Raw genomic sequence first — 57,671 nt, forward strand, 5'->3', positions numbered from 1 at the left:
TATGATGAAAATAAAGGAGTAGATAGAATTACTGGTAACTATCCAAGGCAAATAGGATTTTATGGAACGTTTACTAACAACCAACTAACCATTCAACGAATAAACCTATTCACATGGTCAAAAGAAGAAATGCTATGTTTTGCTAATGATGCTATAAAGGAAGGCTATCATGTTTTAGGGGGAGATAATTATCTAATGTTAGATGGTAATTTCGTATTAGAACCTAAAAGGATTAATAAAAGCAGCGGAACAAGCCATATCGTCATTAGCTTTATACACAAAAGTAATCTGTATGCTGGATTATATCATATACAAATGGACTTAAAATAATAAAAAACAAACAAACGTTTATTTGCTGTTTAAACAATTTTTAAATTAAAAGAATAATATTTAATCCTCATTTTTTAGTACCTTTGCCATATAAAATCATTATGATGTGGTTATTACATTAATGCTACCACACTTTTATAGAGTCAATTTATTTTGAAAAATGAAAGCTTTAAAGAAAATTTTTAATTGGTATTTTTCTGCAAATGCCTTGCCTTATTGGGTCATACTTATAATAGATGGTATAATATGTTACCTTTCTGGGCTTATAGTTTTTTGGTTATCTTGCCGCGGCAATTTTATAAGCCTAACAAATTTCAAAAGTATTTCGTGCTCTATAATTATTTATATGATATTTGTCCTTATAGGTATTAGAGCTTTTAAAACCTATTCTGGTATAGTAAGATATTCTTCTTTTGTAGATATTCGTAGAGTCTTCTTTGCTATATTACTATCTTTAATAATTGCTGAAGCTATGCATTATGTCATTTATAATTGGCGTTTTGCTGGTATAGAATTTTATCCAATGAATGGCAAGCAAATATTTGTGATGTATATACTTGCTATGATTGGTATGATATTATTTCGTGTTTTAGTAAAATCATTTTATGATACTATATATTCTAATAAAAATGGTATTCGTACACTTATCTATGGAATAAATAGCGGAGGTATAGGGTTAGCTAAAAATATTCGTGATGAGAGGCCACGACGTTTCATCTTAAAAGGTTTTATTTCTCATGACGACAAAATGAAAGGTCATGTTCTAATGGGAGAAAAAGTTTTTATTTACAATAAAAACTTTTCTAATATCATTAAAGAACTTAATATTCAAGCTGTACTTGTTTCACCTCTTCAAAATGATAGGTTTCGCAATGATGTAGCTCTACAAGATATTCTTCTGAATTTAGGTGTAAAGATTTACATGAGTTCAGACACACGTATATGGACTCCTGATGACGACTATTCTAATATAGATTTAAAAGAAATCAACATAGAAGACTTATTGCCTCGTACCCAAATTCAAGTAGACATGAACGCTATAGGTGCTTTGCTTAATGGCAAAAATATTATTATAACAGGATCAGCTGGTAGCATAGGGTCTGAAATGATACGCCAAATAGCAGTTTATAAACCTGCTAAACTTATATTAATAGACCAAGCAGAAACGCCTCAACATGATATACGTTTAATGATGCGCAATGATTATCCTGACATTGCAGCAGAAACTATAGTAACAAGTATTACTAACGAAGAGCGTATGGATAATATTTTTGCCAAGTATAAGCCACACTATCTTTTTCATGCAGCAGCCTACAAACATGTCCCTATGATGGAGGATAACCCATCTGAAAGCATATTAAATAATGTTCGTGGAACAAAAATCATAGCAGACCTTAGTGTTAAGTATGGTGTTAAAAAGTTTGTAATGATTTCTACTGATAAAGCTGTAAATCCTACTAATGTTATGGGCTGCTCTAAGCGTATTTGTGAAATTTATTGCCAAAGTCTTAATCAATACATTAATAAAAGCAAGGATAAAGAAAGTGCTACTCAATTTGTAACTACCCGCTTTGGCAATGTATTAGGCTCAAATGGTTCTGTTATTCCATTATTTGAGAAACAAATAAAAGAAGGCGGTCCTGTCACAGTTACAGATCCTAATATTATACGTTTCTTTATGTTAATTCCAGAGGCTTGCAAACTTGTATTAGAAGCTGGAGTACATGGTAAAGGAGGAGAGATATTTGTATTTGATATGGGTAAGCCTGTTAAAATATCAGATTTGGCAAAACGAATGATAAGCCTTTCAGGAGCTAAAAACATAAAAATAGAATACACAGGATTACGCGCTGGTGAAAAGCTATATGAAGAGGTTTTAAGTTCTACTGAAAACACATTGCCAAGTTTCCATAACAAAATTCGTATTGCAAAGGTACGCGAATATAGTTTTGCTGAAGTTGAGAAAGATATTAACGATTTAATTTCTATTGCTCATACTTATGATGATATGGCTATTGTAGCAAAGATGAAAGCTATAGTACCAGAATATATTAGTAAAAATAGTGTTTATTCTTCGCTCGACATTCCTTCTTCTGATATTAAAGCATAAATAAAATAATTTGCCATAAGCAGCCTTATATCTTATAAGCACTACTTATGGCAATTATTTTTATCTACGTTTTTTATATATATATTATAGTATTAATGATATAAAAAACAAATAAAAACGTTCACTTATTTTATTATAGATTGTAATCGAGCTATATACTTACCTAAAATGTCAAACTCTATATTTACAATAGTACCTACACCAATATATTTAAAATTAGTATTTTCTTTTGTATAAGGAATAATAGCTACAGTAAAAGTATTATCCGTAGGCTGACATACAGTAAGAGAAACTCCATTAACCGTTATAGAACCTTTATCAACGGTAAAATAACCACGCGCAGCCATAGCTTTATTAAAAGGATATTCAAATGTATAATAAGTACTACCATTAGCATCTTTTATATCAACACACGTAGCAGTTTCATCAACATGACCTTGAACTATATGTCCATCGAGCCTACCATTCATAATCATTGAACGTTCTACATTAACGCTATCTCCTACTTTTAATAAGCCTAAATTTGAGCGTTCTATTGTTTCCCTCATTGCTGTAACGGTATAGCGCTCTCCCTCAATACACACTACCGTAAGGCATACACCATTATGAGAAATGCTTTGATCAATGCCTAACTCATTAACAAAAGAACAAGTAAGAGTAAGATGTATATTTTCCTTTTCATGTTTAATGGCCACTATAGTTGCCATTTCTTCTATAATACCTGAAAACATAGTATAAAAAATTGTTTAGAAATATGTATAGTATAATTAAAACAAAATGTAAAAAGGAAAAAGAGCCGCATCGATGATATGATGAAAAGTCCGAGTATCAATGATAAGAGAGCTTCTTGCCTTTGTAATCCACTGGTCTTACGACTTTATCATTTCATGACATTTGTGGCCCGCCATTAACAAAAGAAGTCATCTCGGGTTTTTCTAATTTATTTGAAGACTATCCCAATCTATCGATACGACCCGTATTTTAATCCTTCAACAGTGCAAAGATAATATTTTTTTTATGAAGTCTGATTTTTTTTAAGTACTTTTGTCTCACAATAACACAAAATTTTATGAAACAGAAATATATTTTACTCACTGTGCTTGGGGTAGCACTCTTTTCGCTTACAGGTTGCAAAAAAGAAAAGCATACACATGACATTATAACAAAGATAGCTCCAAAACCTAAACTACCAAAAGGTCCTATTGAGCTACAAGGCTTTACTTATACTAAAAAAGTAGATTGGCTTGGTACGCAATACATCATTACCATTATTCGCAAAGCTGATAAAGGATTACCTTTAGCTTATGATGAAGACGGTAAAAAATATTATGATAATAAGATTATAATAAACATAAAGCGTGAAGATGGCACAAAGTTTTACCAAAAAGAATTTACAAAGAAAGATTTTATCCAATTTTCTGATGAACAATATGGTAAAAATGGAGCTTTGTTAGGTTTTATGTTCGACAGTGTATATCTTAAAACTTTACGTTTCGGAGCCAGCATTGGCTCGCCTGCTCCATCGAGCGATGAATATATTCCTATTGATATCGTAATAGACAACTTAGGACATCTATCCATGACAAAAGCACAAACATTAGATACAGACGGCGATCAACAGAAAGATAAAAATAATAGTAAAGCTACAGAAAAAGCCAAAGACACAGAAGAAGAAGGCGTGTAAAAACAATTATCTTTCTGCCAAATCATCATAAAGACATTGCAAATAAGCCTTACCCATATTATTGTAATGCCTAATATTTTTACCGCGCTTAAGAATCATCTTATTAGAAGTATTGTCATAAATAATCTTGCTTGTAGATGTTGCTATACCCCAAAGGTCAGGGAAAGTAAAGAAAGCGAAATGAGGACTCTCTGTGTCGAGTAAATCCTTAGAGAACAAAAACTCCTTATGAGATAAGCCTAACTGTGCAAGTAAGGTAGCTGCAATATCTTGCTGAGAACCATAAACACTAATACGCTGAGGCTTCTTAATAGATCCTCCTAACCAGATCATAGGTATCTGATAACGCTCAAGAGTAGAACTACTTATATCTTCAGGATAACAACCAAGATGATCTGGCACAAGGACGACAAGAGACTTGTTCCAACGACCACTTTTCTTTAAAAAATCTATAAATTTTCCTATACAATTGTCGGTATACGCAAAAGCGTTTAGCACCTTATCTTTCAAATGATGATATGGCACATCAAAAGGCTCATGCGAGCTACTCGTTTGTAACACCTGAAAAGTAAGTTGTTCGTCAGAAGGATTACGGTGCTTAATATCAGATATTAACTTATCAAATACATATCCATCAGGAACTCCCCACTTACTTAGACGATATTTTAAAGGAAAATCAACATCCGAAACAATATTTACAAAATCCTGACTTGTAAGATAAGAACGCATATTTGTGAAGTTAGCATCTCCTCCATAATAATATTTTAAACGATATTTTTGTTGCTTTAGAACACTGGATATAGATGGAAGCGTACCTGCTTTCTTTGTAAACTTCATAATACTTGTTGTAGGCTGAGCAGGATAACCACTCAAAACAGACACTACACCACGATCTGTTCTAAAACTATTTGCATAAAAATTATCAAAGAAAATGCCCTCTTTTTTTAATCTATTAAGACAAGGAGTCGCCTCTGTTTGCATTATCTTTATAGAGAAGCTCTCTAAAATAAAAATATAAATGTCTAACTTCTTCGATTTTAATAATGGTTTGGTATTTTTACTAACAGTACTTACCATAGTCTTAAAAATACTATCTGCCTTTTCTTTATCCATAAAACGATATTGAGAAGCAAAATCTTCTTCCTTACTATAACTCTCCATCAAACTAAAAAGAGGATTTACAGCCGCATGATTTAGCTTCATATTTGTACTGAAATATGCCTCACCTATATTCATTACCGACACCTTCACACCACCACGAATAGGAATTATTAGTACTCCCATAAATAACAAGACTACAAACGTTTGCCCCACTTTTTGCAAACTGTCTCTTACCTTAAAAATAGGAATTATACGTACAAAAAGCACATATATACCACTTGCCAAAACAAATACTATAACAAAACCTAAAACAACTCTCAACAAACTAACACTTGCAAAGGCATCAGAAGGTGAAGATATAAAATAAAAGAAAGGAGTAGTATCAAGAGGAAACTTCCAATATGGATAAAGAGCAAGATTAAGACAAAAAGATAACGAAAAAATTAATGAAAGAAAAGCTATCACTATACGCCATATCCATAGCATTATTTTACCTGAAAACCATACTGAAAAAACAGAAAGCAAGCAAGGCAACAATAAAAAATAACCTGCCATTGACATATCAAGCGAAATGCCATGCCACATCACCTGAAAATAATTAGTTATGCTACAATTTTTAAAAATACCATAATTAAATAACATAAAACATGGCTTTTGCAACACAAAAAGAAAAAGCCAAATAATATAATGTAAAATAAGACGTTTCAAGGATATTTATTTTTAAATTATAACATTTATATTTCTACTACAGTGATACCAGTACCACCAAACTGTATATGCTCATCACGGAATGATAACACATTAGGAATAGTCTGTAAATATTTACGAATCATTATGCGCAAAATACCATTTCCTTTGCCGTGAATAATACGAAAATGACCTCCTCCCACAAGAATAGCATCATCTATAAACTGCTGTACACGAAGAATAGCATCATCTGTTCTCATTCCCCGTACATCAATCTCCTGTCGAAAGTTATTACGATGTTCATCAATAGTATTGCGCGTTAGCTTGCTATAATGATAAGATTGCAACTCTTTTTGGTCTTTACCAGAAACAGAAGACGAAACTCTTTCGAGGCGATTGATAGCTATCGTAGAACGCATTCCTCCAAAAATAACCACAGCCTGCTTACCTTTAATAGTCTCTACCCTACCCTCTGTGGTAAGCCCTTTTATATGTACGGTTCTACCTATAGTAATTTCTTCGTCTGAACAAGGTCGCAAAACAGCTCCCTTAGTCCCACTTAAAGTAACATTCTGCTTAATATTTTTCTCTAAAAGATGTTGTTTATGACGCTCTTTACGGCTTTTAATACTGTCTGCTTTCTTTTGGAATTCATCATCAGTAAGTAGTCCATGAGCTTTAACCATAGAGGCTCCTTTTCTGTTATTTCTATCGTTCTTTACTACTGAAAGAGGTTCTTCTAAAAGATTAGCCTCATATTGCGCTAATTGCTCTCTAATACGCTTTGTCTCTTTCTTATCTGCTTGTTGCTCACGAATTTCCTTTATAACGTTTTCTATTAGTTTATTACTCTGACGAATAATCTCTTCGGCTTGCTTCTTAGCTTTATCAAGAATTTCCTTCTTACTCTTTTCTAATAGTGCTATATCCTTTTCATATTGCGTTATACGCTTTTCCAGTTCTTTTTCATGCGCATGTATTTCCTGTCGCTTACCTTCCCAATAACGCTTATCACGCACTATATCTTGCAAATACTTATCGCTTTGAATATAATCGGAACCAACTATCTTAGACGCATCTTTTATTACTTCCTCTGAAAGACCCGTTTTACGTGCTATCTCTATGGCAAATGAAGAGCCAGGACGCCCTGTTGACAACTGAAACAAAGGCTTCATCTCATGACGATCATAAAGCATAGCACCATTCATAACCCCTTTATGCACTTTAGCAAAATGCTTAAGATTCTGATAATGAGTAGTTATAACTGCCCATACCTTTTTCTTCCAAAACTGCTTTAATACTGCTTCCGCTATAGCACCACCTATCTGTGGCTCTGTACCTGTACCAAACTCATCTATAAGTATAAGTGTTCGTTCTGAAGATTGTCGCATCATCAGCTTCATATTCATTAGATGAGAAGAATAAGTACTAAGATCGTTTTCTATACTCTGCTCATCGCCTATATCTATCATAATATCATGAAAAACACCTACCTTAGACCTATCACCTATGGGAACAGATAAGCCACATTGCAACATATATTGTAACAGACCTACTGTCTTCAAACACACCGATTTACCACCAGCATTAGGACCTGAAATTATAAGTAAATGCCCCTCATCAGTAAGATGAATATCAAGAGGAACTATCTTCTCTTTACCCAATCTTTGCTCAAGGAGCGGATGATAAGCATGTATCCAATCAATAATAGGACTCTCGCTTACTTCAGGCTCATAGCTGTTAAAGATATTAGCCAGTTGAGCTTTAGCACGAATAAAATCTATCTGTCCTAACAGACTATAACTATCTAATATTTCTGAAACATAGGGACGTACATTATTAGCAAATTCCTTTAAAATACGCACTATCTCACGACGCTCCTCGTTTTTCAATTCACGCACTTTGTTGTTAGCTTCCACTACTTCTGCAGGCTCTATAAAGACGGTCTTACCCGTAGCACTCTCGTCATGAACAATGCCAGATAACCGTCGCTTAAGAGCCGGAGCCACTGGTATTACTAACCTACCATCGCGCATTGTAGGGACAACATCTTTGTCAACTAAGCCTTCTGCTTGCGATGTACGTAATATATTATATAATACTCCTGAAATACTTCTCTCTGTCTGTTCCAAATCTCTACGAATACGCAATAGCTCTGGAGATGCCGCGTCTCGCATCTTACCAAACCTATCTATAATCTGTGCTATTCTTTTAACAAGCAATGGAAATGTAGAAATGCCATCTACTAAATTATAAAGTGCTGGAAAAAGGTGTTTTTCTTCTCCACCCTCAGTAGAATTGCTACGACTTAAAAAAGCAACTATTGCTATAATAGTTTCTAAAGAGCGCTTCAGGTCAAACAGCTCTTCTATCTCCATCATAGTGCCTTCTAAACGTATACGTGATACGCTTTGGCGCATATCAAAGAAATAGCTTAGCGGAAATTCCTCATTACCTTTCTCTATACTTCTAAACTCACGTATCTCTGCCAACCATTTATTAATAATAGCAACATCTGTAGAAAACTCCATAGCCTCTACTTGTTCTTCTCCTAAAGGCGACAAGCAGCACGCACGGAGCTTTAAGCGAACCTCATGAAACCCTATCTTGTTCTCAAAATTATTAGGATAAATCATAACAGATGAATAATATATATTATAAATATATAGAAACAGATAGTTATCTTAATGCTATTATATAACATTACAACCTAACAGCCACTACCATTTAAGCTACACGAAGCACCTTTACTCTCTACATGAAGACCTACTTCTTCCGGATTAAACGTAATACTACCATCTTCTAAAACAAAACAAGGGATACAAACGTCATTTATCTTTTTTAATCTATCAAACTCTTTCCTACTATCTCTTAACTTAAGAAACTCTTTAAGATAACGCACATGCTCACCTATATTAATTACTTGAAACTTTGGATTTCCTGCCACAAGCTTATCAATAGCCTCGCAATCAGGACATGTTGGCATACTATATACTTTTATCATATTTTTTTTATCTCCTTTTTTATCTTTAGAATATACAAAGTTACAATTTCCACTTTAATCTATAATAGTATATGAAGAATATTTCACATCTTAAAAGTTTGTTTTGCTACTTATTTCACATAAGATATGTATGATATGTTAAAATCTTATCTTATAAATATTTTTTATAACTTTAAGAAACACCTCTGTTTGGAATTATAAAAACAATTTATTACCTTTGTATTGTTATCCTGAATACAATCTTTTTGCCTTAAAAAGCTAATACCTATTGAAATGAATGCCCCATAGCTGTGAAGCTAAGGGCATTTTTTTTCATCTATCTAAATGATATTTTATTAATCCATCTATAGGTGCTGCTAATACATTTGTCAAATTATAACCATACTTTTCAGCACATTCCCTTAAAATCTTCTCAAACACTTTTCCTATACTCCCAACTACTGCTATGTTATAGTCCTTACTTTTTTCATAACGCATGATATTATTTTCAAAAAAAGCATTAAAATTTTGCTGCACAATATCATGTAAACCAAATTCATACAAATATTTGGCTATAAATTTAGATATATTTGCAAGATACCTGTTAGGTAATGTTTTATTATAAACGCGTTCTATTATTTCAGAGTAAGTTTGATGTGTTTCTTCTAAAAAAACATCTTTTATCTTTGAGGAAAGTTTCTCTTTAAAAAGAGCATTTAAAAAAAGTTTTCCTAATGCTGCCCCACTTCCTTCATCACCAAGAATAAAACCTAATGGAGGAATATTCTTAACTATTTTATATCCGTCATATATCCCTGTGTTTGAGCCTGTTCCCATTATACAGATAAGACCTGGCAGCTTACCACAAGCCGCACGTGCAGCTCCAAGCAAATCGGTTGCAACGTTTATCTCTCTATCTATATTTTGCATAAAAGGATATGTAAACGACTCCTTTATAGCAAGTTCTAATATAATAGCTTTATCGCCAGTACAACCTGCACCATAAAAATAAACCTCATCAATATCACTTATCTCATTGCTAAATTTGCAAAATAATTCGTTTTGCAAAATACTTACTATTTCTTCTTTTCCCTGATAAAAAGGATTTATACCTTGTGTCTTAAAACGAACACAAGTCATATCTTTTGCTTTATAATCTATAGTTTTAGGACATAAAGCCCAATCGGTCTTTGTACTACCGCTATCGGCTATTAATATCATATTATCTGAATTTTAGACACAAAGCTACACATTTTTTTTTATTTTGCTATATTACCTTTTGCAAAACGGCATTTTGTTGTTAAAATAAAAAATATTTTCAAAATAGAAAGACTAAAAATAATACTTTGCTTACCTTTGCAACTTACTTAAAACCACATTCAGTTATGCTAAGACGTTTATATATTCTTTGCTTTTTTATAACACTACTATGTTTGCCCTCTAAGGCTGTATTACAGGAGGATTCTTTAAAAAATTCGCTATCTGTACTTCGCCATGAGCTTATCAACGAACATTTAGAGCTAACAAAGCAGCTAAACACATCTAAAATATTTAATGAACGCGTCATAAGTCAGCTTAAAGAGTTTGGAGATATGTCGTCACAAGTTTCACTGATGTTATATTCTCAAAGTAATGATAATATCTTTGACCTTACTTATGCTTGCCAAAAAGCCATAGACCTTTGGCAAAATTTCCAAATACAAACTCACCCTTTCCATGAGGTTGTTATAAAAAGCAATGAAGATATTGCCCGCTACGACTCTCTTATAAATGTACTTAGTACAATGTACACCTTTAATATGGATAAACACATGAAGATAGATCGTAATGTGTGCCTTACTCTTGCAACAAGCAATAGAAGAATGCTCATCGAACGCAACGACTCTTATCGCGAATTTATACAATATTATGACTACAATAAAGGACAATTACAATCACTTGAAACTTATGCACAGAAACGTTATTCTGAAATACAAGCAAGCATTTTTACAAGTAATGGACAAAACTATATCAAATTCTTAAGTACCTTTACCTACAAGCTTTCACAGCTCAAAAACAACTTACTCGAAAAGTATACCCCACAAAATATGGTATACTCTCAATGGGACGTAAGACGAATAAGTATGTTCTTGCTTTCTTTAGTCTTATATGGTATAATTATATTTATCCTCAATCTTCTATTTATAAAATATATCCTTACACGTCTCTTTAATCTTAAACGTTTCAAATCACTACAAGAAGGGTTTCTAACAAGAAGACGCGACATACTTATAACATCTACTTTAATATTTTTTGGTGTTATACTGCTAATCGTACGCTTTTTAGCAACTAATGATTTAGTATACATGGCAAGTGGCTTGTTATTAGAATTTATCTGGCTAACTGCAGTCATCTTTGGCTCACTACTACTACGCGTAAGATCAAAAGAAGTAAGATATACTAACAGGCTTTACTTCCCGGTCATGCTCGTTAGTGGTGTTGTTATTATCTACCGCATAACTTTTATGCCCAGTGCGTTAGTTATTTTTTCTTTCCCCATTATCCTTGCTATTGCTACACTTTGGCAAGCTACCTTACTTTATAGATACCATTCTCATGTTTCTAACAAAGATCTTTATTTAGCATATACATCACAAGCAGTCTTTGTATTTGCTCTTTGTTGCTCATGGATAGGATATTCTTTCTTAGCAGTACAATGTATTATATGGTGGATGATGCAGCAAACATGTATTCTTACATTAACTTGCTTTCGCAATTATCTTGACATATACAGAGAAAAATACGATTCTAAAAACGTTCCTGTGCAAAAAAGATGGGCTTTACGCTTTATATATTATGTCATTTTACCTATAGCTTTAATTATTTCTTTCATCGTGTCTATACTATGGGCTGCTGATGTTTTCAATCTGGGCGAAATTTCAAAACATCTATTTAATGTAAACTTTATTAATGGCTCTAATTTTAAAGTAAGTTTCTATTCTCTTGCCATAGTAGCATCGTTGTGGTTTTTATTCAACTACATTAATAAAACAATATGCGATGGTGTTAGGCTATATCTTGAAATAAAATATCCTACCTCCGCTTCCTCACGCAGTGTTATGCTTATAAACGTAGTGCAAGTAATTGTATGGGGTGGCTGGCTACTTATTTCCCTAAACATTCTTGAAATAAGCAGTACGTGGATAGTTGTCGTATCTGGTGGTTTGTCTACAGGTATCGGGTTTGCTATGAAAGATATACTTGAAAATATTTATTATGGTATATCTTTAATGGCAGGGCGTATTAAGATAGGCGACTATATTATATGCGATGGCATACGCGGACGAGTTAGCTCCATTAGTTACACATCTACCCTACTTGAAGCCACAGATGGCTCAATTATAGCTTTCCAAAATTCTCAATTATTTACGAAAAGCTATAAAAACATGACAAAAAATCATGGGTATGAATTAGATGGTATGCAGGTGGGCATTGCTTATGGCTCTAACTTAAAAGAGGTTAAAAAGCTACTTATAGATGCTATTTCCAAACTACCTTGTGTCCGCAAAAATAAGCCTGCAGTTGTGGGAGTTAAAAGTTTTGATGATAGCTCAATAACTCTACAAATCTATGTTTGGGTTAGCGTACTTACACATTTTGCTGCCGACAGTATGGTTATGGAATGTATATATGAAACGCTCAATGCTAACAACATAGAAATACCATTCCCACAACGTGAGATTACTATTAAAAAAATTTCTGAAGAGCCTAATGTCAATGACTAATAAGCTATTTTATTAACAAATACAACACGTTGACAAAACCATAAATATTCACTCACTAAAAAAAAGCATATACATATATAAATTAAAACATAGTAGGTCTTTATAGGATAATAACCACATTAATCTTAATAATAAGTAATATTTTAGTCCTTAAAAATCACTTATTCTACTGTAAAAAGAAGCTATTTAAACAAAAAAACAACATCTATGCATGGCAAAAATAAATTATTTTTGATTGCTTTTTAACCTATTTTTGTTATAAAAATAGGTTATTTTTAATAGCTATACTTATCCTTTTTATAGTAAAACAGCCTGCTTTTTCACTATAAAACATAAGCGTATTATGCCCTTTTAGTATTTATCTGACTATAAATGCAAGATTATTTGATAGTTTTTTCTTATTTATTTATTTATAATCACAAAAATATTCGTAACTTTGCAAACCGATTATGGATTTACGAGACCTCAAAATCAATTTAAAGGCACTGAGAGATGGACTTACTAAGCTCTCTTTCGACCTTGACGATACTTATTTCGCTTCGTTTGAGGCAGATGAGGTAAGAGGTGGTTGCGTGCATGTGGATATTGATATAACCCGTGTAAAAGAGGATTTTTTTTCCATTGAGGTGCATGAGAAAGGTAATGTTGTAATTAGTTGTGATATTTGCTTAGACTCGATGAATCAGTCAATTGAAGTAAAAGAGCATCTAGATATAACCTTTGGAGATAAAACCTCAGAAGAGGATAGTCTTATAGTGGTAAACGATAAGAACGGTATATTTGATTTTACCTGGATCCTTTACGAATTGTTAGTACTCGACATTCCTATCAGACATGTACATGCAAAAGGAGAATGTAATCCTGTTATGGTAAAAAAACTTGAAGAGTATTCTTCAGTTTGCAATGATAAGAAAACTGATAGATCTATAGACCCACGATGGGAATCTCTATTAAAATTAAAGAAATAAGAATATATTAAATTAAAAGAAATTATGGCACATCCTAAAAGAAGACAGTCAAAGACTCGTACACTTAAAAGAAGAACTCATGATAAGGCAGTAGCACCTACATTGGCAGTATGTCCTAATTGCAGTGCTTATTATGTATATCACACAGTATGCCCTACGTGTGGTTATTACCGCGGTAAGGTAGCTATTGTGAAGGAAGCAGCTGAATAAAGCATGGAAAATATAAATGCGATCATAACGGGTGTTGCTGGCTATGTGCCCGACTATGTCCTCAACAATGAGGAATTGTCTCGCATGGTAGATACCAGCGACGAATGGATAACTACCCGTACAGGTATCAAAGAACGACGTATCCTTACGGAAGAAGGGCTTGGTACTTCATATATGGCTCGCAAGGCAGCAAAACTTTTGGTAAAGAAAACAGGTGTCGATTTAGATACTATAGATGCACTTATTGTTGCAACAACAACACCAGATTACATTCATCCTTCTACAGCATCAATAGTACTGGGCAAATTAGGACTAAAGAATGCCTATGCTTTTGATTTCTCTGCAGCTTGCTGTGGGTTCATGTATGCTTTAGACGTTGCTTGTAATATGATACAGAGCGGACGTCATAAGCGCATCATTGTAATCGGTGCCGATAAGATGTCAGCTATTACCGATTATTCAGATCGGCAGACCTGCGCTTTATTTGGCGATGGTGCTGGTGCTGTTATGGTAGAAGGTACTACAGAAGAAGGTGTAGGTTTAATCGATTCATATCATCGAACTGATGGCAAAGGACTTCCTTTTCTTCACGTTAAAGGTGGAGGGTCTGTAAGTCCGGCTTCTCAATTCACCGTAGACCACCGCTTACATTATACTTACCAAGAGGGACGTACTGTTTTCCGCTATGCTGTAACAGCTATGGGAGACGATTGTACTACCTTGTTAGAACGTAACAATCTTACTAAGGACGATATTGATTATGTTGTTTGTCATCAAGCTAATCTTCGTATTATAGAAGCTGTTGCAAAGCGAATCAATATGCCTATGGAAAAGGTTTTGGTTAATATCCAACGCTATGGCAATACCAGTGCAGCTTGTATGCCATTAGTTTTATGGGATTTTGAATCGCAGCTAAAAAAGGGGGATAATATTCTCTTTACTGCGTTTGGAGCAGGTTTCGTTAACGGAGCTTCACTATATAAGTGGGCATACGATGGCTCAACTAAAGCTGAAAAGAAGTAAGTATATAAATAGTTTGAATATAATTTACTTTTAAACGCATCTTTCTTATTTTTTATAAGTTAGGTGCGTTTAAAAGTAAAAATAAATAGTAGAATTTCGTTTTTTTTATTATGCATAAAGCTGGTTTTGTAAATATCGTTGGCAACCCTAATGTAGGAAAGAGCACTCTTATGAATCAATTGGTTGGCGAAAAGCTTAGCATTGCTACTTTTAAGGCTCAAACTACTCGCCATCGCATCATGGGTATTGTAAACACTGATAATGCTCAGATTGTTTTTTCTGACACCCCTGGAGTGCTTAAACCTAATTATAAGATGCAGGAAATGATGTTACAATTTTCCGAATCGGCATTAGCTGATGCTGATATTTTACTTTATGTTACCGATGTGGTGGAAGATCCTAAGAAAAATATAGATTTCTTAGATAAGGTTTCGAAGATGCAAATACCTGTTATTCTACTTATTAATAAGATAGATGAGAGCGATCAGCAAAGACTGGTTATGCTGGTAGATATTTGGCATAGTCTTTTACCAAATGCAGAAATATTACCTATTTCGGCACAAAACAAATTTGGCACAGATATTCTCCTCAAACGTATTTATGAACTATTACCTGAAAGTCCTGCTTTTTTTGATAAAGATCAGCTAACAGATAAGCCTGCAAAATTTTTTGTATCAGAGATTATTCGTGAAAAGATACTTCGTTATTATGATAAAGAAGTACCTTATTCTGTAGAGGTGGTTGTAGATTCTTTTAAAGAAAATGAACAACAGATACATATTGGAGCTATCATCTATGTAGAACGTAATAGTCAGAAAGGTATTATTATAGGACATCAAGGACATGCATTAAAGAAAGTTTCTACAGAGGCTCGTAAGAGCTTAGAGAGATTCTTTAACAAGAAAATTTTCATGGAAATATTTGTAAAAGTAGATAAAGACTGGCGTAATTCACAAAAGGAACTAAACAACTTTGGGTATAATCCTGAGTAAATTTATAAAACTCTTTTTCATATTCAAAAGAAGTTATAATCATCTAAGACTTATTTTTATAAAATTTTCCAAGTAAAAGCTATAACTAATATTAGATAGAGCTTACTTTCGCAAAGTGCGAGAGCTGAGGAATGGTCATCCTTAGCTATATAATTAAAGGTGAATGACCTCACCTTAGCCTCTTTTAGAAATAAGAGAAGGGATAAGACTCATTAAGAGAATGGCAAATTTAGTAGCAATTGTTGGTCGCCCAAATGTAGGCAAATCAACGCTTTTTAATAGATTAACAAAGACGCGTCATGCCATTGTGAGCGATGTGGCAGGTACAACTCGTGACCGTCAGTATGGTAAATGCTTATGGAATGGACGTGAGTTTTCAGTAGTCGATACAGGTGGTTGGGTAGTAAAATCTGATGATATTTTTGAAGATGCTATTCGGCAGCAGGTTCTTGTGGCTACAGAAGAGGCAGACATAGTACTCTTTTTAGTAGACACCGAAACAGGTATAACCGATTGGGACGAGGACGTTGCTCTTATTTTGCGTCGCACAAATTTACCAGTATTATTGGTTGCTAACAAAGTAGATAATATGGGAGAATATTATACTTCCGCAGAGTTTTACAAGCTTGGTTTGGGTGATCCTATCTGTATTAGTGCACAAACAGGTAGCGGTACAGGCGATTTGTTAGATATTCTTCTTGAAAAGATGACTGACGTTCAAGAAGAAGAGGTTGATGATGATATACCACGCTTTGCCGTAGTGGGGCGTCCTAACGCAGGAAAGTCGAGTCTTATAAATTCTTTTATTGGAGAAGAACGTAATATTGTAACAGAAATAGCAGGTACAACACGCGACAGTATATATACTCGATATAATAAGTTTGGATTCGATTTCTATCTTGTAGATACCGCAGGCATACGCCGTAAAAACAAGGTGAGTGAAGATTTAGAGTTTTATTCTGTTATGCGCTCTATTCGCAGCATTGAAAATTCTGATGTATGCATACTTATGATTGATGCCACTCGTGGTATTGAATCTCAAGATATGAATATCTTTCAACTCATTCAACGCAATAATAAAAGCCTTGTCGTAGTAGTAAATAAATGGGATTTAGTGCAAGATAAAAATCAAAAGGTAATAGATACTTTTGTTAATGCCATTCGTTGTCGTATGGCTCCTTTTGTAGATTTCCCCATCATATTTGCATCAGCATTAACCAAGCAGCGTATTTTTAAAGTATTAGAAACTGCTAAAGAGGTATATAAAAACAGAAAGATACATATTGGAACAAACAAGCTTAACGAGGTTATGTTACCTATTATAGAAGGTACACCGCCACAGTCGGTTAAAGGAAAGTTTATAAAAATAAAGTATTGTTCTCAACTTCCTAACACACAGATACCATCTTTCGTTTTCTATGCAAACTTACCTCAGTATATAAAAGAGCAGTACCGTCGTTTCTTAGAAAATCAGATTCGTGCTAACTGGAACTTACATGGGTGCCCTATTAATATTTTTATTCGTCAGAAATAATTAAAAAGATAAATATGTATAGGCGTCATAACATAATTTTCTTTATAGCAGCACTATTCCTCACTATGCTTACAAATTGTGGAACAAACAACAATAAAGCATCTAAATATGAGCAAGAAGCTGCTCATAAAGCACAATATTATTATGAACAACTGCTTAAAGGACATTATACTTATTGTATAAAAGGAGAATTCCGTTCGCAACATTTGCCAGTATCATACCAAAAACAATTAAAACTAAATTTAGAAAAGTTTTCAAAAGCACGTTTTAAAGATCAAGCAAAAATAGATTCCATTACTATTTCTAATACTTCTGCTTTAACTAAAGATAGCATAGTTAATGTTTATCTTGTTTTACATCGTGCTAATAAAACTAAAGATCAAATAATTGCTCGTATGATAAAATATAAAAACAGATGGCTAATGTTATAAAAAGAAGTATTGCTATCCTTTTATAAAGGCTTTAAAGCAATATTATTATGTTGCTTTTAACTTTAATAGGCTGTAACGTTTCTATATAGCTTCGTTTATCCATTTTAATGCTCAACACATATTATAATATTCCAAAAGAGAATGTAAAAAAGGTTGATAGATGCGCAAAGTAACTATCAACCTTCTCTTTTAGTGGACTTGCGGAGACTCGAACTCCGGTCCGCACAAGGAAACCATATGCTTTCTACATGCTTATTTCAGCCTTTGGTTTTCGAGCATTGGCAAGACCTGAACCACCAACCAATGCCTTATCCTCTTAATTTCATCTTTGCAGCGAGGACTTACAAAAACTATTTCCGATTACCTGCACCGCTGAACCCTCAGATTCGGAACAACATCCTTGGAGCGATGTCTCGTCCAGCTATCTAATAGCCGGATAAAGCCAATAACCTACTATACTTCGATTAGGCAGCGAGAGCGTAATTGTTTTCGCCAATTAATTCTTTGACCACTCTGATTTAGGAGGTAGCCGCCGAGCCTCCGCATGCTTACATACCATTCCGTCTTGCCGTCAAATCCATACAAGCCCTTAGTATGTTTTACAAAGGTATATATAATATATTAAATCTGCATAATTTATACGACATTTTACAGTTTCTTTACATATACATATAAGTAGCTAAAGGGCATTCATCAAGCATAATTTTACTTAATTTTATCTTATATAGCTGGCAATTATTCATATTAAAGAGGATATTCCTCAAAAGCATAAAGGACTGTAGAAAGATAACGTTCGCCCGTATCGGGTAACAAAGTAACAATAGTTTTATCCTTATTTTCAGGGCGTTTAGCAATTTCACAAGCAGCAAAAGCTGCTGCTCCTGATGATATTCCTACCAAAAGCCCCTCGTGCTTGGCTAACTGACGACTTGTAAGAATGGCATGATCATTACTTACTTTAAATATTTCGTCTACAAGATTACCACTATATATCTTAGGTATAAAACCTGCTCCTATACCTTGTATTTTATGTGAACCACTATGCCCACCGCTTAATACTGGAGAATCTTCTGGTTCTACAGCAACTATTTTCACTTTAGAGTTTTGCTCTTTAAGATATTTTGCTACCCCACTTATTGTGCCACCTGTTCCAACACCAGCTACAAAGATGTCTATTTTTCCGTCTACATCATTCCATATTTCTGGCCCTGTTGTAAGATAATGAACCTCAGGGTTTGCCAAATTCTCAAACTGTTGCAGTATAATACTATCAGAAGTAGCTTTATGTAATTCCTCTGCAGCCTTAATAGCCCCTTTCATACCATCTATTCCACGTGTTAATTTTACTACAGCTCCATATGCTTTCAATAGATTACGACGTTCTATACTCATCGTTTCTGGCATAGTAAGAATGAGTTTATAACCTTTCACTGCAGATATTAAAGCTAATCCCACACCTGTATTGCCACTGGTAGGCTCTATTATAGTTCCACCTGGTTTCAAAAGACCTTTCCGCTCTGCATCTTCTATCATTGCCAAGGCGATACGATCCTTTACACTACCACCAGGATTAAAATATTCTACCTTTGCTATTATAGGCTTTTTAAGTCCCTCTAATAGAGAATACTTTGACAATTCTACAAGCGGAGTGTTACCAACAAGGTCTGTTAATCGTTTTGCTATCTTTTCCATAATGTTATATTTATCATATTAAATACTTATTTTGAGATACAAAGGTAGAATGTTTTTATTATATATAAAATACCTCATATATGGTATTTTTTATAATACTATTTATATATAAAATACCATTACTTATAAGAAGAATAGTTAAAAATTTGGGATAATACAAACTTTTCCTTATTTTTGCTCATAGACCTAAAAACAAAATAATTATGCAAATATATGCCGACTACATCAAAGAAATAGATATAGACCACCTTTGGAGCGGTACACATCATATCCTTTGGAAATTACATCGTAAGGTAAATGTCCTTAGTGGTGTTAATGGCATGGGAAAAAGTACTATTATAAATAAGGTGGTAAAAGGACTTTCACATAAAGAGCATTTATTAAATCAAATGCCATCTAACGTAAAATTAAAAGTCAGTCCAGACAATGCTACCACTGTGAGATATGATGTTATTAGATCCTTTGATCGTCCTTTAATAAGCTCTAATGGTATTATACCTAAAGTAGACGTAAATTTAACTACTGAATTAGACTGGCAACTATTTCAGTTACAACGCAAATATTTAGACTATCAGGTAAATATTGGGAACAGAATCATTTCTATCTTACAATCTGGGGATACTGACGCTGCACAGAAAGCTCAAAAAGAATCTATGCCAAAAAAGCTTTTCCAAGACTTAATAGATGATCTTTTTACTGACACTGGAAAGACTATAGTTAGAACAGAAAACGAGATAAGGTTTATGCTATCTAATGAAATATTATATCCATACCAGCTTTCAAGTGGAGAGAAACAAATCCTTGTAATCCTATTAACAGTACTAATAGAAGACAATTTGCCTTATGTCCTCTTTATGGACGAGCCTGAAGTTAGTCTGCATATAGAGTGGCAGAAACGATTAGTAGATATGATTTTAGAACTTAATCCAAACGTACAGATAATCCTTGTAACACATAGCCCTGCCGTCATAATGAATGGCTGGATGGATAAAGTAACTGAAATGAGTGATATTATTCAAACAGAATAACAATATAATAAAAACTATGGGGAAGAGATTAAATGAGCAGATTTCTTCGGCATATATTCAAGCTGCTAACAAACTAAATGGGCAAGAAAAAAGAAAAAGGATTGTAGTATATGTAGAATCATATGATGATATTTTCTTTTGGCGCATGGTGCTCACAAGATTTGAGAATGATAAACGTTACTTTGAAGTTATGCTACCTTCAAAGGAAATGGTATTAAAAAGAGGGAAGAAATCTGTACTTATGAATATAGTATCTAAGCAAGCTGGCGAAAATATGATAGCTTGCGTAGATGCTGATTATGATTATCTCTTACAAGGGGCTACAGAAACATCAGAAGAAGTATGTTATAACCCATATGTACTACACACATATGCTTATGCCATAGAAAACTTACAATGCTATGCAGAAAGCTTGCATGATGTATGTGTGGCTGTAACTTTAAACGACCATCATTTATTCGATTTCCCTACATTCTTACATACTTACAGTCAAATCATATTCCCTTTATTTGTATGGAATGTATGGGCTTACCGTACAGGAAGGTTTAAAGAATTCTCTTTAACTGATTTTGATTTTATTATAGATATAAGCAGATTCTCTATAGAAACTCCTAACAACTGCTTAAACAAATTAAGACACAAAGTAAAACAAAAAATCAAGACTTTACAAAAACATTATCCTAATGCTAAAGAAAGCTATTTGAGAATAAAACATGATATATTAAATCTTGGCGTTAATCAAAATGAAACATATCTATATATACAAGGACATCACTTATTTGATAGAATAATAGTACCTATTATGAAACAATTATGTGATCAACTTATAAGAGAGCGTGAACGTGAAATTAATCAAACAGCCTTACATGATACACAACGTAGGAATGAGTTATCTAGTTATAACCACAGCCTAAAAGATATTATCCCAATGCTACGACGTAATATCGGCTATATGATTTCAACACCTTATAAACGCTTAAATGCTGATGTTGAGAAATTATTAACACAGAAATATTAATGTATTTTATTGGCACAAAGCTATGCATATTTTATTTTGAAAGCTATGCATGGCTATATTTGATAGCCCTCCATTATTAATAATAGAAAAAGCTATAACATGTCCATTAGCTGCAGTTAAATAACCTGCTAATGAACTAACACCTATAACAGTTCCTGTTTTAGCCCTAACATTTCGCGCAGCAGGTGTATTTTGCATACGTTTTTTAAGAGTTCCACTAACTCCTGCAAGAGGAAGAGTATTAAGAAGCGTGTTATAAATATCAGAATGTTGATAAGCATAACGTAATAATTTCACCTCCAACTCAGCACTCACATAATTATAAAGGGACAACCCGCTACCATCTGCTATCTTATATTCTGACGGAACTAATCCTATCTTTCGTATAAGTTGTTTAATATAAAACCGAGCATTATTTGCAGATGACTGCTTATTAACTCCTTTATTAGATGCCAATTGATAAAACATTGATTCAGCATAAAGATTATCACTTGCCTTCATCATATGATCCATTATATCACTAATTTTATGAGTTATATTTATTATTTCTTTCCCTTTTGTAGGGAGATTCCTAATGCCATAACCATTAGCTATAGTGATCCCATTCAAATTTAACATATGATAAAAACTATATAAAAAATCATCTTTTTTATTATATAATAAAGGTGTCAATATCGGATTTTTATCGTCCCAACACCATCCCTGTCCAAAAATATTATTATCTTTAAAAGATAAATCAGCATATAGTGTACCTGTTATATGACGTATGCCTAAATTTTTGATAGCAGAAACAAATGAAGTCATATCTGATTTGCCAAACATAGGATCCATTCCTCCCAAAACATAAACATCACCCTCTAACGATTGTGTACTATCATTTATGCTCCCTGTATAATAAAGTGTAGTTTGGTAATTATAAACAGAAGATAGCTTATCAAGAGAAGCAATAGCTGTTATACACTTCATAGTTGATGCTGGACGTAAAAGAAGACGCTCATTATATTTGAAAAGTATAGAATCCTCTGTTAAATCCCATATCATAATACCTGCTTGAACAGTCTTAAGCATAGGACTTGTTAAAATATTATTCAATCGTTTAATAATATTTTCTTTCCATGATCCTATATTATTATATTCAAAAGAAATAATTGCACTATCAGCATCATCTTCTTCTGTAGTATCTGAGGAAAGCTCTTTAAACAATTGCTTTTGTGAGATTGTTTCTGAACTGTTTTTAGAAGAATAAGCACATATACTATCTACACTATTAAAATGTTTTTTTGCAGATAATGGAAAAGATATAATTGCTATAATAAATAATATTACTATATTTTTATTTTTCATATCTATTACATATTAATATATTCATTCTGTTCTGCAGAGCTACTATAAATTTAATTCTATTCTTAGGTTGGAAACTTATATATGTTTCATCTGTTTTTGTTAATACAACAATATGTCCCATTTGAAAAACTAAAGGTCGTGTTGTAATATTTTTTATATTTACAAGCGGTAATATTTTCTTTTTACTAAACCACCCCTCTTTAATAATAATTTCTTTGTACGTAAGCGTATATATAGTATGTAAACATCTATCAGCAGCAAAAAGTATTATAATAAATATCAACAGACCTAATAAGAAAAGAAGCATTCTATCATAATACCAAAAACAATACAAGTCGCTAAAAAATAGAATAAGAAAACTAACATAATCTATAAATGTAATTTTATATCCAAATATCTTAGTATCTATTTCTTTCATCACTTTATTATTTTAAGTGCTTGTTTTACCACTTGCTCTACAGGTAAATTTGCATCTTTGGTAAGAACTTCTATCACTACCTTAGATGATGATACTGGAGAAAATCCCAACATCGTAAGCGCAGATATAGCCTCGTCCTTAACTGCGGTATCAATATTTAAATTGTTAGAAGAAGTATTTACATAAAGCTCATTAGCAATATCTGCTTGAATTATCTTATCTCTAAGATCTACTATAATGCGCTGAGCTGTCTTTAATCCTATGCCTTTAACCGATTTTAGCATTCTTTCTTCACCATTAGAAATAACATTACACAATTCTGATGGTGTAAATGAAGATAAAATCATACGAGCTGTGTTTGCTCCAACACCCGAAACTGTAATTAATAACTTATAAAGAGAGCGTTCCTGCTTTGAAGAAAAGCCATAAAGCGTATAACTATCATCTCGTCCTCCAGTTATAATAGCCTCATATATATAAAGTTTTATATCTTTCTTTCCCTGTATGTCACTATAAGTATTTAAAGATATGTTGATAGCATATCCTATACCATATGCTTCTACTATTGCTATAGCAGGAGTCATCTCTATTAACTCACCTTTAATATATTCTATCATCACTAATCGTATATATGCATATTAACACTCTTTGGAAAAATTATAAGTTTAAGAAAACTCGTTTTAGCCTTTAAAGAGGGATAACATATTTATCTTTTGCAAAGGTAAAAAAAAAGCGCATCGAATAACCTCGATGCGCTTAAATATTTATTATTAAAATATATTACTTAACGTAAATTACAGCCAAACGGTTAGAGGTTACACCTTGAACACCCTTACCAGTAGCGCTATCAATAACAACACCCTTGTTCTGTAAATACTTAGCTACCTCATCAGCACGAGCCTGAGACAAGCGATCATTAAGCTCCTTAGGACCTTCTGGAGAAGCTGTACCAACGATCTGTACATGACGACCTTCTGGAACCTTATCTAAAGCTGCTTTAGCATCATTTGTTAGATAATGTTTGCCCTGTGCAAATGTTACAAAAATCAAATCTTCTACACAAAGTTCTTTCTGAGCTTCTACAGGAACTTCCTTAACAACCTCTTTAATAACCTCTTTTGGCTTAGCTGCGAGCTGATCGCGTAAAGAATTGATTTCTTTATTCATTGCAGCTACATCATAAACCTTGAAATTATGAGTACCATTAGAAGTCATGAACTTATAATTAACACCAAGGAATAAGCCTAACTGTGCTGCGTGCTTATTAAACTGAACTGCATCGCCAGGACCATGAGTTAGATTCCAAAGAACTGCTGGCTCAACATAGAACTGGAACTGCTTTTCTTCACCAAAATTAAAAGCGAACTGCAAACCAGTCTTAGAAGTTAGCTCTGTATCATCAAGAGTATTGTCAGGGCTAACAGCTCTATTGTCTCCATAGAAAATAGTGTAACCAATACCAGCTTCACCAATTAACTCAAATGCACGGTCTGGATTGTATTCACAAAAGATGTTTGTGAAATTCACATTACCATTCAAACCTACATTTAAACCACGTACAACTGTATGAGAATCCAACATACCAATACCACTACCTGGAGCACCTGTGTAAAAACCATTGTTTCCAAAGAAAGCAAGAGCCTCTAAGTTTGCACCAAACATTGGATTAAACCACTTACCAAACTTAAGCCCTGCTGCAGGGTTTAAAGGGAAGATAGTCTTGAATGTCATAGGAGTAACAACACCACCCTCTACACCAACGTAGACATTGTCTAACAACTTTGACTTCTCATAAGCAACTTGTGCACTTGTCGAAACAACGCCCATTGCAAGCATTGAAAGTGCGATAAATAACTTTTTCATAAAACGTTTAATATTAACTTATTATTTTCAGCAAATAAATTTTATAGCTGCAAAGGTAATAGTTTTTTTTTGAAAAAAGAGAAATTATGTACTAAAAAGATTTTTTCTTAAACAAAAATCTATCCAATATGTAAAATTCTACAACTCCTATTAACCATACTTTTTCTCATTATGCCTTTCCTTATACCATTAAAAATAGCGTATATATACCTGTTATAGATATATACACGCTACCATTTTATATAATCTATTATCACCTATTAGGAATTATCCAAAAAGCAAAATTCCTATTTTTTATAGGTAACATATATTCTTTTAGAGGCCATTCACCCCAACTATTAATACCTCCAACACCCATCATATCAGCATCGAGGGTTATATTAGTAAATTTAGAAAGTGGTACTTGATAGCTATGAGCTTGACACTTATTAAGCCCTGCATCTAAATTGTCTATATCATAATGTAAGATACTTGTAAGCATTGTTCCTTTCAAAGGAATGAAAGTTAGACCATTATTTTTATTATCATATACAGTTAATTCTCTTACGTCCGACTTAGTTCCTGTTTCTTGTGGTCTTATATATGGGAAAAACTCTTTATCTGCGTTACTATTATATATACCTATGAGCTGAGAATTCTTTCTATCGGGATAATTTTCTATCGGGCCACGACCATAATACGTTATATTACTCATTTCATATGGCACTTGCATTATCATACCAAACCTAGGCATATAACCAAACTCTTGTTTACCTTCTGAAATCATATTCATATTAACAAGCAGCTTGTTTTCATTATCAATAATATAAGACATATCTAAACTACAGCCCGTATTCTCTATTTGATACTTTGCAAAAACGCCTCTATGTACCTTATCATAATGTATATCTTTTAATTTTAATATAGGATTATGCCATTGTATCATCTTTATCTGAAACTGACTACCCATATCATTGTCTGTAACAGCACGCCAAAAGTTTGGTTTTAACGTACCTTTATTACCTAAATAACTTATACCATTAACAACATATTGTGAAATATATCCAGTAGTCCTATCAAATTCTAAATATAGTCCTTTCTTATTTGTAATAATAATTGGTTTTTTAGGTTTATCTATTACCTTTAACTTGTCCTTTGCCGTATTAGGTTTATCTTTCATTAATGGGCTATATTCTCCTTGTATATAAAACTGGTTATAAGCCACTCGTTGTCCTTTCTTCATTAATGGCTCAGCTTCTTTCAATACAAATTCTACATTTAACAAAACTTCTCCTGCCACCTCTGGCAATTGATAAGGCAAAGTAAAATCTACAGTTTGCTGAGGCTGAACATCTATATTATTGATTACGCCTGAAGAAAACTTTTTACCATCAATCAAAAGAGTCCATACAAGAGCATAATCACTTAAATCACGAAAGAAAAACTCATTATATACAGCTATCTTACCTTTTTTAAGATCAATGGGTTTTGTCCAAATATTCTGATATTCATAACCAAGCTCATAAGCATGAGGGTTTAACTGTCTATCCGGACCTATTAAACCATTACAGTTGAAATTATTATCAGATGGATCATGCTTATTAAAATCTCCTCCATAGGTATATTGAGTTTTACTTGATACTTGTTGAGCTTCTTGTTCAAGCTGTGCCAACGACTTATTTGCATCATATCTTGGGGTTAAATGTAAAGCTTGATCAACAAAATCCCAATCAAACCCACCTTGATATATAGGATATTTTCGTATTAAATCCCAGTATTCTTTTAATCCTCCTCCAGAATTTCCCATAGTATGATTATACTCACACTGTATTAAAGGCCGAGTGTTTCTTTCGTCTAACGCATAAGCCTCACAATCTGTAGGGGATAGATACATAGGACAAAAAATATCAGTAGCATAACCATTTCTTTCTGCTCGCTCAAACTGTACTACACGACTTTTATCCTGCGACTTTATCCAATCAAAAACAACATCAAAATTCTTACTATAACAAGTTTCATTACCCAAACTCCAAAATATAATGCTGGGATGATTAAATAATGTCTCTACATTATGCTGATTTCTTTCCATTATTTGTTTAGCAAACATAGGTTGAGCTGTAGGTGCATCTTTGCTGTATCCAAAGCCATGACTTTCCATATTAGCTTCTGCAACAACATAAAAACCCAACTCATCGCAAAGATCATACCATTGTGGATCATCAGGATAATGGCAGGTTCTTACAGCATTAACATTAAGCTGCTTCATGATTTTCAAATCCTGTAACATACGTTCACGCGAAACATTATAACCTCCATCAGGATCCATCTCATGGCGATTTACTCCTTTTATCAATATAGGTTTCCCATTTACCAAAACTTGTTTATTCTTTATCTCTACTTTTCTAAATCCTACTTGCTGTGGGATAATCTCTACCACCTTATTACTTTTAGGATCTATTGTGGCAACTTCCAATCTATATAAATAAGGTGTTTCTGCAGTCCATTTATTTGGATTACTTAATTTAAATAAAGTCTCAACTATACCTTTCTTATTTCCAAGTTTCAAAGAAGAGGCTACTTCTTTACCCATCTTATCCTTTAAGGTAAAACGAAGTTTAGCATTCCCACTCACATTAGCCTTAATATATAACGTTCCGTCTGAATAATTATTAATTAAGTCTGGAGTTATCTTTATATTATCCAAATGAATTTTCTTATCCCTTGCATATAAATAACAATCGCGTGCTATACCACTCAAACGCCAAAAATCCTGATCCTCGCAATAACTTCCATCACACCATCTGAATACTTGAAAAGCTATTTGGTTCTCACCTTTTTTTAAATATGGGGTTATATCAAATTCTGCTGCTACCTTTGAGTCCTCAGCGTAACCTACATACTTACCATTTACCCATAGATAAATGCATGATGTAACAGACCCAAAGTGAGCTATCACCTGCTTGCCGTCCCAATTATCAGGAATATTTATAGTTTTTCGGTATGACCCTACATGATTATCTTTTATGGGAGTATATGGAGGATTATTCTTAAAATTTCCTCTCCAAGCAAAACCCACATTAAGATATACAGGGTCGCCAAACCCATTTACTTCCCATATAGCAGGTACGTTTATAGTACCCCATTTAGAATCATTAAAAGTTGTTTCGTAAAAATTGGTTGGACGTTGATCTGCGTTTTCTACCCACTTAAATTTCCATTTACCATTTAACGACATATAATTACCCGACTCCTTAGGATTTATATTATCTAATCCCTTATCATTAGGCTTAAAAGCAAAGAAATTGGTATGTAAAGGGAAACGATTAACAGCATTAATCTGTAAATTTTGCCGTTCGTTAAATGTTGGTTCCACATCTTGCGAATGTGCAAACGTATAGCTACCTATAAATAGGCAAGTAAGAAATAATAAGTTTTTTTTGTTCATTATATAGGTTTATTTGTTTATATTATCAAGTAAAAATTGTATGCGCAAAGGTAATAAAAATCAAAGAGATATTAAATATCTCTGTTACTTTTTATATTCAATCTTTGTTGATAAATTAAAAAAAATATCAAATTATAAAGTTTTATATCAGCCTGAAAATACTATTTCTAATATTACCTTTTTCTTCTCTGTACCAACATATCAATAAAAAACTACAATACTACAAAAGGTATAATATAAGTTCCTAATAATAATCAGCATACAGCCATATATCAATGCCATGTAGGATTATTATCCGCTTTCACCCCTTAAACCAAAACTCTTAAATAAAACACAATCTTTAGAAAATAACGAAAGCCCTACTCCACCTAAAAAGGGCAAATTGGAAACAACTTATAACATAACATTTTCTACAACAAAAAAAAAGACATTTGGAGCTTTCGATATTACCAAATGTCCTTTTCACATATAATCATCTATTTATTTTCTCATTTATCTTCTCCAAAAAGCGGATCATCAGAGGTTAACATTATAGGTTTTTGGTTAAAAGCTTTTATAATACTTTCAGATGCATATTGCTTATCTACAACAAGACGAAACATATAATTCTCAAACCAACGATTAGTCATGATAAGATAACCATTATGCCCATTTTTAGATCCCCATGAATTTTCTACTTTCCATTTCTTAGGCTTTCCATTTTCATCTAAATCTACAGCCGTTAAAGTCATAGCATGAGTAGATCCACTATCAAAAGTAGATATACGTTCTGCTTTAGTCATTGTAAAGTCTGTATTGTACAATGTAGCATAATCATAATTCTCTGTGTCTAAAAAACCTAAATTACGATCTAACTGTTTCCCTACATCATAGCTTGAATACATTTTTTTCCCATCTTTTAATGAAGCTATTGCAAGTTTTGCTATATCATCTGTTGGCAGATTAAGGTATTTCCAGTTATGCCCATCATAGGTATGCCTGTCATACTCCACTTCATACGTCTTATAATATGGCCTTCGTGGATCATTCATAACCATAAGGAATGTACCATTTAACGTTGCTCCCACTGTTTCTTTATAAAACTCTTGCGGGGTATAAACCTTAGCTTTAGATACTTGCTTACCATCTTTATTCTTAAAAGCATAAGCAAATTTTTTCACAGGTTCTCCTAAAGACAAAGCAAGCATTCTATATATAGTGCCTAACATTTCTGTTTTTCGCGATTTAAGCTCTTTCTTCGATTTTTTACTTGCTACCATTCTCCTTAATTCTAACCCATATTCGCGTAGCTTAGAAGAAATAAGTTTTGCCATACGAGAGGTGTTTTCCGAAGAATAAGTTTCAGGCATAACCTCCATAGGTACTACTCCATATTTTTCTGTTAAATCTGCTACACCGCAGAAAGTTCCACCATCGGAAATAGGATTCTTAAGAAAAAATTGAACCTTAGGGTCTTCCAAAGGCTTGGAAGCATAGTCTATCATGCTTTGAAGCATTAAGTTAGATTTCTCTAATTGGTCATAAAAACTAAGATAAACATGTGAAAATTCTACCTTCAAGCTATCTTTATGAGCCAAAGCAAAACGAGAGCGCAATACGTTCAATCCCGAAAATAGCCAACAACGTCCTGAACTTTTCTGATTATGAATATTTTGCTTAGGAGTTTCTATACTAAAATAATCGTCAAAGAGAGTCTTGTTCTTAGTGTTGCGTGCAAGGTCATCTATAGAATTTGATGCCATTGCTGTAGCTATAGCCTTAAAACCAGACGATGTTATGTTACTCTCTATCTTTTGTAACATTTGCTGATCTATGCCACCATTACTTGTTTGTGCATTTACTGTAAGCGTTCCAAAAAGTAAAGTTGAGAGAATTAAAAATTTACTCATAAGTTTTTTTTATTTATTCTTTTATTTATAACTATTTGCTTTACCGTAGATTTTATTTTACTCTACCTAAAACTCTATATAATGCAAAGATATACATTTATAATGATATAATCAAAGAGTTAAAAAAAAGAAGTAATCATAATTTTCTTTTTATTCCTCTAAAAGATATATAATCTCTTAAAAAAGAATTTCTGTTTTATAAACATTCACTCATACATAAAAACATCTATATCTCTTTTTACCTTTATTTAAAATAAAACATAACCTAACAAGAAAAGAAAAACTACTTTCTTAAATACAAAAAGATAACTTTAACTTAGAAAAATAACCTATTTTTATATCAAAAATAGATTAAATTTCCAACAAAAATAATTTATTTTCTTTACAAACACTTTATCTTTTTATAATAAACACACTATCATCTTTCTAATAAAAGAACACACCTTTTGCTATAAAAAAGCAAAAATATCAAATCCATGCTTAAAACCAAGAATAATATTTATACAAAGACAAGCCACGGATATATTTGCAAAAGATTGACAGCAGACAACTAACAATAATAAACATCTTAAGTTTTAACACATATCAAACAGGAAGATACATATAAAACTACCAAGCATAATATAAGATGTTGCTGTGCATTGATGTAAAAAAGGTGAAGAGGTGTTCTTTTATAAGATTGGTGAGAAATTCTAAATACATTATTACACTTTTGTGTAATAATTAAGCCACCTACTCGTTTTTTTACTTTTAATGTATCGAAATTTTAAAAAAAAACTAATTTTGTAACGAAAACAATCAATTAGTAATATTCAACTTCTATGTAACACAATAAAAAAATGGGCAATAAAATAATAACAGAAAAATCTTATATAAAGATTAGTCTTATGAAAAAATATCTTTTAATGCTGTCGCTATATATAAGTTTTGTCACTGCCGTTAGTGCACAAAGCATTTCTGGACAGGTAATTGGCGCCAACGATCAACCTTTAGAGTTTGCTAACATTGTATTATTACAACAATCTGACAGCTCTTTTATTAAAGGAACCACAAGCAACAGCGATGGCACTTTCACAATACAACAGCCCAATGTAAAGGTATTTGTCCGTGTGTCTTATATTGGATATGCAACTAAATACTTAGAATCGCAACCCAATATGGGAAAAATCATATTAAAGGCAGATTCAAGTACTTTATCAGAGGTCGTTGTTACTGGCCATAGAAATATGTTCAAAATGGGAAAAGAAGGCATTGTTACAAATGTTTCTAATACCCCTTTAAGCAAAATAGGAACAGCTGAGGACGTGCTGAAATACGTACCCAGCATTTCTAAAAATAACGATGGCTTTAACGTCTTTGGTAAAGGCAAACCTACTTTCTACCTTAACGGCAGACAATTGCAAGACTTGTCTGAGCTCTACCGCTTAAGTTCTGATAAAATAAAAAGCATTGAAGTGATACAGAACCCCGGTTCACAGTATGATGCAACTACTCGTGCCGTTATAAAAATTCGTACTATTCGCCCCAGCGGCGAAGGGTTCGGCGCAAGCATACGTTCATCTTATAGTCAATCGCAGAACATCGATTTAAACGAGCAAATAGATTTAACATACTTTAAAAACGGATTCTATAGTTTTGCCACTTATAATTTCTCTAAAATTGACAACTACCAAAAATCACAAATAGAGCAGACTGTTAAAGCTGATAAGATTTGGAATAAAACCGATAAGCTCGAAGCAAGTGCCAGAAATAAAAATCATAACATAACAGCAGGGTTTAATTATGACATTAACAACAGACACAGCATGGGTATGAAATACACACTCTCATTCAGCCCATTAGATGTTATAGATACACATACAACAACATCAATACTATCTAACAACATACCATCTGACAATATTGATACCCGCACACACATGAGTCATGACACCAGTCCTTCTCATAATATAAACACGTTTTACAATGGAAAGGTTTGGGGCACAAATGTAGATTTAAATATTAATTATATGCTTAGCAAAAACAGTAGCCAGCAAAACAGCGATGAAATTAGTGAAGCTACAATAAGCAAAATTAGTTCAAAAAGCTATATTAAAAACCAAATGTTAGCCGCGAAATTGGTGCTTGGCAGGCAGCTATTTGGAGGAAATATGCGTATAGGCATAGAAACTATCCACACTAATCGTAGTGATAATTACACCATAGACGGCACAGCTATCATATCAAACACTTATAGCACCTTAAAAGAAACACAGATTGCTCCTTTTGCCGAATATGAAAGAAACACACCCATAGGACAGATAAATGTTGGAACCCGTTATGAATATGTGGATTTTAAATATTACAACAATGACATTTTAAAAGCTGATCAGAGCCGTTCTTTCAGCAATTTATTTCCCTATTTTTCGCTATCAAACAAAATAGGCAACACAATACTAAACCTTAGCTATACGGTTAAAACTAAGCGTCCCACATACAGACAGCTGTCAAACAATACCTTATACCTCAATCGTTTTACGCTTCAAACTGGAACCCCAACACTAAAACCCGAACATATCCACGATGTATCGGCTATGGCTGTATGGAAAATGCTGCAATTCATGGTAAGTTGGCAGCACAATAATAATGCTATAATTCATTGGGACGAAGCTGAACCCGGCAATTCTGCCATTACTCGGCTTGAATACAAGAATCTTCATAGCTTAAACAGACTCTTGGCAAATATTGCCTTAGCACCCGCTTTTGGCTCATGGTACCCACAGCTTTCTGTAGGTATAATAAAGCAATGGCTACAACTGGAAACAGCTTATGGTATAGTTGCATTGAATAAACCTATTCTGCAAATAGGCTTCAACAACAGCGTGGCATTGCCTCATAACATAACTATAAACTTAGCAATGAACTATCAATCAAAGGGAAACTACCAGAATGTATACCTTGCTCGCTCCACTTATGCCCTCGATTTATCAGTTACCAAACTATTCTTTAAGGGCGCATTAGAAGTAAACGTTAAAGGTTCTGACCTTTTATATCTGCTCAAGGAAGCCAACTATCTCAACGGCAACCACATCTACATTCAGCAAACCAATCGACATGACAGTCGCGAGGTTGGTATCACACTACGTTATAATTTTAATCTGTCAAAGAACAGCTACAAAGGAAGCGGAGCTGGTAATTCAGAGAAATATAGAATGTAATAAAGTCTTCGCTTTATGTGCTGCAAATTTAGAACTATTCTCCATTATGATGGTATTTATACGCTTCTTGTAGTGTAACACTGTTGCCTACGTACTTAATTAGCTAACAGATAGTACTTTTCTCATTGAGAAAGTTTAGAGTTATGAAGAAACTATTATTGAAACTCCACACTATAGTGAAGATAATATGGTTGTAACAGCATTGCATCTAATTCATTTCATAGTGTTATGTTATAAATGCTTTAACGATACTGCAATGTTCTATTTTTTTTATCATAATCCTATAATAAGATAAGGCTAAATACGTATTAATTTGATTCAACAAACAGATTAAGAAAATATTTTCTTTAAATAAACTTTGGTCATTCCTAAGTTTTTTCTTAACTTTGCACTCGTTATTCAAAACAACATAAACAAATGGCGGGATAGCTCAGTTGGTTAGAGCGTCGGATTCATAATCCGGAGGTCCGGGGATCGTAGCCCCGTCCCGCTACAAAGGTCATAAAGTTGCTGTATAGGCTAATTGAAAAAAAAGAATAAATATTTATTCCTCATATTAGTTCTGTTTATATATTGTTACAGATAAATTAATCAATTAATTCCTTTTTGCAGCTTCCTTTCAGATAATTAGGGCGTTTAGCTCAGTTGGTTTAGAGCATCTGCCTTACAAGCAGAGGGTCGGCGGTTCGAATCCGTCAACGCCCACATTAAAAGAAAGTCTAAATATAATTATCTGAAAAACTTTTCAGGGCGTTTAGCTCAGTTGGTTTAGAGCATCTGCCTTACAAGCAGAGGGTCGGCGGTTCGAATCCGTCAACGCCCACATAAGATTAGCCTTACAATTTTATTGTGAGGCTTTTTTTGTTTTATTAATTAATAAGAATATATATATATGACACATGGACATGAAGTTCTCCACATGATGGAAGGACATAAATATGAAAGCAAAGAACAGTTAATTGAAGCTATTATTAAAACTTTTGGAGCAGAAGAACGTTTTTATACTTGCTCAAGCACTGATATGAGTGCAAGCGAACTTGTAGATTTTCTTATAAAAAGAAGGAAATTTACACCTTTAGATGATAAAACTTTTACAGTAGATACTACGAAAATTTGCAATAATTGATGCTAATTTCATAGCTTTTATATATTTTTTCGCTTCCAAAGGTGCTTATAAATATTTCATCTTTGCATTATATTTTAAAATTATATATTAACGATAAAAATAACTATCTTATCGTTTCTTCATTTTTACAAATAGAGTAATATAAATCAATTCTGATAAAAGATAAAATAATTTTATATTACTGACAAGTAACAACTTTTATAAATTTCCAAAATTATGGCTGATACTGCTCACAAAGTATCAGCCTTTTGGATATTCTTTTTACTACTATGCAATATAGCTTAAATAAATAACATAACATACTTTCTAATAAGCAAGTATCTTAAAAGAAAGTTACTTAAAAATGTTTTGCCTTTTAGCTTGTAGCAAGTTCTCTATGATTATTTCAAAAAAAGTGATTCCGTTGGGGTTCGAACCCAAGACCCACAGCTTAGAAGGCTGTTGCTCTAATCCAACTGAGCTACGGAACCAACACTTTCGCATGCAAAATTAATACTTTTATTATTACTTACCAAATTTATAACATAGTATTTAAACATATAATCGCTGCTCTTTTGTTTTAAACAGCGTATATTTTACAAATACCTCCCTATTGGTTAAATTTATTAGACAATTTGTCAATGATAAAAGGTGGTACATATCATCATACTTTTAGAATGCACCTGTAAACAGAAATTGCAGTTTTTTATAATGTAACCTTATCTCTATTCTTCCTATTATAAGACACACAGAATAACTCTGATACACATTAATTTAATTAAACCAATAGGAATAGTTATACTTTATCTAACATACCTTCCATTGCTCGTTCTTCTTGCTTTATACGTATAAATAATAAACATAAATACACAGGGAAACCAATAAAAAAAGTTATACAAGAATTACAAAGCAAAGCTACACCTAATAATTCAGGTATTATATTAAGGAAATAATTTGGATGCCTAACTGTACGAAACAATAAACTACGTTCTATTCGCTGATTAGGCAAAACGTATAATTTTACTGTCCATATATCTCTTAACTTATACATAACATAAAACAGCATAATATAAGCAAAAGACATAACGATTACACCTAATAAAGAATAATTATTAAAATAAGTCCTATTAGTATATGACTCATAAAGAGCTCCAAAGTAATAAGCTATATGAGCTAATGTAAGCAAAAGAGAATTAAACTTACCATGTTGTTTTGCCCCTTTTTTTATCAACTGTTTTTCATTGCGTATAGAAAACGATAAAGAGATAAGTCTCAATATAAAGAAAAAAATAAATATAGAAATAATATTATTCATAATTGTTATCAATAAAATAAAATTAAAATATGATACTTTTTATTTGAAATTCGTTATAGTATTTTTGTTTTATACGTTTGCTAACATGCTATTTATATTTCTTAAGAAAGCTATCAGCCTGTTTATTGCCAAGTTCTTTTGCCTTGATAATATTTCCTACCCCCTCGGTTTTTTCTTTCAATTCACATTGAGAAATACCTAAAATAAGATAAGCTTCAGCAGCTTTAGGATCTATCTTAATTGCTTCTTTTGCAATATTCTTTGCTACATCATACTTTCCTATCCGCAATAATAAATTAGCAGCTTCAATAGAAAAAAGTACCTCCTTAGGGTCGAGACGAGCAGCAATAGCTATATCTTGTATAGCTTGTTGCCACATCTTTGCTTTTACTTCACATTGTTCACGATTATAATAAAAATCAGAAGATAAACCTCCTTTATTTAAATTCTCATAAACATAATAATCCTTTACCGCCAAACGGTAACGACCCATCTTCTGTAACTGCTGACCTCTAACAAAAAAATAAGGAGCAGATGTTGCCACATAAGGCGTATCACACAATTCTACACTTTGATCAAGCAACCTTAAAATTTCTTCATCTGAAGCATTAAGATGTTGTTTACTCTGAGCCATTTCAAGATACAGCTCAGGATTTTTTATATCTGTTTTTGTTAAAGCCTCAAAAGCTGCATAAGCTTTATTATAATCTCCTTCAGAATAAATTATCTGTGCTTGCAAATGCTTATAAATGTTCATAGGCTTTATACTATAAGCTATTTCTACCTCTTGCTTTGCCTTATCTAAGCTCCAACCTATAGACTTTACCTTGGCAAACAAAGAACTATCTACACATGCAAGATACATATTTCGTGCATAATTAAAATGGGCTTCATCCTTAGCAGACACATTATTAATAGCTTCTCTCATAGCTTTCTCTGCACCTACTATATCACCCATTACTAACAACTTATTTGCATAAATATTATATCCCTCTGCTGCCTTTGGAAATTTATTTATAAAATCTTGTATCGTTGCTTTATAAATTTCTAAAGGTTTCTCACTTGATAACACCAAGGCTACTAAAGCCTCTTCCTGAGAGTCTGGCAAACCTATACGAATAGAACTTGTTCGCATAATGTTATCATTTTGAGATAGCCCCGTAAGTTTAAAATCATTGACATATCTTACATCTGTAGCACACTGTTGAGATGATGATATACTAAATAAGCCTAAAACCTTACCCTTATCATCAACAACAGCCGCACCATTCATTTGCTCAGAAGCAGAAGAACTGAGCAAACTATAATTATATTGCCTCTTAAACTTTTCTATTCCTGTTACAGTAGCCTTAATAGATGCTCCTGTTTTTGGGGTAGGAGTTACCCATACTGTCTGGTCTTTATTTATAACAGATGCTAAAGAAGCTGCAGAGACACTACCTTTTATACGAAACTTAACAAGATTATAAATCTCGTCAGCCCCAAGCAAACACTCCACATCATGGCTAATACCATTAGCATCAATCACCACAGCTTTATCTGCACCTATAAAAGGAGTCCATAAGCTTACCCCTACTCCATCGCTACTTATAAATACTCCATTTGCCCTACCTAACAACGAACCATCAGATTTAAACGTAGTGAGTGTAAAACAACTTCTTGCCGTTTTCTTAACACTTGATGGCTGAGCTACACTATACTGTAACAAAAAAAACAAAAGATATAATATAGTTTTTACCTTTTTCATAAACACTTCCTTATTTAGATTGTTTTATTAATTCACGTGCATTCAGAAGAGCAGCATCTGTAACATCTTCACCAGAGAGCATCTGTGCTATCTCTTGCACTCGCTCATCTATAGAAAGTTCTCTCATTTTACTACGTGTTCCTAATTCTGTATCTTCCTTTTCCACCTTATAGTGAGTACTACCAAAAGCAGCTATCTGCGGAAGATGTGTTATAGATATAACCTGTCTCGCAGTTCCGCCCATATTCTTCATTATCATTGCCATTTTCTCTGCTACTTTACCACTCACTCCTGTATCTATTTCATCAAAAATAATTGTAGGCAGCTTTACTGCTCCACTCAACATAGCTTTCAATGACAACATCACACGAGCTATTTCGCCACCTGATGCTATTTGAGCTATCGGCTCTAATGCTGTTCCTATATTGGCAGAAAAAAGGAATTGCACTTTGTCACTTCCATTTAATGATAATGCTTTTTCTCCTATTTCAACTTTAAACTGAACCTTTGGAATACCAAGAGGAATAAGACGTTTACGCATCTCTTCTTCTATCTGACTTGCTACTTTAGTTCTAACAGAAGTAAGATTTTTAGATAACCGTTCAGCTTCCTTCTTCCAATGTTCTACCGCTTTATGCAATGAGGATAGCTCCTCATCACTATTATCTATATTTTGTAACTGTCTATCTATATTATCCCTAAGCTCAATAAGCTGAACATCACCTTCTGCATGATATTTACGCTCAAGTGCAAATATCAATTCCATTCTTTGATTAATTTCTTCCAAATGCTTAGGATCATATTCTATTTCCTCTACATCTGTACTCAATTCGCCTACAATATCTTTCAGCTCAATATACGATTCCTTTATACGCTGTGCTAATGTTTTAATTTTTGGATACATTATCATTATCCTATCTATAATTTCAGATACATTATATAAGTTATCCAAAATAGCATTATCATCATTTAATAATCTGACAGCTTGATATAGAGAATTCTTAATATCTTCTGAATGAGAAAGTATTTTATACTCTTGTTCCAATGCTTCTTGCTCTCCTGTAACAAGATTAGCTGCGTCTAACTCGTTATACTGAAAACGCAAAAAATCTTCATTCTCTTTTGCTTTTTCCAGCTTTTCTGTTTGTAATATAAGTTCACTTTCGGCTCTTTTATACTGCAAAAAAGCTTTCTTATATTCACTCAACTCTTCTTCATCATGCGCAATAGTATCAACAACGTTAAGTTGGAAATCTTCTTTTTGTAATAAAAGATTCTGATGTTGAGAATGAATATCAATAAGTTTCTCCCCTAATATGCGCATTCCTTGTAGGGATATAGGAGTGTCATTAATAAAAGCACGAGACTTACCGTTTACCATCAATTCGCGCCTAAGAATAGTATCTTTTGGCTCAAAATCAATATTTAGATCCTCAAAATAACTCTTATAATTATATTGTGATATATCAAAATGCGCCTCAATAACACACTTTTTCTCTCCACTTTTTATCATCTTACTATCTGCACGATTGCCTAATAATAAGCCAATTGCGCCCAAGATAATACTCTTACCAGCTCCAGTTTCTCCTGTTATCACAGAAAAGCCTGCATGGAAAGATATATCTAACTGATCAATAAGCGTAAAATTCTTTATATACAAATTCTTTAACATAAATATATCTATATTTCTGTAGGTAACGAAGATTTATTCTTATATCTTATAAATATCGCTCTTTTTTACTATCTTAAAAAAATATTCCTTTTTAAAGTATTTTTTTTAGTTCATTCACTATATCTTTTGCCACATCTTTCTTTGACTTTTTCTCAAAATATACCTTTCTATCATGTGAAATAATAGTAATTTGATTATCATCAGACCTAAAAGTTGTGTTTGGTATACGTGTAGAATTTAATACTATAAAATCGGCATTCTTACGTTCTAATTTTTGCTTTGCATTTGTTTCTTCATTGCTCACTTCCAATGCAAAAGCCACTATACGTTGATGATGTTTTTTCATTTTCCCCACAGCTGCCGCAATATCTTGTGTTGATTGAAGCTGTAAAGTTAAGCCTTTGCCTTCTCGTTTTATCTTCTTATCAGATATAACTTGTGGCTTAAAATCTGCCACAGCTGCACTAAGTATAGCAACATCTGCCTCTGGGAAACGTGCGACAACAGCATCATACATCTCTTTTGTCGACTCAACATCTATTCGCTCTATACTCTCACTACATTGTAAGTTCACAGGACCTGATACTAATATTACCTTAGCACCTCTACACGCACATTCTTCTGCCAAGCAAAAGCCCATTTTCCCTGAAGAATAATTACCTATAAAACGTACAGGGTCAATTTTCTCATAAGTAGGTCCCGCAGTAATAAGGATAGTCTTTCCTATAAGATCTTTTTGCCTTGTAAAACTAACATTCCAATTACCTTTCTTAGAAAAGAAATCTTCTATATATGATACTATCCTTACAGGCTCTTCCATACGACCTTTTCCTTCTAAACCACTAGCAAGAAAACCACTAACAGGATCAATTATATAATTACCATACCCTTGCAATATTTCTATATTATGCTTAGTAGAGGGATGCTGATACATATCCAAATCCATAGCTGGAGCAACAAAAACAGGAGCCTTCATAGAAAGATAAGTAGTTATTAGCATATTATCTGCTACACCATTAGCCATCTTAGACAACGTGCTTGCAGTGCAAGGGGCTATTAACATAGCATCTGCCCATAACCCAAGTTCTACATGTGAATGCCATGTACCATCACGCTGTGCAAAGAAATCACTAATTACAGGCTTGCTTGTAAGTGCCGATAAAGTAATTGGAGTAATAAACTCCTTCCCATTAGGTGTTATTACCACCTGCACCTCTGCTCCTTTTTTTATAAACTCACGCACTATAAGGCAGCTCTTATAAGCAGCTATAGAGCCTGTAATACCTAATACTATCTTCTTACCTCTAAGCATTCTTAATATAAACTTTTAGAAATTAACCATTCATACGATTACTAAATTCACGTAAACGGATTATAGTAAGAACCTGCTTAGTATTATAAGTAAAATCACTACCTAACATCCAACTAAAATATCCAGGATCTCGGTGTAACACTTCAGCTACATCCCAGCCTTTATATTTCCCAAAATTAAACACTTCATGCCTACGAGGAACTCCATTATCATCTAAAATCACATTACCCTCCTTATCAGTTTCATCTTTCCAGATAATTCTACCTGCAAAATCAACAAAATCATTCATCTTTGAAAAATCAGCTAAAGCATCTACACTGTTTTCCAATATACGTTTCTCATCTGTCTGGTTCTTAGAAGAATACATCTCTATTTCACCTTGTAAAACTGCCCAAGTAGCCTCTGTATCTTGATCTGCACGATGCGCTTTAAAATCTTCTTCCATTTTCCTACCACAATAAAACTCATAAGCTGCAGCAAGATTCCTACGTTCCATCTTATGAAAAATACTTTGTGCATCAACTAACTGACATTTAGAAAAATCAAACTCTATACCTGCCCTTAAAAATTCTTCTGCAAGCATAGGAATATCAAAGCGATTAGAATTAAAACCAGCAAAATCACATCCTGTAAATTTCAAAGATAACTCCTTTCCTTTCTCTTTAAAGGTAGGAGCTTTTGCTACATCTTCATTTGTTATACCTGTAAGAGCTATAACCTCTTCGGGAATCTGTTTCCCAGGATTGATAAAAATATTTTCACGCTCTTCCTTTCCATCTGGATAAACTTTTATATATGATATTTGAATAATACGATCATTAACAAGATCTAATCCTGTCGTTTCAAGATCGAATACAATTAAAGGACGTTTTAATTTTAACTTCATTATTTTCTCCTTAATTTATTAAAAGACTTCTACAAAAACATATAATCTCTAATCTTCTATACTTAATATGTTATTTTATAGAATCTTACTTTACATAACAGAGCGGACTATTATTCTTTTTTATATACTTTATTTTTAAAAAAAAGAGAAAGCTCAAAGATACATTTCTTCTCTCTGTGCTTTCTCTTTTCAATATTATTTTTTTATTTTAATCATTCAACAACATTGGCATAATAAGCATTAATACATCTACATTCTCTAATTGTTTATTAGGAAGAACTATGCCTGCACGTGAAGGATCAGCAAGCTCTATTGTAACATCATCACCATCAAGATTGTTCAATATATCAAGCATACTAGTTCCTTTAAAACCTATACTCATAGCATTGCCAGCATAATTACATACAACGCTTTCTTTTGCACTTGTAGAAAAATCAATATCTTCAGCATTAAGAGTAAGCACTCCTTGTTCTATCCGAAAACGTATCAACGGTGAAGCCTCACTAGCAAAAGGCAATACACGACGAATAGCCCCTATAAGAGAACGACGATCTATAACTATCTGATTAGGATTTGCGACAGGAATAACGCTATTATAATTAGGGAATCTACCTTCTATAAGTCGACAAGAAAGATTACCTTCTGCATAAGAAATTTCTGCAGAACGCTGATCATATCTAATAATAACATCTCCACCATCTTTAGACAACACATTTTTCAATAAGTTTGCAGGCTTCTTAGGAAGGATAAATGCTGACTCTTTATCACTTTTAATTGTAAAAATCTTATTACGAACAAGTTTTTGACCATCAGTAGCAACTATAGATAAACTATCTGACAAAAGATCAAAGTAAAGACCATTCATAACAGGACGAAGCTCATCTTGTGCTGTAGCAAACAAAGATCGAGTAATTGCATCTACCAAAATATTAGAATCAATTACAATCGTTGTCGCATCTGAAGATACAGTTTGAACTCTTGGATATTCCTCTGCCGAAAAGATTGGAAAATTATAAGAGCCATTCTGATAAGTTATATATATCTTCTGCTCATTCATATTAACATCCAACGAAAGAGGCTGTTCAGGCAATTCTTTTACAGCATCAATAATAGTTTGATTATTAACAGCAAAGCTCGCTTCACCATCAGCACTATCAAGTTCTATTATACAATGTATTGTATTTTCACTATCCGAAGCTGTAATAGTCAACTGGTTATTCTTTATTTCAAACAAAAAGCAATCAAGGATAGCTATAGCATTCTTGTTAGCTATAACCTTAGACAGTGTTTGTAATTTGCTGCTCAATAACGAGCTTGAAAGATTAAATATCATCAATATGTCTTGTTTAGTTAATACTCTACATGAAATTATATCATAAAAGAAATAACCTTCTTTTACAACTTTCCACTATTAGAGTACAAAAATACAAAAAACACATATCATTAACAAAAATAGATAGTAAAAGTTTCGATTTTTAGAACTATTTTAGTAATTTCGCAGACAGAATAATAAAATAAAAACGATAAAATATATGGATTTGACTGGTAAAGTTATTGCTGTTTTGCCTCCACGTGAAGGAACTTCAGCGCGTGGTGCATGGAAATCGCAAGAATATGTTATTGAAACTCATGACCAATATCCACGTAAGATGGTCTTTAATATCTTTGGAGCTGACAAAATAGATCAGTTTGCTATAAAAGCCGGAGAAGAACTAACCGTAAGTTTCGATATTGATGCTCATGAATATAATGGTCGTTGGTTTAACAATATACGTGCTTGGAATATTCAGCGTATAGATGCTGCTGCTGCACAAGCTGCTAGTCCTGTACCTGCAGCACAACCCAAAGCTGAAACTCCACAACAAGCTACTCCCTTTCCTCCTGCTACTGAAAGTACTGAGTCGACAGACGACCTCCCGTTCTAAATAATATAATATTATAAATATAATAAATATGATTAAGGCTCAGCAGGTAATACTTGCTGAGCCTTTTCTTACTATAGTAAAAAGAATAAAGAGAAAAATATCTTTATTACCTTACCTTTGGCACTTACTTTATTATTTAATATTCCACATAACAGCCATTTGCTCTGAAGTCATATTCTCAAAATAATCTTGATCTTCTTTTGAGAACCTTGCAAAAAAGTTAATCCCAGTCAACTTTTCTATCTCACGAATAGGTTTTAAGAAGGTTTTCATCTGCCCCCTTGCATCTGACTTTTTATGCTCTATCCAAAAAGATAACGCCTTATAACTCCACTTTCCATTAATATCTTTATACTTCAATACCTGTAAAGAATAAAAATACTTCGGAACTATCAATCCTCTAACATTCTCTTTTATCTGATCAGGATTATCAATAGTGCATCCACGAACCACGAACATAGTGTCTATATTACTTACGTTTATAGCCTCTCTAAACTTACTTCTAACTAAATCCTCCATAAGAGCCCAAGCACCAGGAGAAGCATTAAAACTATTTTGAATCTGAGGAGCCATATTTGTTAGATAAAACGTTTGCTTCTGTGCTTCTTCATCACTTTTTCTATCAGCAGAAGCTATAAGATGCCCATGACTATATCCACTTCCTTTAATTAAATCCTTTAAAAACTCAGTAGAGGAAAACTTAGGATCAAACAGATAATTGGTTTTACTTTTACCCTTCCCCTCAGTTTTCCCATAACGTGGGATATTACCAAAAACATTATGACTATTCATTTGAAAAGCTACCCAACGTGTGGCTTGTTTATCCTTATCAAACTCTACAGTATAATTTACCTCGCCATTTTTAAGCTTATGCGTTACTACTTTACTATTGCCTCCATGAAAAGAAGGTAACTCGGAAAGCGATTTTATAACCGTAACACCATCACTTGGCACTTTAGGCTTACCACCTCTATCTATATTATAAGCCAACACCCTACCCTCGTCATCTACTGTGCATGAAAAAAGATTTAGGACCAAAGCAAACGACAGAGAGAATACAAAGATTGATGATTTTTTCATTTTCTGTTCCTCTAAATAGTTAATATACTTATTATATACATTATCAATTATATAAACACAAAGATAACAAATAAAATGCGAATGAACGCATATGCAACTACGTTTATTCGCATTTTATTATTATATATAAAAATGTATTAAGCTACTTCTTTAACTTACCATAGCGGTGCATAAAGCGGTCTACACGACCAGCTGTATCAACAAGCTTACTCTTACCTGTATAAAAAGGATGAGAGGTACTTGAGATTTCTACTTTTACCAAAGGGTAAGTTTCGCCTTCAAAATCTACTGTTTCTGTTGATTTACATGTAGACTGTGAAAGGAACATATCACCGTTAGACATATCCTTAAATACGACGGGGCGATAGTTTTCTGGATGAATACCTTTTTTCATTTTATTTTTCTATTTAATTTTATAATAACCTTTTTATTTGTTAAGTATAGCTCATTCTTATACCAATAAGCACTTAACAGGGTGCAAAATTACAAATATTTATGCACTTGTCCAAATATTTTAAAAACTAAATATATTATACCCATAAGATTAATTAGCGTAAACTATCTTAATGGACTTAATTCGTAATTGGATTCCTTTAGAAGTGCTTTCAAAATCATTAACAATCTTTACTTTATTAGAAGACAATCCATTAAACTGCACCTCTGACAAACTTACTTTTGTTATCTTAACCTTATTACTGCCACTTTCTGCATAAGCTATATCATTACCATTATAAGTTTTTTTCTTTTTTACATCTATTATAATAACGATCTGCTTAATAACCTTTGAGCATTCTATAGTTAAAGAATTCTTAGCATACATTCTCATAGTATGACCTTCTGCGAAATATTTAGGAGGAGTAAAACCACCATTCTGAGCAAATGTAAGCTTTGTGCCATCTTTAGCTTCGTAAGATACATCTGTTTTATCTTCCTTGCCAAAATCTGAACAATCAATGATCGTTTCCGCACCAACAGGTGTCGTTGGATTAGTATTAGGATCTTCTTGAAGAGGAGTAGCACCTTCACCAGTTATATTAACTATCACACTTCCCCTATCCATTTCATAAATAGTCTTTTCTTGATTAGTTTTTTTATCTTTCTTTTGGAAAGGCATAAGGTATCCCTTTACAATAACAGTTTGACCTTTTTTCAAATCTGTATTAGCAGAAAACTTAACTCCACCTTTATTTAAACCTGCGTAAATCTGAATTTCCTCTGTACTTCCATCTGTCTTAATTTTATAAGATAAAGAACCATCATTATTTACTTTATTCCAAACATCAGTGATAACACCCTTTACATAAGCCTGTGCTGCCAACTTAGAATTAGATTCTTTAATCTTAGCTACTGCTTGATCTGTTGTCCATGCTGTAGCTTCTGTATTTAAATCGGGTAAAATAGGAGGAGTAGCTCCCTTTATCAAACTAACAATTTTGCTAGTTTTATCTACTTCCATTATAGTTTTACCTGTTTTTTTATTAGTATAACTCTTCAAATTACCTATAAGAACAACTTGATCTCCTACATTAAGATCTGTTTCTGCTTTAAAATCTGCACCATTAAGACCTTTACCAGAATATACCTGAATATATTCTGTATTACCTTTTTCGTCAACAATATTATAGGAAATGCTCTTATATGTAGAATTATAAGCTATTACCTTGTTTATTATACCCTTTACATATGCCAAGCCTTTTACACTACCATTTGCATCTTTTATCTTCTGTATAGCTTGAGCTACTGTCCATGCTGTTTCCTGAGTATTTAATATATCAGTAGTAGCACTACCACCACCTGTATTAGGATTAGGATTTTTACTTTCATCATAGTTAATACTATAAGGTGCTGGAACATCCTCACAACTTGTAAAAGCAATAACTGTTAACGTTATAGCCAATAATGGAATTAATACCTTCTTCATCTTATTTATTTTTCTAATTTGTAAGAATAATCTGTTTTTTATTTTATAGAGATTAGTCTATTATTTTTATCTATCTCCTTTGTACCTTTATAATTTATAAGCATACCACATACTACTACTTGCTTACCTACTACCAGTGTTTCAGATGAAGAAAACTTAGCTCCATCTAAATTTAACCCCCCAAACACCTTTAGTTCCGTATTAGACTTACCATCATCTGAAATAAAATAAGTACATGACCCGGCTGGGGCATAAAAACTATTACTTGGAACCGTTGAAATTATACCTTTTACATACCATTCTTTGTCCCCTGCATTACCACTCTGGATTAAAGCTAAAGCACGAGTAACATCAAAAGGTTCAGCCTTTGTTCCCTTACCTTTACCTACTAAACCTACTAAAGGATCTATAACAGTAGCATTCTCAACATCACTAAGCGAACGTGTTATAATTTCCCACTGATCATTAAAACGCTTAAATATTCCTGTGATATTTACCTTACCTTTAGGAACTTCTACACCTGCGAATTTGGCAAAATTGCTATTATACATTACCAATTTCTTGTCGTCTATCCCTACTAATGACCAGCTTACGCTACCTGCACCACTATTACGATTAGCATAAGTCTGTATGTTGCTCTTAGAATTATAATCATAACCAGATTTTAAGATAACATTCTTTATAACTCCAAGTTTTCCCGCATCATCATTTATATTCCATTTATTTATATCAAATGCTTCAGCCTCTACCTTATTATTAATACTAATAATCTTATAATGTTTATCCCACGCTAACTTACTTATTCTGCCTATAGAAACAGTCCCTTTAGAGCTTACAGATGGCACACCAATCTGTGGTTGTAAACCATAATTACCTATATAAAGGTCTTTTAAGCTTACCAATATTTCTGTTCCTATTGGCAAATATCCATAAATAGCACTTTGTCCTAACGAGATAATTATTGCACCTGTTTTATCTTGAATAACTATTTCGTTATACACATTACCCTCCTTATCCGAACTGGTTACAATGCCCTTTAGCTGTATATCATCAACTATTTTTTCATAACCGTTCCTTGTTGAAATAGGATTTGTATATTTCTGTTTTAACTGAGCTATTGTAAGCACATTGGTTTCCTTTAACTCATTACTGCCATAATAACGCTCTTTTCCACCTATTGGTGTATCTGCATAATCCTTACCCATACAAGAAGAGAGGATTATTATTACAGTTGCGGCTATCGTTAAAAAATTAAATTTCCTCATAAAATAATTGTATAGTATGTATTTAGAATTTATAAGCAATATTCAACATTCCGTTAATGCCATAAGCATAATATAACTTAGGATTCTTTCCAAAATCATAAGCCCTAATAGTAGTAGTTCCAGTTCTCTGATTAATAGTATAGCTACTTCTACCATACTCATAACCGCCACTTATTATCTTCTGATTATTTAAAATATTTGTTACCATCAAATTAATTGACAAGCTGTGATGCCCTATATATATATTCTTTCCTATAGAAGCATCAAGCATAAAGCCTCCTTTTCCTTTTGCTTGAGGAGCAGGATTATAATAGCCCTCTGCATCAATACCACCAAGAGCAGTTCCCATAGTACGCAATGTAGAGCCATAACGCATACTTGGAGAATAAGATAAATATATACGATCGTAATAATTACCTACTACATCTATAAACCAGCCACCTTTATGAAAGCTCAATATACCACTATATACTGATAACGGAGTATTAGCTTCACGCATTCCATCATTATAAACAACATCTTTATAGAAAGTACTCTTAGTAGAATTCATGTAAACAACATCTGCATTATTTACATTTTTTGCTTCCTGCCATGTAGCAAGAGTCTTGAAATTTAAGAAATTTGTCAATTTAAAATCTAAGCCTAACTCAAAACCATATAAACTTTTCTTTATATTAGTCATACTGATATAAGTAAAAGAATTAACATCATCATAGAAGAAATTTTGCCATTCTGTAACATGAGTTAAACGATTATAATATGTACTCAAGTTTGCATGTAACCAGCTTCCGCTATATTGATAACTAAGTTCTGAAGAAAACACATGTTCGTTGCGTAAGTTTTCAACAAAATCATTATTCATCTCAGGAGATACGAACGCATCTCTTCCTTCTGGCGCACGATGCTCATAGCCAAGACCTACAGATAGTGCGTTACCTCCGCTCAAAGTTATTGTACCACTACCCTTTATGCCACCAGAAATAAAATTAGCTTGACGACTCTTACCAAAAGAATTATTAGCAAACAAGCCATTACGCATATTACCTACACGATACATATTGTCAAATCCTAATCTTGCTGCTAACACATAAAATACATTACCATAAGTTTGTGCAAAATTAGTCCAAACATTAACCTTTCGCACATTAATATTATAATCATACCCAAAGCGATCACCCTCATAAACAAGTTTACCTAACCCATTTACGCCCATAGTATTCAAATCATACTGCGTGCGAGGATCACCTGAAGGATATGTTCCCACAGCATAAGTATTTATATTATGATATTTCTTAGCACCTAACATATCTTCCATAGTCTGATAATGGTGTCCTAAATTTTGAGCTAAGACAACACCTACGTTTAACACTTTCTCTTTTCCTAAATGATTGGTCAATGTAGAAGCTAAACTTGTTGTCATATTACGGTCTTGCCTTGCCTGCAAGAAATAAAGAGCATCTTGCCCATTAGCAGCTGCCTGACGGTTAGAATAATAAAGGCGATCCCATTGTATCTGACGATTATTCTTATTCCTCCAATAATCTACTGCATCCTCCCAGTCTTTATATGCCTGTGCTGTGCGATAACGACTATCATGCTCATTCCAAACATCAAAGAAATTGCTTGGCATATTTTTCCAGTAATCAGGAGCAGGATTTTCTGCATTATTATAGTTAAGCTTCGTGCTCTTATAAATTCCATATTTAGCAAACAAAGAAGTTGTCAGCTTTAATTTCTTATTAATATCCCAGTCCCATGTTAAGATACCTGAAGGAGAATAGTCGTTAATAACACGACTATTACGTTTAACCCCATTCTGATACCCCCAATAAGGATTATACTGAAAATCATTAGCTAACCAATAAGCCTCTTCTGTGCTTGCTCCTTGTCCTGCACGCTCAGTAGGATTACCCCATGTAGACAAACTCAAAGAATGCCCATTATCCCATTTTTTCTGTACCCCGAAATAATAAGATAACGAATTATAAAAAGTACCTTCTACATAACCACGATTAGCCCAACGATAACCTATACTTGCCGCAACAGCCCAACCATTATTATTAAAACCACTGGCATAATTATACATTCCTCTAAAAGTATAATTTCTATTAGCAGCAGATAATGTAAGTCGTTGCCCTGCAGGCATAGAACCTGCACGGAAATTATAATTATTACTTCCTGCAATACCTGTCATAGAGAAATTATTACTCTCAAAAGGCAAAGCAAAGTCAACATTACGTGTCTGCTGGTTAATGCCACCTACCATAGAATAGCGGAATTGCCCACTTTCCAAATCATTAACAGGAGTGCCATTAATATAAATCTCATTATACTTTTGATTTAAAGCACGGTATCTAAAACGCATAGGAGAATAAAGATAGCCTACCTGCGAAGCATAAACATTACTTCCCGAAGTTAAGATAATAGCATTATCACTCATAGGGTTCTCTTCATTAATCTGAGCTTCAGAGAAAGTAAACAAAGACTCCTCTATTGGCTTTATAGTTTGTTCCTGCTGAGTAGTAGTCTTTTTTGTAGTATTCTGAGCAAATACTGCCACTGAACTACATACTGCGATAACCGCTAATGTCAGCTTTTTCTGCATAATATTATTGTATTAAAGTATGTTATATTGTAATTGCAAAGTAATAAAATATATTTTAAATATAAAAATACTTTGAGTTAAAACTTATCCACAATTACAATTATCTCAAATTAATTAGCGACATTTGCAAAAGAATAATATCCGAACTTGCCTAAGGGCATGTTTGCATAGATAAGATACGTATAAATGTTAATTAAATTATTATAAGAATGAAAAAACTATCTTTACTTTCAATCTCATTATTGCTTTGTGTTATAAGTACTTTTGCACAAAGAAAATATTCCGTTTATGCTGTGGGTTTTTACAATCAAGAAAACTTATTTGACTATACACACGATAAAGGGAAAAATGATTACGACTTTACTCCTAATGGAAGCTATCATTGGAATAAAATGAAATATAGCCATAAGCTCGCTAATATGTCGCGAGTTTTATCAGAAATGGGCACTGATGTCCTACCAAAAGTAGGATGCGCTTTTATCGGATTAGCTGAATGTGAAAACGATCATGTTGTAAAAGATCTCGTAGCACAACCTGCCCTTGCACAACGTGGATATAAATATATACATATAGAAGGACCTGACCGACGAGGTATTGATTGTGCTTTTATTTACCAACCAAAACTTTTTACAGTTCGTAATACAAAGCTTATACCTTACATATACGAATTAGCCAAAGACAGTGCACATGCTACCCGTGGCTTCCTAACTATTAGTGGAACTATGGCTAACGAACATGTTTCTGTTATTGTATGCCACTTGCCAAGTCGTGGGGCAAGTTCATACTACCGCGAGCTGGGAGCAAAACAAATAAAAGTGATAAAAGACTCTTTGCTACAAGAGGATCCTAACTGCAAAGTTATAGTAATGGGAGATATGAATGACGACCCTACTAATGCTTCTATGCACAAATATCTTTCTGCGAAAGCCGAAATATCTGAAGTGGGTACAAACGATATGTATAACCCATGGTATAACATACTTGTGAAACAAGGCACTGGAACATTACAATATCAAGGGAGATGGAACTTATTTGATCAAATTATCCTATCACCTAACTTTCTAAATAAAAATGGATCTAAAGACTTTACTACACTAAAATATTGGAAAAATCAAATATTTAAGCGTGATTATCTTTTCCAGCAAGAGGGTAAATATAAAGGTAATACCAAACGTACTACAGCAGGAGGAGTTTGGCTCGACGGATACTCTGACCATCTTCCTACAGTAGTTTATATCGTAAAAGAACAAATAAAATAGGATTATATAATAAAAATATAAAACACATATATTATTTCCTATGTTAGAAACAGAATCGCACCCCTTTAAGCCATGGCTGCCCAAACATGCTAAAATACTGATGCTGGGCACTTTCCCTCCTGCACCAAAACGTTGGTGTATGCCATGGTATTATCCTAATTTCACAAATGATATGTGGCGTATTTTGGGGCTTATCTTTAAGAGAGATAAGTTTGCCTTCGTTGATCAAATAAACAAAACTTACCGTCTTAACAGTATAAAGGAAATGCTTTTAGAGCAAGGAATAGCTATATTTGATACAGCTCAGCGCATTCGCCGTACAAAAGGAACTGCTTCTGACAAGGATCTTGAAATAGTAGAGCCTACTAACTTTAACAAAATACTACATTCTCTACCACAATGTAAGGCTATTGTAACAGCAGGACAAGTTGCTACAGATATCATATCTCAGCACTATAATATCAATGCTAAACACCTTAAAATGGGAGAAAATGTTTCTTTTATGTTTGAAGAACGCACTATACTACTTTACAGAGAACCAAGTAGCAGTAGGGCTTTTCCTATGAAAATAGAAAAGAAAGCTAAATATTACGAAGATATGTTTAGACAATTAGGCATAAAAAAGTAGCTATACTATAAACAAATAAATATCTATCAACAAGTAATAAAACAATGAAAAAGATAACTATAATAGGAATTGCAGGCGGTACAGGATCAGGAAAAAGTACCGTAGTACGAAAAATAGTAGAAGCCTTGCCACCAGACTATGTTGCTGTAGTACCACTCGACTCTTACTATAATGATACCACCTCACTTACAGAGGAAGAGCGTAAAGCTATAAATTTCGATCACCCTGATGCCTTCGACTGGAAACTTCTCATAAAACACGTTAATGAGTTACGCAACGGAATAGCTTGTGAACAACCCACTTACAGCTATATTCTAAGTAATCGTTTGCCTGAAACCATACATGTAGAGCCTAAGCCTGTTATAATTATAGAAGGTATTATGACTCTTAATAATAAAAAGCTACGCGACATGATGGACCTTAAAATATTTGTCGACGCCGACTCTGATGAGCGTCTTATTCGTAACATACAACGTGATACCATAGATCGTGGAAGAACAGTATCGATGGTTGTAGACCGTTATCTTAAAGTATTAAAGCCCATGCACGAACAGTTTATAGAGCCTACCAAACGATACGCCGATCTTATTATTCCGCAAGGAGGCGAAAACCATACTGGCATAGGCATTCTTTGCAAGTATATAGAAGGGTTAATACCTACTATGTAACATGAGCAAAGCAACACATACAGCTTTTATAAATATTTAATAGCTTAGAATTATAAAAAAGGTTATGTTCCTATTAAAGAAACATAACCTTTATTTTTCTTAACGACTTCACTACTAACAGCTACAACCTGTCCATGGTTTCAACTCTTTAAAGAAATCATGACCTTTATCATCTACAAGGATAAAAGCAGGGAAATCTTCTACCTCTATTTTCCAAACAGCTTCCATACCTAACTCTGGATATTCTACACACTCTATACTCTTTATGCAACTACGTGAAAGGACTGCAGCCACACCTCCTATAGTACCTAAATAAAAACCTCCATGCTTCTTACAAGCATCAGTTACTACCTGCGTACGGTTACCCTTTGCTATCATTACTAAAGAGCCACCATGATCCATAAACTCGTCTACATACGGATCCATACGATTAGCCGTAGTAGGTCCCATTGAGCCACAAGGCAAACCTGCTGGCGTTTTTGCAGGACCTGCATACAATACAGGATAATCCTTAATATACTGTGGCAAGTCTTCACCAGCATCTAAACGAGCTTTGAGCTTAGCATGAGCTATATCTCGCGCAACTATAATTGTACCTTTAAGATTAACACGTGTAGAAACTGGATATTTTGTAAGCTCTTTACGCACAGCGTCCATACCTTCGTTTAGATCTATCTCTATACCTTTAGTACCCTCTCCTGGCTTGCGATATTCTTCAGGTATCAATTCACCAGGATTAGTATCCATCTTCTCTATCCATATACCTTCCTTGTTAATCTTTGCCTTAATATTACGATCGGCAGAACAACTTACTCCCATTCCTATAGGGCAACTTGCTCCGTGACGTGGCAAACGTATAATACGAATATCATGTGCAAGATATTTACCTCCAAACTGTGCGCCTAATCCTATCTTATAAGCCTCCTTTAAAATCTTTTTCTCAAGATCTATATCACGAAAAGCACGACCAGTTTCATCACCTGTCGTTGGTAAATTATCGTAATATTTAATACTACCCAGTTTTACTGTCAAAAGATTTTTCTCCGCAGAAGTACCACCTATAACAAAACAAATATGATAAGGAGGACAAGCTGCTGTTCCTAAACTCTTCATCTTCTCTACCAAGAAAGGTATCAATGTGCCCTCATTCTGAATAGTAGCCTTTGTCATTGGGTAGAAATAAGTTTTATTAGCCGAACCTCCACCTTTAGCTACCATAACAAATTTATACTCTGCACCCTCTGTAGCTTCTATATCTATCTGGGCAGGAAGGTTACACTTTGTGTTTACCTCGTCGTACATGTTTAATGGAGCGTTTTGAGAATAACGCAGATTTTCTCCTGTAAAAGTATTAAAAACACCACGAGAAAGAGCTTCCTCATCATCGAAACCTGTCCAAACCTGCTGTCCCTTCTCTCCATGTATAATAGCAGTACCTGTGTCTTGACAGAATGGTAATACGCCCTTTACTGCTGTCTCGGCATTGCGTAGGAACTGAAGTGCCACATATTTATCGTTCTCTGAAGCCTCAGGATCGGTAAGTACTTTTGCTACCTGCTTATTGTGAGCGCGACGAAGCATAAACTCACAATCGTGAAAAGCCTGTTGTGCTAAAAGAGTCAAAGCCTCTTTACTTACCTTTAGAATTTCTTTGCCTTCGAAATTAGACACACTAACTCCTTCTTTCGATAATAGGCGATACTCTGTATCGTCCTTGCCCAATTGGAACATTGGTGCATACTTAAACTCTGCCATAATGTTTTTTGTTTTGTAGCCATGCGCACCAATGCATAATATAACATTGATGCGCTAATATATATATTTTAGTTGTTAATAATTTTATTGTTTTCTCCAAAAAGCTGCTCAGTAGAAATATGCTGCACTGGAGCTATTTTCTCTAATGCTTTCATATCAAGCTCTTTTTCATTGCCAAGTATTATATATTTATAAGGCTTATTAGCTATATATTTCTTAGCAAAATCTACTATATCTTTTAATGAAAGTTTTGGCAACTCTTCATAAACTAACTCCGTAATATCTTTATCTAAACCAAAGCGTTTTGCATTAAGATATGAATTAAGAATATTAAATTTTGTTACTCTACGAGATGCTATCCTCTTCATTACACTCTGCTTTGCCACATCTACATTAACCTCACGTTCAGGAATATTGTTAAGCAAGTTATTAAACTCATTTATACAATCACTCATCTTATCGTTTTGTGTTATTATATAAGTATAAAACTTCTCACTATCATCAGGACGCTCAGGAGATGTATAAGATGCACTTGCCGAATAAGCCAACCCTCGTGCTTCACGCAATTCTTGGAAAACAATAGCATTCATACTACCACCAAAATACTCATTAAAAAGAGTAATTATAGGCAAATGTTGTGCTTGCCACTTAACACCTTCGTTATGAATCTGCATCATATAAATATTCTTAGCATCATATGGAGCTAAGAGCACTTCGTTTTTTGTTGTAAGCTGCTGTACATAAGGCTTACCTGTTGGCACCTTTGCAAGATGCTTAACATCGGCAGATTGATAATTTCTACTAATAACCTTATTAAGCTCTGCTATTGAAGAAGGGCCATAATACATGATGGTATGCTCATAGCTTTTTAGTTTTTTTATCTCAGAAAGCAACTCTTGAGGGTTCATTTTACGTAGTTCTTCCACAGAAATACGATTAGTAGTGCCATTATAAGCACCATAGGAAGCATAGGCAAATAGAGCATTAAAATTACTTCTTTGCGATTTCTTCTCGTCTAAACGGTTCTTTTCTACTGATGATACATATTTATCGTAAGCCTGTTTATCTACCTTTGCGTTATCCATAAGGTCATTGACAACTTTCAAAACCTCTGGCAAATTCTCGTTTAACCCATATAGCTTAATATAAGTACGATCTCTTGTTACATATATACCATATTCACAAGCCAGCTTATATAACTTCTGCTTTATCTGCTCATTTGATAGCTTATTTGTACCCAAATAGTCAATATAATTGCTTGCATACCATAGCTTATTATTATTTTCGGTACCTATGGGCAACACAAAGGTAAGCTGAAACAAATCGTCTTGCGTATTCTTCTTATATAATAGAGGTAAACCTCTCTTTGTTTTTGTTATCGTAAGATCTTTTTTATAATTAACAAAAACAGGTTTTATAGGGTCTACATGTATATTCTTTACCTCCTTTATAAAGTCGCTCTGCTTATCATTGTTAGTAGGAATGGGCGTAATGGCTGGTTTTTCTACCTTTTTAATAGTATTATCCTCGCCTTGTTCCTTAAAAACAGTAACAAAGTTGCTCGTAAAAAAGCGATTAGCAAAACTAACTATTTCCGACTTAGTCATTTTAGATATACGTTCTAAAGTGCTTGCTTTCTGCTCCCATGGGATATTATTAATAAACGCATCTACGAAATAACTGCATCGGGTATCATTGCTTTCTAAACTCTTATAAACATCTCGCTTAATGTTATTAATAACAGAAGACACAAGATCGTCAGCGAAATCTCCCTTTTTAAGTTTATCTATCTCAGAAAGCATTAACCTTCTTACATCTTCCAAAGATTGTCCTTTATTAGGCGATCCAAACACTTCAAAGCTACTATAATCATTAAGTGTAGATGCAGACGCCTGTGCATATTGCAATCTCATCTTACTATTAAGATTTAAATCGAAAATGCCAGCAGTACCATTGTTAAGCATCTCCTTAATAACCATTAAGGTATCGTTTTGTAAGCTCTTAGCAGCTTCAGCTCTCCAAGCCATTGCCACATAAGCAGCTTCTTTACCATATATAGTAGTATCTACTGGAGCTATCATCTTAGTAAGAGCAGGATACTGCGGTGCTCTCACCTCGCCATAACCCTTCCACTTACCAAAATACTTTTCTATAGATGCCACTGCCTTATCTGGATCTATATCACCAGCTAAGCAAATAGCTACATTGTTAGGAACGTAATATTTCTTAAAATAATTTTTTATATTAGTTATAGAAGGGTTTTTAAGATGATCGCCTACACCTATTGTTGTCTGTGTCCCATAAGGATGATTAGGGAACAGCTTTGCCATTAGTGCTGTAAACATCTTACGACCATCTTTTGCCAAACCAATATTATATTCCTCATATACAGCTTCAAGTTCGGTATGAAAACCACGTATCACCATGTTTTGAAAGCGATCTCCCTCTATCTTTGCCCATGTATCTAATTCATTAGAAGGAATATCCACATGATAACAAGTTATATCATTAGAGGTATAAGCATTAGTTCCTACACCTCCTATACCTGCCATCATCTTGTCATATTCATTAGGAATATTATATTTAGCAGCAAGCTGCGATACAGAGTCTATCTCATGGTATAGCTTTTTACGCAAAATAGGATTGGTTACCTTACGATATTCCTCGTACCTCCTCTCTATATCGTCTAATAAAGGTTTCTCTGCAGCATAGTTAGAAGTGCCATAATGAGTAGTGCCTTTAAACATAAGATGCTCTAAATAGTGAGCCAACCCTGTAGTTTCGGCAGGATCGTTACGACTACCAGTACGCACAGCAATATATGCTTGTACACGTGGT

The 57,671-nt window shown here is 33.5% G+C and carries 42 protein-coding genes, 4 tRNA genes, 1 other RNA gene and 1 pseudogene (1 of these 48 running past the window's edge); 21 read left to right on the top strand and 27 right to left on the bottom strand.

Annotated features, from left to right (window positions below; all coding sequences use genetic code 11):
* Nucleotides 1-330, top strand: a pseudogene (locus HMPREF9018_RS00800) (hypothetical protein); the annotation flags it as partial.
* A 160-nt stretch (nt 331-490) separates the two neighbouring features.
* The gene (locus tag HMPREF9018_RS00805) at nt 491-2,440 is read left to right on the top strand and encodes a polysaccharide biosynthesis protein (protein WP_008446754.1); all 1,950 of its coding nucleotides are present in this window, start codon (nt 491-493) and stop codon (nt 2,438-2,440) included.
* Nucleotides 2,441-2,565: 125 nt separating this feature from the next.
* Here the strand turns inward: HMPREF9018_RS00805 and HMPREF9018_RS00810 are convergent, their stop codons facing one another.
* Entirely contained in the window at nt 2,566-3,171 is a 606-nt protein-coding gene (locus tag HMPREF9018_RS00810) for a riboflavin synthase (protein ID WP_008446753.1), read from the bottom strand.
* A 338-nt stretch (nt 3,172-3,509) separates the two neighbouring features.
* On the opposite strand from HMPREF9018_RS00810, the gene HMPREF9018_RS00815 reads away from it, so the two are divergent.
* Nucleotides 3,510-4,124: a DUF4738 domain-containing protein gene (locus HMPREF9018_RS00815; RefSeq protein ID WP_008446799.1), complete on the top strand. Its 615-nt coding sequence runs from the start codon at nt 3,510-3,512 to the stop codon at nt 4,122-4,124.
* Between the two features lie 6 nt (nt 4,125-4,130).
* Here the strand turns inward: HMPREF9018_RS00815 and HMPREF9018_RS00820 are convergent, their stop codons facing one another.
* The 4 genes from HMPREF9018_RS00820 to HMPREF9018_RS00835 form a co-directional block, all read right to left on the bottom strand.
* Nucleotides 4,131-5,867, bottom strand: a complete 1,737-nt coding sequence (locus HMPREF9018_RS00820; protein WP_008446806.1) for an LTA synthase family protein — start codon at nt 5,865-5,867, stop codon at nt 4,131-4,133.
* Nucleotides 5,868-5,959: 92 nt separating this feature from the next.
* The gene (locus tag HMPREF9018_RS00825) at nt 5,960-8,548 is read right to left on the bottom strand and encodes an endonuclease MutS2 (RefSeq protein ID WP_008446828.1); all 2,589 of its coding nucleotides are present in this window, start codon (nt 8,546-8,548) and stop codon (nt 5,960-5,962) included.
* A 74-nt stretch (nt 8,549-8,622) separates the two neighbouring features.
* Complete coding sequence (locus HMPREF9018_RS00830) at nt 8,623-8,916, bottom strand: glutaredoxin (protein WP_008446780.1); 294 nt, start codon at nt 8,914-8,916, stop codon at nt 8,623-8,625.
* Between the two features lie 312 nt (nt 8,917-9,228).
* Nucleotides 9,229-10,116, bottom strand: coding sequence for an ATPase (locus HMPREF9018_RS00835; RefSeq protein ID WP_008446784.1), 888 nt, complete (start codon nt 10,114-10,116; stop codon nt 9,229-9,231).
* A gap of 164 nt (nt 10,117-10,280) precedes the next feature.
* Here HMPREF9018_RS00835 and HMPREF9018_RS00840 point away from each other — a divergent pair, with 164 nt between their 5' ends.
* The 7 genes from HMPREF9018_RS00840 to HMPREF9018_RS00870 all read left to right on the top strand — a co-directional run bounded on the left by HMPREF9018_RS00840 (nt 10,281) and on the right by HMPREF9018_RS00870 (nt 17,817).
* A complete protein-coding gene (locus HMPREF9018_RS00840; protein ID WP_008446832.1) occupies nt 10,281-12,659 on the top strand; it encodes a mechanosensitive ion channel family protein in 2,379 nt (792 codons plus the stop codon).
* A 449-nt stretch (nt 12,660-13,108) separates the two neighbouring features.
* Nucleotides 13,109-13,627 (top strand): YceD family protein, encoded by a 519-nt coding sequence (locus HMPREF9018_RS00845; protein ID WP_008446770.1) that lies wholly within the window; start codon nt 13,109-13,111, stop codon nt 13,625-13,627.
* Nucleotides 13,628-13,651: 24 nt separating this feature from the next.
* Nucleotides 13,652-13,837, top strand: a complete 186-nt coding sequence (rpmF, locus tag HMPREF9018_RS00850) for a 50S ribosomal protein L32 (RefSeq protein WP_008446760.1) — start codon at nt 13,652-13,654, stop codon at nt 13,835-13,837.
* A gap of 3 nt (nt 13,838-13,840) precedes the next feature.
* A complete protein-coding gene (locus HMPREF9018_RS00855; protein WP_008446830.1) occupies nt 13,841-14,860 on the top strand; it encodes a beta-ketoacyl-ACP synthase III in 1,020 nt (339 codons plus the stop codon).
* 110 nt (nt 14,861-14,970) lie between these two features.
* Nucleotides 14,971-15,852 (top strand): GTPase Era, encoded by an 882-nt coding sequence (gene era, locus HMPREF9018_RS00860; RefSeq protein WP_008446820.1) that lies wholly within the window; start codon nt 14,971-14,973, stop codon nt 15,850-15,852.
* 220 nt (nt 15,853-16,072) lie between these two features.
* Nucleotides 16,073-17,386, top strand: a complete 1,314-nt coding sequence (gene der, locus HMPREF9018_RS00865) for a ribosome biogenesis GTPase Der (RefSeq protein ID WP_008446818.1) — start codon at nt 16,073-16,075, stop codon at nt 17,384-17,386.
* 14 nt (nt 17,387-17,400) lie between these two features.
* The gene (locus HMPREF9018_RS00870; RefSeq protein ID WP_019035977.1) at nt 17,401-17,817 is read left to right on the top strand and encodes a hypothetical protein; all 417 of its coding nucleotides are present in this window, start codon (nt 17,401-17,403) and stop codon (nt 17,815-17,817) included.
* 190 nt (nt 17,818-18,007) lie between these two features.
* Here the strand turns inward: HMPREF9018_RS00870 and ssrA are convergent.
* Nucleotides 18,008-18,406: a transfer-messenger RNA gene (ssrA, locus tag HMPREF9018_RS10545) on the bottom strand.
* A gap of 155 nt (nt 18,407-18,561) precedes the next feature.
* Nucleotides 18,562-19,509 (bottom strand): cysteine synthase A, encoded by a 948-nt coding sequence (gene cysK, locus HMPREF9018_RS00875; protein ID WP_008446808.1) that lies wholly within the window; start codon nt 19,507-19,509, stop codon nt 18,562-18,564.
* A gap of 203 nt (nt 19,510-19,712) precedes the next feature.
* On the opposite strand from cysK, the gene HMPREF9018_RS00880 reads away from it, so the two are divergent.
* On the top strand, nt 19,713-20,537 hold the full coding sequence (locus tag HMPREF9018_RS00880) for an AAA family ATPase (protein WP_008446824.1): 825 nt from the start codon (nt 19,713-19,715) through the stop codon (nt 20,535-20,537).
* Nucleotides 20,538-20,553: 16 nt separating this feature from the next.
* Nucleotides 20,554-21,555, top strand: coding sequence for a DUF4435 domain-containing protein (locus HMPREF9018_RS00885; RefSeq protein WP_008446759.1), 1,002 nt, complete (start codon nt 20,554-20,556; stop codon nt 21,553-21,555).
* 6 nt (nt 21,556-21,561) lie between these two features.
* Here the strand turns inward: HMPREF9018_RS00885 and dacB are convergent, their stop codons facing one another.
* The 6 genes from dacB to HMPREF9018_RS00915 form a co-directional block, all read right to left on the bottom strand.
* On the bottom strand, nt 21,562-22,899 hold the full coding sequence (gene dacB, locus HMPREF9018_RS00890; protein ID WP_008446797.1) for a D-alanyl-D-alanine carboxypeptidase/D-alanyl-D-alanine endopeptidase: 1,338 nt from the start codon (nt 22,897-22,899) through the stop codon (nt 21,562-21,564).
* Nucleotides 22,889-23,317, bottom strand: a complete 429-nt coding sequence (locus HMPREF9018_RS00895) for a PH domain-containing protein (RefSeq protein WP_008446768.1) — start codon at nt 23,315-23,317, stop codon at nt 22,889-22,891. Before HMPREF9018_RS00895 ends, dacB begins: the two co-directional genes overlap by 11 nt.
* Entirely contained in the window at nt 23,317-23,934 is a 618-nt protein-coding gene (gene ruvA / locus HMPREF9018_RS00900; protein ID WP_008446774.1) for a Holliday junction branch migration protein RuvA, read from the bottom strand. The genes HMPREF9018_RS00895 and ruvA overlap by 1 nt, the downstream gene beginning before the upstream one ends.
* Before the next feature lie 163 nt (nt 23,935-24,097).
* Entirely contained in the window at nt 24,098-25,180 is a 1,083-nt protein-coding gene (locus HMPREF9018_RS00905; RefSeq protein WP_008446794.1) for an OmpA family protein, read from the bottom strand.
* 253 nt (nt 25,181-25,433) lie between these two features.
* On the bottom strand, nt 25,434-28,604 hold the full coding sequence (locus tag HMPREF9018_RS00910; protein ID WP_008446778.1) for a glycoside hydrolase family 2 TIM barrel-domain containing protein: 3,171 nt from the start codon (nt 28,602-28,604) through the stop codon (nt 25,434-25,436).
* A gap of 488 nt (nt 28,605-29,092) precedes the next feature.
* The gene (locus tag HMPREF9018_RS00915) at nt 29,093-30,493 is read right to left on the bottom strand and encodes a C1 family peptidase (protein ID WP_008446836.1); all 1,401 of its coding nucleotides are present in this window, start codon (nt 30,491-30,493) and stop codon (nt 29,093-29,095) included.
* 887 nt (nt 30,494-31,380) lie between these two features.
* Between HMPREF9018_RS00915 and HMPREF9018_RS00920 the strand changes: the two genes are divergently transcribed.
* The 5 genes from HMPREF9018_RS00920 (at nt 31,381) to HMPREF9018_RS00940 (ending at nt 34,816) form a co-directional block, all read left to right on the top strand.
* The gene (locus HMPREF9018_RS00920) at nt 31,381-33,690 is read left to right on the top strand and encodes an outer membrane beta-barrel protein (protein WP_232724620.1); all 2,310 of its coding nucleotides are present in this window, start codon (nt 31,381-31,383) and stop codon (nt 33,688-33,690) included.
* Nucleotides 33,691-34,109: 419 nt separating this feature from the next.
* A tRNA-Met gene (locus tag HMPREF9018_RS00925) sits at nt 34,110-34,183 on the top strand.
* 137 nt (nt 34,184-34,320) lie between these two features.
* A tRNA-Val gene (locus HMPREF9018_RS00930) sits at nt 34,321-34,395 on the top strand.
* Nucleotides 34,396-34,438: 43 nt separating this feature from the next.
* Nucleotides 34,439-34,513 (top strand) — tRNA-Val (locus HMPREF9018_RS00935).
* A gap of 69 nt (nt 34,514-34,582) precedes the next feature.
* Complete coding sequence (locus tag HMPREF9018_RS00940) at nt 34,583-34,816, top strand: YecH family metal-binding protein (RefSeq protein WP_008446801.1); 234 nt, start codon at nt 34,583-34,585, stop codon at nt 34,814-34,816.
* A gap of 395 nt (nt 34,817-35,211) precedes the next feature.
* Here the strand turns inward: HMPREF9018_RS00940 and HMPREF9018_RS00945 are convergent.
* From HMPREF9018_RS00945 to dnaN, 7 genes are all read right to left on the bottom strand, one after another.
* A tRNA-Arg gene (locus HMPREF9018_RS00945) sits at nt 35,212-35,286 on the bottom strand.
* 305 nt (nt 35,287-35,591) lie between these two features.
* Nucleotides 35,592-36,110, bottom strand: coding sequence for an isoprenylcysteine carboxyl methyltransferase family protein (locus HMPREF9018_RS00950; RefSeq protein WP_008446796.1), 519 nt, complete (start codon nt 36,108-36,110; stop codon nt 35,592-35,594).
* Between the two features lie 88 nt (nt 36,111-36,198).
* Nucleotides 36,199-37,857, bottom strand: coding sequence for a tetratricopeptide repeat protein (locus tag HMPREF9018_RS00955; RefSeq protein ID WP_008446788.1), 1,659 nt, complete (start codon nt 37,855-37,857; stop codon nt 36,199-36,201).
* 10 nt (nt 37,858-37,867) lie between these two features.
* On the bottom strand, nt 37,868-39,529 hold the full coding sequence (recN, locus tag HMPREF9018_RS00960) for a DNA repair protein RecN (RefSeq protein ID WP_008446782.1): 1,662 nt from the start codon (nt 39,527-39,529) through the stop codon (nt 37,868-37,870).
* Between the two features lie 91 nt (nt 39,530-39,620).
* A complete protein-coding gene (coaBC, locus tag HMPREF9018_RS00965; RefSeq protein WP_008446809.1) occupies nt 39,621-40,841 on the bottom strand; it encodes a bifunctional phosphopantothenoylcysteine decarboxylase/phosphopantothenate--cysteine ligase CoaBC in 1,221 nt (406 codons plus the stop codon).
* A 22-nt stretch (nt 40,842-40,863) separates the two neighbouring features.
* On the bottom strand, nt 40,864-41,727 hold the full coding sequence (locus tag HMPREF9018_RS00970) for a 3'-5' exonuclease (protein ID WP_008446807.1): 864 nt from the start codon (nt 41,725-41,727) through the stop codon (nt 40,864-40,866).
* A gap of 208 nt (nt 41,728-41,935) precedes the next feature.
* Entirely contained in the window at nt 41,936-43,060 is a 1,125-nt protein-coding gene (gene dnaN / locus HMPREF9018_RS00975; protein ID WP_008446757.1) for a DNA polymerase III subunit beta, read from the bottom strand.
* Nucleotides 43,061-43,259: 199 nt separating this feature from the next.
* Between dnaN and HMPREF9018_RS00980 the strand changes: the two genes are divergently transcribed.
* Complete coding sequence (locus HMPREF9018_RS00980; protein ID WP_008446791.1) at nt 43,260-43,652, top strand: DUF3127 domain-containing protein; 393 nt, start codon at nt 43,260-43,262, stop codon at nt 43,650-43,652.
* A gap of 132 nt (nt 43,653-43,784) precedes the next feature.
* Here HMPREF9018_RS00980 and HMPREF9018_RS00985 read toward each other — a convergent pair whose 3' ends face one another.
* The 5 genes from HMPREF9018_RS00985 to HMPREF9018_RS01005 all read right to left on the bottom strand — a co-directional run bounded on the left by HMPREF9018_RS00985 (nt 43,785) and on the right by HMPREF9018_RS01005 (nt 50,523).
* On the bottom strand, nt 43,785-44,732 hold the full coding sequence (locus HMPREF9018_RS00985) for a DNA/RNA non-specific endonuclease (RefSeq protein WP_008446772.1): 948 nt from the start codon (nt 44,730-44,732) through the stop codon (nt 43,785-43,787).
* Nucleotides 44,733-44,874: 142 nt separating this feature from the next.
* Nucleotides 44,875-45,126 (bottom strand): type B 50S ribosomal protein L31, encoded by a 252-nt coding sequence (locus HMPREF9018_RS00990; protein WP_008446811.1) that lies wholly within the window; start codon nt 45,124-45,126, stop codon nt 44,875-44,877.
* Nucleotides 45,127-45,276: 150 nt separating this feature from the next.
* Nucleotides 45,277-46,653 carry a hypothetical protein gene (locus HMPREF9018_RS00995; protein ID WP_008446789.1) on the bottom strand — a complete coding sequence of 459 codons (1,377 nt, stop codon included), beginning with the start codon at nt 46,651-46,653 and terminating at the stop codon, nt 45,277-45,279.
* 38 nt (nt 46,654-46,691) lie between these two features.
* Nucleotides 46,692-47,918 (bottom strand): DUF5689 domain-containing protein, encoded by a 1,227-nt coding sequence (locus tag HMPREF9018_RS01000; RefSeq protein WP_039863874.1) that lies wholly within the window; start codon nt 47,916-47,918, stop codon nt 46,692-46,694.
* A 22-nt stretch (nt 47,919-47,940) separates the two neighbouring features.
* Nucleotides 47,941-50,523 carry a hypothetical protein gene (locus HMPREF9018_RS01005; RefSeq protein WP_008446822.1) on the bottom strand — a complete coding sequence of 861 codons (2,583 nt, stop codon included), beginning with the start codon at nt 50,521-50,523 and terminating at the stop codon, nt 47,941-47,943.
* A 209-nt stretch (nt 50,524-50,732) separates the two neighbouring features.
* Between HMPREF9018_RS01005 and HMPREF9018_RS01010 the strand changes: the two genes are divergently transcribed.
* The 3 genes from HMPREF9018_RS01010 to udk are packed head-to-tail and all read left to right on the top strand — an operon-like array spanning nt 50,733 to nt 53,078.
* The gene (locus tag HMPREF9018_RS01010) at nt 50,733-51,782 is read left to right on the top strand and encodes an endonuclease/exonuclease/phosphatase family protein (RefSeq protein ID WP_008446816.1); all 1,050 of its coding nucleotides are present in this window, start codon (nt 50,733-50,735) and stop codon (nt 51,780-51,782) included.
* Nucleotides 51,783-51,822: 40 nt separating this feature from the next.
* Complete coding sequence (locus HMPREF9018_RS01015) at nt 51,823-52,410, top strand: uracil-DNA glycosylase family protein (RefSeq protein ID WP_008446764.1); 588 nt, start codon at nt 51,823-51,825, stop codon at nt 52,408-52,410.
* A gap of 44 nt (nt 52,411-52,454) precedes the next feature.
* Complete coding sequence (udk, locus tag HMPREF9018_RS01020) at nt 52,455-53,078, top strand: uridine kinase (RefSeq protein WP_008446776.1); 624 nt, start codon at nt 52,455-52,457, stop codon at nt 53,076-53,078.
* A gap of 114 nt (nt 53,079-53,192) precedes the next feature.
* On the opposite strand, the gene HMPREF9018_RS01025 is transcribed toward udk, so the two are convergent.
* Together HMPREF9018_RS01025 and HMPREF9018_RS01030 are read right to left on the bottom strand one after the other, a co-directional pair.
* Nucleotides 53,193-54,833: a fumarate hydratase gene (locus HMPREF9018_RS01025; RefSeq protein ID WP_008446826.1), complete on the bottom strand. Its 1,641-nt coding sequence runs from the start codon at nt 54,831-54,833 to the stop codon at nt 53,193-53,195.
* 68 nt (nt 54,834-54,901) lie between these two features.
* On the bottom strand, nt 54,902-57,671 hold the 3' portion of the coding sequence (locus HMPREF9018_RS01030; RefSeq protein ID WP_008446766.1) for a M16 family metallopeptidase. 185 nt of this gene lie beyond the right edge of the window; the window shows 2,770 of its 2,955 coding nt (coding positions 186-2,955); the start codon falls outside the window, past its right edge; its stop codon occupies nt 54,902-54,904.

It is taken from the genome of Prevotella amnii CRIS 21A-A (assembly GCF_000177355.1).
GTDB classification, from domain to species: domain Bacteria; phylum Bacteroidota; class Bacteroidia; order Bacteroidales; family Bacteroidaceae; genus Prevotella; species Prevotella amnii.

Bases quoted from the DNA above. Each gene is read 5' to 3' on its own strand.
- recN (WP_008446782.1), bottom strand. From the start codon at position 39,529: ATGTTAAAGAATTTGTATATAAAGAATTTTACGCTTATTGATCAGTTA.
- HMPREF9018_RS00940 (WP_008446801.1), top strand. From the start codon at position 34,583: ATGACACATGGACATGAAGTTCTCCACATGATGGAAGGACATAAATAT.
- HMPREF9018_RS01000 (WP_039863874.1), bottom strand. From the start codon at position 47,918: ATGAGGAAATTTAATTTTTTAACGATAGCCGCAACTGTAATAATAATC.
- HMPREF9018_RS00950 (WP_008446796.1), bottom strand. From the start codon at position 36,110: ATGAATAATATTATTTCTATATTTATTTTTTTCTTTATATTGAGACTT.
- HMPREF9018_RS00825 (WP_008446828.1), bottom strand. From the start codon at position 8,548: ATGATTTATCCTAATAATTTTGAGAACAAGATAGGGTTTCATGAGGTT.
- HMPREF9018_RS00980 (WP_008446791.1), top strand. From the start codon at position 43,260: ATGGATTTGACTGGTAAAGTTATTGCTGTTTTGCCTCCACGTGAAGGA.
- HMPREF9018_RS00990 (WP_008446811.1), bottom strand. From the start codon at position 45,126: ATGAAAAAAGGTATTCATCCAGAAAACTATCGCCCCGTCGTATTTAAG.
- ruvA (WP_008446774.1), bottom strand. From the start codon at position 23,934: ATGATAGAATATATTAAAGGTGAGTTAATAGAGATGACTCCTGCTATA.
- HMPREF9018_RS00880 (WP_008446824.1), top strand. From the start codon at position 19,713: ATGCAAATATATGCCGACTACATCAAAGAAATAGATATAGACCACCTT.
- HMPREF9018_RS00905 (WP_008446794.1), bottom strand. From the start codon at position 25,180: ATGAAAAAGTTATTTATCGCACTTTCAATGCTTGCAATGGGCGTTGTT.
- cysK (WP_008446808.1), bottom strand. From the start codon at position 19,509: ATGGAAAAGATAGCAAAACGATTAACAGACCTTGTTGGTAACACTCCG.
- HMPREF9018_RS00985 (WP_008446772.1), bottom strand. From the start codon at position 44,732: ATGAAAAAATCATCAATCTTTGTATTCTCTCTGTCGTTTGCTTTGGTC.
- HMPREF9018_RS00895 (WP_008446768.1), bottom strand. From the start codon at position 23,317: ATGAAAGAAATAGATACTAAGATATTTGGATATAAAATTACATTTATA.
- HMPREF9018_RS00855 (WP_008446830.1), top strand. From the start codon at position 13,841: ATGGAAAATATAAATGCGATCATAACGGGTGTTGCTGGCTATGTGCCC.
- HMPREF9018_RS00835 (WP_008446784.1), bottom strand. From the start codon at position 10,116: ATGATATTAATAGCCGATAGCGGTAGTACAAAGACCGATTGGGCTTTA.
- HMPREF9018_RS00910 (WP_008446778.1), bottom strand. From the start codon at position 28,604: ATGAACAAAAAAAACTTATTATTTCTTACTTGCCTATTTATAGGTAGC.
- HMPREF9018_RS00845 (WP_008446770.1), top strand. From the start codon at position 13,109: ATGGATTTACGAGACCTCAAAATCAATTTAAAGGCACTGAGAGATGGA.
- der (WP_008446818.1), top strand. From the start codon at position 16,073: ATGGCAAATTTAGTAGCAATTGTTGGTCGCCCAAATGTAGGCAAATCA.
- HMPREF9018_RS00870 (WP_019035977.1), top strand. From the start codon at position 17,401: ATGTATAGGCGTCATAACATAATTTTCTTTATAGCAGCACTATTCCTC.
- dacB (WP_008446797.1), bottom strand. From the start codon at position 22,899: ATGAAAAATAAAAATATAGTAATATTATTTATTATAGCAATTATATCT.
- HMPREF9018_RS00995 (WP_008446789.1), bottom strand. From the start codon at position 46,653: ATGAAGAAGGTATTAATTCCATTATTGGCTATAACGTTAACAGTTATT.
- HMPREF9018_RS01005 (WP_008446822.1), bottom strand. From the start codon at position 50,523: ATGCAGAAAAAGCTGACATTAGCGGTTATCGCAGTATGTAGTTCAGTG.
- HMPREF9018_RS00805 (WP_008446754.1), top strand. From the start codon at position 491: ATGAAAGCTTTAAAGAAAATTTTTAATTGGTATTTTTCTGCAAATGCC.
- udk (WP_008446776.1), top strand. From the start codon at position 52,455: ATGAAAAAGATAACTATAATAGGAATTGCAGGCGGTACAGGATCAGGA.
- HMPREF9018_RS00830 (WP_008446780.1), bottom strand. From the start codon at position 8,916: ATGATAAAAGTATATAGTATGCCAACATGTCCTGATTGCGAGGCTATT.
- HMPREF9018_RS00840 (WP_008446832.1), top strand. From the start codon at position 10,281: ATGCTAAGACGTTTATATATTCTTTGCTTTTTTATAACACTACTATGT.
- HMPREF9018_RS00920 (WP_232724620.1), top strand. From the start codon at position 31,381: ATGAAAAAATATCTTTTAATGCTGTCGCTATATATAAGTTTTGTCACT.
- era (WP_008446820.1), top strand. From the start codon at position 14,971: ATGCATAAAGCTGGTTTTGTAAATATCGTTGGCAACCCTAATGTAGGA.
- dnaN (WP_008446757.1), bottom strand. From the start codon at position 43,060: ATGATATTTAATCTTTCAAGCTCGTTATTGAGCAGCAAATTACAAACA.
- HMPREF9018_RS01010 (WP_008446816.1), top strand. From the start codon at position 50,733: ATGAAAAAACTATCTTTACTTTCAATCTCATTATTGCTTTGTGTTATA.
- HMPREF9018_RS00820 (WP_008446806.1), bottom strand. From the start codon at position 5,867: ATGTTATTTAATTATGGTATTTTTAAAAATTGTAGCATAACTAATTAT.
- rpmF (WP_008446760.1), top strand. From the start codon at position 13,652: ATGGCACATCCTAAAAGAAGACAGTCAAAGACTCGTACACTTAAAAGA.
- HMPREF9018_RS01025 (WP_008446826.1), bottom strand. From the start codon at position 54,833: ATGGCAGAGTTTAAGTATGCACCAATGTTCCAATTGGGCAAGGACGAT.
- HMPREF9018_RS00970 (WP_008446807.1), bottom strand. From the start codon at position 41,727: ATGAAGTTAAAATTAAAACGTCCTTTAATTGTATTCGATCTTGAAACG.
- HMPREF9018_RS01015 (WP_008446764.1), top strand. From the start codon at position 51,823: ATGTTAGAAACAGAATCGCACCCCTTTAAGCCATGGCTGCCCAAACAT.
- coaBC (WP_008446809.1), bottom strand. From the start codon at position 40,841: ATGCTTAGAGGTAAGAAGATAGTATTAGGTATTACAGGCTCTATAGCT.
- HMPREF9018_RS00955 (WP_008446788.1), bottom strand. From the start codon at position 37,857: ATGAAAAAGGTAAAAACTATATTATATCTTTTGTTTTTTTTGTTACAG.
- HMPREF9018_RS00815 (WP_008446799.1), top strand. From the start codon at position 3,510: ATGAAACAGAAATATATTTTACTCACTGTGCTTGGGGTAGCACTCTTT.
- HMPREF9018_RS00885 (WP_008446759.1), top strand. From the start codon at position 20,554: ATGGGGAAGAGATTAAATGAGCAGATTTCTTCGGCATATATTCAAGCT.
- HMPREF9018_RS00810 (WP_008446753.1), bottom strand. From the start codon at position 3,171: ATGTTTTCAGGTATTATAGAAGAAATGGCAACTATAGTGGCCATTAAA.
- HMPREF9018_RS00915 (WP_008446836.1), bottom strand. From the start codon at position 30,493: ATGAGTAAATTTTTAATTCTCTCAACTTTACTTTTTGGAACGCTTACA.